The sequence below is a fragment of the Mycoavidus sp. HKI genome, from assembly GCF_020023735.2.
In the GTDB taxonomy this organism is placed as follows: domain Bacteria; phylum Pseudomonadota; class Gammaproteobacteria; order Burkholderiales; family Burkholderiaceae; genus Mycoavidus.
The window spans coordinates 445,172-502,842 of the sequence record NZ_CP076444.2; the positions used below are offsets into that span (position 1 = coordinate 445,172).

The 57,671-nt window shown below is 51.2% G+C and carries 47 protein-coding genes and 1 tRNA gene (2 of these 48 running past the window's edge); 28 read left to right on the forward strand and 20 right to left on the reverse strand.

Going from position 1 to position 57,671, the window contains the following annotated elements; translation table 11 throughout:
- Positions 1 to 405, forward strand: partial view of a DNA topoisomerase IV subunit B gene (locus KMZ15_RS01840; protein WP_223693567.1) — the 3' end only. Its footprint begins 1,581 nt before the window's first position; the window shows 405 of its 1,986 coding nt (coding positions 1,582-1,986); the start codon falls outside the window, past its left edge; the stop codon is at positions 403 to 405.
- A 238-nt stretch (positions 406 to 643) separates the two neighbouring features.
- Here the strand turns inward: KMZ15_RS01840 and KMZ15_RS01845 are convergent, their stop codons facing one another.
- Genes KMZ15_RS01845 through KMZ15_RS01870 form a run of 6 tightly spaced genes read right to left on the reverse strand, consistent with a single transcriptional unit; the run spans position 644 to position 11,217 of the window.
- Positions 644 to 3,946, reverse strand: coding sequence for an AMP-binding protein (locus KMZ15_RS01845; RefSeq protein ID WP_223693569.1), 3,303 nt, complete (start codon positions 3,944 to 3,946; stop codon positions 644 to 646).
- Positions 3,933 to 7,004 carry a non-ribosomal peptide synthetase gene (locus tag KMZ15_RS01850; protein ID WP_223693571.1) on the reverse strand — a complete coding sequence of 1,024 codons (3,072 nt, stop codon included), beginning with the start codon at positions 7,002 to 7,004 and terminating at the stop codon, positions 3,933 to 3,935. The genes KMZ15_RS01845 and KMZ15_RS01850 overlap by 14 nt, the downstream gene beginning before the upstream one ends.
- Positions 7,001 to 8,572 carry a carbamoyltransferase C-terminal domain-containing protein gene (locus KMZ15_RS01855; protein ID WP_223693574.1) on the reverse strand — a complete coding sequence of 524 codons (1,572 nt, stop codon included), beginning with the start codon at positions 8,570 to 8,572 and terminating at the stop codon, positions 7,001 to 7,003. The genes KMZ15_RS01850 and KMZ15_RS01855 overlap by 4 nt, the downstream gene beginning before the upstream one ends.
- 10 nt (positions 8,573 to 8,582) lie before the next feature.
- Complete coding sequence (locus KMZ15_RS01860; protein WP_223693576.1) at positions 8,583 to 9,608, reverse strand: hypothetical protein; 1,026 nt, start codon at positions 9,606 to 9,608, stop codon at positions 8,583 to 8,585.
- Positions 9,609 to 9,616: 8 nt separating this feature from the next.
- Entirely contained in the window at positions 9,617 to 10,255 is a 639-nt protein-coding gene (locus tag KMZ15_RS01865) for a nucleoside deaminase (RefSeq protein WP_223693578.1), read from the reverse strand.
- Positions 10,252 to 11,217, reverse strand: coding sequence for an isopenicillin N synthase family oxygenase (locus tag KMZ15_RS01870; RefSeq protein ID WP_223693581.1), 966 nt, complete (start codon positions 11,215 to 11,217; stop codon positions 10,252 to 10,254). Before KMZ15_RS01870 ends, KMZ15_RS01865 begins: the two co-directional genes overlap by 4 nt.
- A gap of 421 nt (positions 11,218 to 11,638) precedes the next feature.
- On the opposite strand from KMZ15_RS01870, the gene KMZ15_RS01875 reads away from it, so the two are divergent.
- From KMZ15_RS01875 to KMZ15_RS01885, 3 genes are read left to right on the forward strand one after another with little or no spacing between them, the layout of a single operon-like run.
- A complete protein-coding gene (locus KMZ15_RS01875; RefSeq protein ID WP_223693583.1) occupies positions 11,639 to 12,361 on the forward strand; it encodes a YqcI/YcgG family protein in 723 nt (240 codons plus the stop codon).
- 32 nt (positions 12,362 to 12,393) lie between these two features.
- Positions 12,394 to 13,728 (forward strand): hypothetical protein, encoded by a 1,335-nt coding sequence (locus KMZ15_RS01880; RefSeq protein WP_223693586.1) that lies wholly within the window; start codon positions 12,394 to 12,396, stop codon positions 13,726 to 13,728.
- A gap of 6 nt (positions 13,729 to 13,734) precedes the next feature.
- Positions 13,735 to 14,556 (forward strand): hypothetical protein, encoded by an 822-nt coding sequence (locus KMZ15_RS01885; RefSeq protein WP_223693588.1) that lies wholly within the window; start codon positions 13,735 to 13,737, stop codon positions 14,554 to 14,556.
- A gap of 208 nt (positions 14,557 to 14,764) precedes the next feature.
- On the opposite strand, the gene KMZ15_RS01890 is transcribed toward KMZ15_RS01885, so the two are convergent.
- Together KMZ15_RS01890 and KMZ15_RS01895 are read right to left on the reverse strand one after the other, a co-directional pair.
- A complete protein-coding gene (locus KMZ15_RS01890; protein WP_223693590.1) occupies positions 14,765 to 16,087 on the reverse strand; it encodes a pyridoxal phosphate-dependent aminotransferase family protein in 1,323 nt (440 codons plus the stop codon).
- A gap of 236 nt (positions 16,088 to 16,323) precedes the next feature.
- On the reverse strand, positions 16,324 to 16,563 hold the full coding sequence (locus KMZ15_RS01895) for a Brp/Blh family beta-carotene 15,15'-dioxygenase (protein ID WP_223693592.1): 240 nt from the start codon (positions 16,561 to 16,563) through the stop codon (positions 16,324 to 16,326).
- Between the two features lie 302 nt (positions 16,564 to 16,865).
- On the opposite strand from KMZ15_RS01895, the gene KMZ15_RS01900 reads away from it, so the two are divergent.
- Together KMZ15_RS01900 and parC are read left to right on the forward strand one after the other, a co-directional pair.
- Positions 16,866 to 17,450, forward strand: coding sequence for a hypothetical protein (locus tag KMZ15_RS01900; RefSeq protein ID WP_223693594.1), 585 nt, complete (start codon positions 16,866 to 16,868; stop codon positions 17,448 to 17,450).
- Between the two features lie 79 nt (positions 17,451 to 17,529).
- Complete coding sequence (parC, locus tag KMZ15_RS01905; RefSeq protein WP_223693596.1) at positions 17,530 to 19,839, forward strand: DNA topoisomerase IV subunit A; 2,310 nt, start codon at positions 17,530 to 17,532, stop codon at positions 19,837 to 19,839.
- A gap of 13 nt (positions 19,840 to 19,852) precedes the next feature.
- Here parC and KMZ15_RS01910 read toward each other — a convergent pair whose 3' ends face one another.
- On the reverse strand, positions 19,853 to 21,061 hold the full coding sequence (locus KMZ15_RS01910; RefSeq protein WP_223693598.1) for an amino acid aminotransferase: 1,209 nt from the start codon (positions 21,059 to 21,061) through the stop codon (positions 19,853 to 19,855).
- 138 nt (positions 21,062 to 21,199) lie between these two features.
- Here KMZ15_RS01910 and uvrB point away from each other — a divergent pair, with 138 nt between their 5' ends.
- Together uvrB and KMZ15_RS01920 are read left to right on the forward strand one after the other, a co-directional pair.
- Positions 21,200 to 23,290 (forward strand): excinuclease ABC subunit UvrB, encoded by a 2,091-nt coding sequence (gene uvrB / locus KMZ15_RS01915; protein ID WP_223693601.1) that lies wholly within the window; start codon positions 21,200 to 21,202, stop codon positions 23,288 to 23,290.
- Between the two features lie 64 nt (positions 23,291 to 23,354).
- Positions 23,355 to 23,431, forward strand: a tRNA-Arg gene (locus tag KMZ15_RS01920).
- 178 nt (positions 23,432 to 23,609) lie between these two features.
- Here the strand turns inward: KMZ15_RS01920 and KMZ15_RS01925 are convergent.
- The 4 genes from KMZ15_RS01925 to KMZ15_RS01940 form a co-directional block, all read right to left on the reverse strand.
- Positions 23,610 to 25,028, reverse strand: a complete 1,419-nt coding sequence (locus KMZ15_RS01925) for an NAD(P)(+) transhydrogenase (Re/Si-specific) subunit beta (protein ID WP_223693603.1) — start codon at positions 25,026 to 25,028, stop codon at positions 23,610 to 23,612.
- Positions 25,025 to 25,369, reverse strand: coding sequence for an NAD(P) transhydrogenase subunit alpha (locus KMZ15_RS01930; RefSeq protein WP_223693606.1), 345 nt, complete (start codon positions 25,367 to 25,369; stop codon positions 25,025 to 25,027). The genes KMZ15_RS01925 and KMZ15_RS01930 overlap by 4 nt, the downstream gene beginning before the upstream one ends.
- A 121-nt stretch (positions 25,370 to 25,490) precedes the next feature.
- Positions 25,491 to 26,663 (reverse strand): Re/Si-specific NAD(P)(+) transhydrogenase subunit alpha, encoded by a 1,173-nt coding sequence (locus tag KMZ15_RS01935; protein WP_223693607.1) that lies wholly within the window; start codon positions 26,661 to 26,663, stop codon positions 25,491 to 25,493.
- A 57-nt stretch (positions 26,664 to 26,720) separates the two neighbouring features.
- Entirely contained in the window at positions 26,721 to 27,872 is a 1,152-nt protein-coding gene (locus KMZ15_RS01940) for a hypothetical protein (RefSeq protein ID WP_223693609.1), read from the reverse strand.
- 94 nt (positions 27,873 to 27,966) lie between these two features.
- On the opposite strand from KMZ15_RS01940, the gene mnmA reads away from it, so the two are divergent.
- The 10 genes from mnmA (at position 27,967) to KMZ15_RS01990 (ending at position 37,518) form a co-directional block, all read left to right on the forward strand.
- Positions 27,967 to 29,067: a tRNA 2-thiouridine(34) synthase MnmA gene (mnmA, locus tag KMZ15_RS01945; RefSeq protein WP_223693611.1), complete on the forward strand. Its 1,101-nt coding sequence runs from the start codon at positions 27,967 to 27,969 to the stop codon at positions 29,065 to 29,067.
- A 177-nt stretch (positions 29,068 to 29,244) separates the two neighbouring features.
- Entirely contained in the window at positions 29,245 to 30,642 is a 1,398-nt protein-coding gene (gene purB / locus KMZ15_RS01950; RefSeq protein ID WP_223693613.1) for an adenylosuccinate lyase, read from the forward strand.
- A gap of 126 nt (positions 30,643 to 30,768) precedes the next feature.
- Positions 30,769 to 31,152, forward strand: coding sequence for a CCDC90 family protein (locus tag KMZ15_RS01955; protein ID WP_223693615.1), 384 nt, complete (start codon positions 30,769 to 30,771; stop codon positions 31,150 to 31,152).
- A 379-nt stretch (positions 31,153 to 31,531) separates the two neighbouring features.
- Positions 31,532 to 32,098, forward strand: coding sequence for a cytochrome b (locus KMZ15_RS01960; RefSeq protein ID WP_223693617.1), 567 nt, complete (start codon positions 31,532 to 31,534; stop codon positions 32,096 to 32,098).
- Positions 32,099 to 32,220: 122 nt separating this feature from the next.
- Positions 32,221 to 33,321: a recombinase RecA gene (gene recA, locus KMZ15_RS01965; protein ID WP_223693620.1), complete on the forward strand. Its 1,101-nt coding sequence runs from the start codon at positions 32,221 to 32,223 to the stop codon at positions 33,319 to 33,321.
- A 39-nt stretch (positions 33,322 to 33,360) separates the two neighbouring features.
- Positions 33,361 to 33,810, forward strand: coding sequence for a recombination regulator RecX (recX, locus tag KMZ15_RS01970; protein WP_223693623.1), 450 nt, complete (start codon positions 33,361 to 33,363; stop codon positions 33,808 to 33,810).
- Positions 33,811 to 33,861: 51 nt separating this feature from the next.
- A complete protein-coding gene (gene sucC / locus KMZ15_RS01975) occupies positions 33,862 to 35,022 on the forward strand; it encodes an ADP-forming succinate--CoA ligase subunit beta (RefSeq protein ID WP_223693626.1) in 1,161 nt (386 codons plus the stop codon).
- Between the two features lie 106 nt (positions 35,023 to 35,128).
- On the forward strand, positions 35,129 to 36,010 hold the full coding sequence (gene sucD / locus KMZ15_RS01980) for a succinate--CoA ligase subunit alpha (RefSeq protein ID WP_223693629.1): 882 nt from the start codon (positions 35,129 to 35,131) through the stop codon (positions 36,008 to 36,010).
- A gap of 46 nt (positions 36,011 to 36,056) precedes the next feature.
- Positions 36,057 to 36,752, forward strand: coding sequence for a TerC family protein (locus KMZ15_RS01985; RefSeq protein WP_223693631.1), 696 nt, complete (start codon positions 36,057 to 36,059; stop codon positions 36,750 to 36,752).
- 175 nt (positions 36,753 to 36,927) lie between these two features.
- Positions 36,928 to 37,518 (forward strand): pilin, encoded by a 591-nt coding sequence (locus KMZ15_RS01990; protein WP_223693633.1) that lies wholly within the window; start codon positions 36,928 to 36,930, stop codon positions 37,516 to 37,518.
- Here the strand turns inward: KMZ15_RS01990 and KMZ15_RS01995 are convergent.
- The 4 genes from KMZ15_RS01995 to KMZ15_RS02010 are packed head-to-tail and all read right to left on the reverse strand — an operon-like array spanning position 37,515 to position 43,634.
- Positions 37,515 to 41,879: a DEAD/DEAH box helicase gene (locus KMZ15_RS01995; protein WP_223693635.1), complete on the reverse strand. Its 4,365-nt coding sequence runs from the start codon at positions 41,877 to 41,879 to the stop codon at positions 37,515 to 37,517. The genes KMZ15_RS01990 and KMZ15_RS01995 overlap by 4 nt on opposite strands.
- Before the next feature lie 51 nt (positions 41,880 to 41,930).
- On the reverse strand, positions 41,931 to 42,377 hold the full coding sequence (locus tag KMZ15_RS02000; protein WP_223693637.1) for a nuclear transport factor 2 family protein: 447 nt from the start codon (positions 42,375 to 42,377) through the stop codon (positions 41,931 to 41,933).
- A 12-nt stretch (positions 42,378 to 42,389) separates the two neighbouring features.
- Positions 42,390 to 43,418 carry a lipopolysaccharide heptosyltransferase II gene (gene waaF, locus KMZ15_RS02005; protein ID WP_223693640.1) on the reverse strand — a complete coding sequence of 343 codons (1,029 nt, stop codon included), beginning with the start codon at positions 43,416 to 43,418 and terminating at the stop codon, positions 42,390 to 42,392.
- 27 nt (positions 43,419 to 43,445) lie between these two features.
- Positions 43,446 to 43,634: a zinc-finger domain-containing protein gene (locus KMZ15_RS02010; protein WP_223693642.1), complete on the reverse strand. Its 189-nt coding sequence runs from the start codon at positions 43,632 to 43,634 to the stop codon at positions 43,446 to 43,448.
- A gap of 351 nt (positions 43,635 to 43,985) precedes the next feature.
- Between KMZ15_RS02010 and KMZ15_RS02015 the strand changes: the two genes are divergently transcribed.
- From KMZ15_RS02015 to KMZ15_RS02035, 5 genes are all read left to right on the forward strand, one after another.
- Positions 43,986 to 45,191: a phosphoglycerate kinase gene (locus KMZ15_RS02015; protein ID WP_223693645.1), complete on the forward strand. Its 1,206-nt coding sequence runs from the start codon at positions 43,986 to 43,988 to the stop codon at positions 45,189 to 45,191.
- Positions 45,192 to 45,359: 168 nt separating this feature from the next.
- Positions 45,360 to 46,424 carry a class II fructose-bisphosphate aldolase gene (gene fba, locus KMZ15_RS02020; protein WP_223693647.1) on the forward strand — a complete coding sequence of 355 codons (1,065 nt, stop codon included), beginning with the start codon at positions 45,360 to 45,362 and terminating at the stop codon, positions 46,422 to 46,424.
- A 41-nt stretch (positions 46,425 to 46,465) separates the two neighbouring features.
- Positions 46,466 to 47,356 carry a phosphoribosylaminoimidazolesuccinocarboxamide synthase gene (locus KMZ15_RS02025; RefSeq protein WP_223693649.1) on the forward strand — a complete coding sequence of 297 codons (891 nt, stop codon included), beginning with the start codon at positions 46,466 to 46,468 and terminating at the stop codon, positions 47,354 to 47,356.
- Between the two features lie 23 nt (positions 47,357 to 47,379).
- Positions 47,380 to 47,886, forward strand: coding sequence for a 5-(carboxyamino)imidazole ribonucleotide mutase (gene purE, locus KMZ15_RS02030; protein WP_223693652.1), 507 nt, complete (start codon positions 47,380 to 47,382; stop codon positions 47,884 to 47,886).
- Positions 47,886 to 49,094 carry a 5-(carboxyamino)imidazole ribonucleotide synthase gene (locus tag KMZ15_RS02035; RefSeq protein WP_223693654.1) on the forward strand — a complete coding sequence of 403 codons (1,209 nt, stop codon included), beginning with the start codon at positions 47,886 to 47,888 and terminating at the stop codon, positions 49,092 to 49,094. Before purE ends, KMZ15_RS02035 begins: the two co-directional genes overlap by 1 nt.
- 14 nt (positions 49,095 to 49,108) lie before the next feature.
- On the opposite strand, the gene KMZ15_RS02040 is transcribed toward KMZ15_RS02035, so the two are convergent.
- The 3 genes from KMZ15_RS02040 to KMZ15_RS02050 all read right to left on the reverse strand — a co-directional run bounded on the left by KMZ15_RS02040 (position 49,109) and on the right by KMZ15_RS02050 (position 52,073).
- Complete coding sequence (locus KMZ15_RS02040; RefSeq protein WP_223693656.1) at positions 49,109 to 50,011, reverse strand: Rpn family recombination-promoting nuclease/putative transposase; 903 nt, start codon at positions 50,009 to 50,011, stop codon at positions 49,109 to 49,111.
- A gap of 95 nt (positions 50,012 to 50,106) precedes the next feature.
- On the reverse strand, positions 50,107 to 50,613 hold the full coding sequence (locus tag KMZ15_RS08960; RefSeq protein WP_308710423.1) for a methylated-DNA--[protein]-cysteine S-methyltransferase: 507 nt from the start codon (positions 50,611 to 50,613) through the stop codon (positions 50,107 to 50,109).
- Between the two features lie 11 nt (positions 50,614 to 50,624).
- A complete protein-coding gene (locus KMZ15_RS02050; protein ID WP_223693658.1) occupies positions 50,625 to 52,073 on the reverse strand; it encodes a DNA-3-methyladenine glycosylase 2 family protein in 1,449 nt (482 codons plus the stop codon).
- A 366-nt stretch (positions 52,074 to 52,439) separates the two neighbouring features.
- On the opposite strand from KMZ15_RS02050, the gene KMZ15_RS02055 reads away from it, so the two are divergent.
- From KMZ15_RS02055 to KMZ15_RS02075, 5 genes are all read left to right on the forward strand, one after another.
- Entirely contained in the window at positions 52,440 to 53,528 is a 1,089-nt protein-coding gene (locus KMZ15_RS02055) for an L-threonylcarbamoyladenylate synthase (RefSeq protein ID WP_223694641.1), read from the forward strand.
- 126 nt (positions 53,529 to 53,654) lie between these two features.
- Entirely contained in the window at positions 53,655 to 55,106 is a 1,452-nt protein-coding gene (gene dacB, locus KMZ15_RS02060) for a D-alanyl-D-alanine carboxypeptidase/D-alanyl-D-alanine-endopeptidase (RefSeq protein WP_223693661.1), read from the forward strand.
- Between the two features lie 88 nt (positions 55,107 to 55,194).
- On the forward strand, positions 55,195 to 55,830 hold the full coding sequence (locus tag KMZ15_RS02065) for a DUF924 family protein (protein ID WP_223693663.1): 636 nt from the start codon (positions 55,195 to 55,197) through the stop codon (positions 55,828 to 55,830).
- Positions 55,831 to 55,898: 68 nt separating this feature from the next.
- Positions 55,899 to 56,570: an isoprenoid biosynthesis glyoxalase ElbB gene (gene elbB / locus KMZ15_RS02070; protein WP_223693666.1), complete on the forward strand. Its 672-nt coding sequence runs from the start codon at positions 55,899 to 55,901 to the stop codon at positions 56,568 to 56,570.
- A 10-nt stretch (positions 56,571 to 56,580) separates the two neighbouring features.
- Positions 56,581 to 57,671 carry the 5' portion of a TDT family transporter gene (locus KMZ15_RS02075; protein WP_223693668.1) on the forward strand. 40 nt of this gene lie beyond the right edge of the window, so only the first 1,091 of its 1,131 coding nucleotides appear in the window; the start codon lies at positions 56,581 to 56,583; the stop codon falls past the right edge of the window.

Genomic DNA, 57,671 nt, shown 5'->3' on the forward strand with positions numbered 1-57,671 from the left:
TTCTTTAAACACTTTCCGCAGCTCATCGCGCGCGGTCATTTATGTATTGCACAGTCGCCGTTATTTCGGGTTGATGTGCCTGCGCGTGGCAAAAAGCCAGCGCAAAAACTATATGCTTTGGATGACGGTGAACTTGTTTCTATTCTCGATAAGCTGAGCAAAGATGGGGTGCGGGAGCAACAATGGAGCATTAGCCGCTTTAAAGGGCTAGGCGAAATGAGTGCTGAGCAGTTGTGGGATACGACGATGAACCCTGATACTCGGCGTTTGCTGCCAATTGCTTTGGGCGCGCTGGGATTTGAGGCGACGGTAGACATGATGACGATGTTGATGGGCAAAGGTGAAGCGGCTGCGCGGCGTGGCTGGCTTGAAGAGAAGGGGAATGAGGTTGAAGCGGACGTTTAAGGTTATGGCGGAATAGCGGCCGCCTGGAGCCTGTCAGTTTTTTGTGTGAGGAGGCCTCACTATTCTCCATCGAACAAAGCATTAGAGAACCTTTGCACAACCCCTTGTCTCTTGCTTTGTTTGGGCAGACCGCCTGCAAAATTTATCAGATTGAGACAGGGGGTAGCGGACTGTAGGTTTGAAATCATCGTCGTAAATAAACCATCGACTTGCCTGGCGAGGCCATCCGGCATAGGCATCATGGACGAGGTGGCTCGTCGAGGAGAAGGTGTTGTAGCAGCAGCGCGTTGGCCTCTATATTCTCCCGCCCGATGACGGTGTTGTGGTGGCCGACAGCGATATAGCTGGTGACGGTGGCGTCGGTGAATTTTGCCCAGGCGCATGATGGGTCCGTTCGCATCGAGTGGCTCAGCACCAAGGCAATGGGGGCAGCAATTCGCTCATGCTCGTATGCCTGGTAATGGGCTCGGGTGTAAGCTTCGACTCGCGCGAGGGTTTCAGGTGTGTGCGCTAGCGGCCCAATGACGCTGTTTTTCGTAAAATCAAGCGCATCGACTTCGCTGAATTCGGCTTTGCCACACCGTGGTTCGGAATCAATGAGCACCAGGCGTACGACATTAAGCGAGCGGCGTTCCAACTCGAGCGCTACTTGATGGGCGAGGTTGCCGCCCGCAGAATAGCCGCAAAGTATCACCGGCTTACCCGCTGCTATCCGAACGATGGTGTCAGCGTAGCGAGTGACGCGATCCGGTTGAGCAATGAAGTCAAACGCAAACAGCTGCGCGTGCTCAATGCGTTCGGCAAGTGGCGCAAACACCCAACCGAGCCCAGTGATCGGAGGAAAGCAGAAGATGGCTTGGCCGAGTCCTTCCTTTAGGAAGCGGCCGATTGCTTCGTCGGCGATGGTTGCATGGGTCGAAATCAGTTGCGCGTGGCCGCGCACAGTGCAATCGCGGTGCAGATCGGCCAAGGACGGCGCATAGCCGAATGCCTGCATTAAGAGGCTTTGCAACATGACTAGGGCGAGGCTATGCCCGCCGACCAAAAAAAAGTTGTCGTCGACAGTGAGTGCCCGTTCGCCTAATACCCGGGCCCAAGCTTGCACCACCTGCCGCTCGATCGGATCAGTGGGGATTTGCGCAACTGTCCTGGCCGTGGTATTCAACGGTAATGCGCTCAGCGCTGTACGATCAAGTTTGCCATGGGCACTGCGTGGCAATTCGCTGATGCGGATGAAGCGACTGGGCACCATTGCTGTGGGCAGCTTGTTCGCAAGTAGAACGGTCAGGCGGCTATCGTCCGGGATATTGTTGCCTGTAACAAAAGCGAGCAGCTGCCGCTCTGCCGCTACGGTGCGGCAGACGGCTGCGGCGTCGTGCACGCCGGGGAGAGTGCGCAGATGGGTTTCGATCTCGCCGAGAGTCATGCGGTGGCCGCGGATTTTCACTTCGTCGTCCTGCCGACCCATTAGCTCGATTTGACCGTCTTCACGTTGCCATGCAAGGTCGCCAGTGCGGTACATGCGCCCACCTGGATGAAAAGGATCGGTAACGAACCGTTGCGCAGCTAGCGTTTCATTACCTATATAGCCGATGCCCACGCCTTCGCCTGCGATGCATAATTCACCCACGGCGCCGGCTGGCAACGGACGTCCCGCGCTGTCGAGAATGTAGCAGCGGTTATTGTAGATGGGTCGCCCAATGGGTAGCGTTGTGGTATCAAGCAGTTCCTCCGGTCGCCATGCGCCGGCGGTGGAAATGTCTGCGCATTCAGTCGGGCCATAGATATTAGCGAAGTTTGAGAGCTGGCAGGCTGGTGAACTGAGCCAGTTGCGTAGCCGGCCAAGGTCCGGCTTTTCACCACCGAGCGCTAGTACTTGCAGTCCGGATAGCTGCTCATATCCACCCACCGCGGCCAGATCGACTAGAGGGTAGAACTGGCTGGGCACGCCGGGATTGAGGACATTTATTTTTTCCCGGTGCAGGATATTCAGCATGAGCTCTGGGTCGTAAGGGGTCTCTGGATACGTGACAATGGTGGCCCCTGAGGCAATCGGCGCTAGATAATTCTTAATTGAGGCGTCGAAGCTGCTGGCGATCACTTGATAGACTCGTTTGCCCGGCGCTAACGCGCAGAACTCTATATACCAATTGCAAAGATTAACCAGAGACCGCATCGAGTTGACGACACCTTTGGGCGTACCCGTGCTGCCAGAAGTAAAGATGATATAGGCCTTGCCCTGTGGGTCGCTAGCATGAACCGCGGGCACGTTGGTGTATGGCTCCAATGCGCGTCGGTCCAAACGCCGCCGGTGGCGCGATCCGAGTGGCTGTGCCGCACAGCGCTGCCGCCTCAGGTGCAGTATACAATCGAAGCTGTAAGCCGTCAGTTCGTTCTGAGCGCGCGCTGCCATGGGCGTGATCTCAACCTTGACGATCTCTGGGAATTCATGCTGGAGGTCAAGCAGGAATTCGCGTGCTACGAACAGTGCATCGTCACTTTCGGCCTGCGCTCCAGTGGCGGCGTAGGCATCGCGCATGCTAGCGTCCCAAAGGTGGCCTAGGAACACCACCGCTTCGTTGGCGCATAGCGCCAATGCCTCGGCAATCACTTGCCGCAGATAGCTGTAGCCGCTAAAGCTCTGTACTACACTGTTAAGGATAATGACGTTGAACTCGCTCTCGCCGAGGTTTTTCAAATCGTGGGCAGCTAGATGGTGAAAGCGAATCTGATCTAGGCCCCGCTGTCGCGCACTTGCTGCTGCTGTGTCGATCATCGAGCTGGAGAGATCAGTAGCGAAATAGCTGCCTACCAAAGAGGCTAGGGCGAACAGCGTTAGCCCGGAGCCGCAGCCGATTTCCAGCACCTTAGAGTCTGGCCTAAGATGAAACGCGAGCTTTGCTCGGACATTGTCGGCATAATCCTGCATGACCCACTCTGGGAGCTGTTCGCCAGTGATGGCACTGCGCCAGCCGCCGCCACTGATGGCGTCGTCGGCGGTCTCAGCGATATGGTCCCATAGCCCCTCGTCCATACGGAGCTTGCGCGGCTCCGTTTCACTGTCAAGGTCGTCACTGTCCAGGCAGAGGATGGTAGCGAGCTCAGGACATTCCCACAGATGCGCCTGCGCTAGGTGGACGTGGTGGCGGCTGCACAGCAAGATGGGTGTAGCGGTTAGACGCAGCATCATCTGTTGCCTGCGGAATGGGAAGGCTGGGTTGAGCGGGGTATAGATCGCGCCTGCGCGCAGAATACCCAGCAATGCTGTGAGTAGCGTGAAGGAACGTTCCGCCAGCACTGCGACTGGGGCTGCTCCAACTTTACTGTCCAGCAGGAAGGCAGCAATCCTGTTCGATTCCCGGTCCAATTCGCCGTAGCTGTATTGTCGACCCTGTTCGATGAGGGCGATGGCGTCTGGCATTGCCTGGGCCTGCTGTGCGAACAACCTATCAATAGTCGTTTCGGGGATGGGACGATCAGTGTGATTGACGTTCGTCTCAAGGTTCGGTAACTCAAACAATGAAATGTTAGACAGTTTCATGCGTTTTTTCTTGGTGGTCATGTGTGGCAAGCCGATCCATCAGGTCGAGGAAGGCGTGAAGCCAGCGTTGCGCCTGAGCAGGGACGACCGTGGCAGTGCTGTATTCCAGCGCTAATTCTAATGCCTCGCCGTTAGGGTAGACGTTCAATAATAGATCGAATTTTGCCTGGCCAAAGGAGAAATCAAAGCGCTCTAACTGGTCGCCAATGACCACAGGCAAAGGCGACTGTTGGCCATTGGCGACTTTCTCATAGCTTTGCCACGCGAACAGTATATTGAAAGGAGGACCCCCGCCAGGAACCAGTTGGGCGGCCATGGTATCCAGTGGTAGGGACTGGTGTAGTAAAGTTTCGCGCATCTGGCGTCCGACCTGTTCGTAGATGCTGGTCAGCGCGGCGTCTTCCGCTAGCTTGATGCGGATCGGGACGACATTGACGAAGCAGCCAATGCAGCGGTCAAAGGCTCCATGGGGTCGATTGGCAACGCCCATGCCAACGCACAGATCATGCTGCAGCGTCAGCCGGTTCAGCAGGATTAGGTAATGAGATAGCACAATAACCGCTGGCGTGACCGCGTGGCGCCGCGCTATAGAGTCGATCAGCTGCTTGAGCTTAGGCTTGACAGTGAGCCGGACCTGTCCTCCGCTGGCGGAATCGTTGCTGATGCCGCTCGATGGCAACACAATTGGCAGTGGCGGTGGGGTCAATACGTCTTGCCAGAACCGCATGTCGGCTGATCCGTCGCGAGTTTGCTCCCAGTGAGTGAAGTCGACATAGGGGCGCACGGCTGCAAGCTTGGCGTTTGGGTTGTGATAGAGTTGGTTGAACTCCTCTAGAAGGACCGAAATGGCCCAACCATCCGCCTGGCAGTGGTGCAAAACCAGCAGAAAATGCCAGCGGTCTTGCGCTAGTCGGAGTAAGCGCAAGCGGAATAAGGGGGCATGGGCGAGCTCAAAGGGGCGCCTGGACTCCTCGGCAGCAATCAACCTCGCTTGCGCCTCAGAATCGGTGGCAGCGCTCAGATCGTCGACCGCAAAAGGAAAGTCGATGTCATCGTGTATCAACTGTCGCAACTGGTTATCGCGTAGTACCAAAGAAGTGCGCAGGGCAGGGTGCCGCGCCATCAGCTGGTGCATAGTAGCGTGCACCCGAGCGGGGTCAAGTTCCCCCGTTTCTCGGTAGACAGGCACGTTGTAAAGATGGCTATTATCGCCAAGCTGGGTCAGATACCACAGCCGCTTTTGGGCCGATGAGGCGATATAATCGTCCCCTGGCGGCGCGCAGGCGAGTTCCGCGCTGATGGTGCGCTGTTCCATCAGTTGTTGCTCTAGTTCGGCTAGGGTGATATTGGAGAGCACTGTCTCGAGCGAGACCTCGGACTGGAAATGGCTGCGCATCGCCGCGACCAGCCGAATCGCTGCGATACTGTCTCCGCCCAGCGCTAGGAAACCGACATGTGGATCGGCTTTAACCCCGCCCAACACTTCTTGCCAGAGATGCGCGACGGTTCCGGACGCGCCTTGCTGAACAACCTCTAGCCCGCTGTCCGTGAGCAAAGAAACGAGCATTTCTCGGTCTACCTTGCCGTTATGCGTTAGGGGCAAGGCCGGGCCGAGATGGACAAAAGTGCCGGGAACCATATAACTAGGTAATAACTGGATTGCCTGGGCGCGTAAGCGTGTGAAGTCAGGCGGCGCGTCAGCGGCGACAAAAGCAATCAGCCGGCCGCCATGCTCACGCTGCTGATAAAGGACCGCGAACTGATAGAGGCCATTGATGGATTTTAGCCGCTCTTCGATCTCCTCAAGCTCCACCCGCTGGCCCGCGATCTTGACTTGATTGTCTCGCCGGCCACGAAATTCCAGCATGCCATTGGCGCTAAAACATCCCAGGTCGCCCGTGCGATACATCACTCCGCTGCCCGCGTGGTGGTTGTACACGAAGGTACGGGCGGTGGTCTCTGGCCGGTTCAGATAACCGCGGGCAAGGGCGATGCCGGTTAAATAGATCTCGCCGGTGGCGCCTGACGGCAGGATCTCTTCCTTCTCGCCAAGGATTAAGACCTCAGTGCCGGGCAAGGCTCGGCCGAGCGGGATCCGCTCTAGCGTGGCGATCATGTCGGCCTTAATGACGAAACAGGTCGAGTCCACACAGTTCTCAGCGGGTCCGTACATATTGACCAGTTCTAGGTGTGCAAACGCCGGTTCAGCAAAAAGCCGCCGAACCAGTGGCAGCGGCAGCGCTTCGCCGCCGGTGACGATGCGGCGTAGCCACGGTGCGGTGCGGATCAGTCCGTTCTCCAGCAACAGAGCCAGATGGCTGACCACTACGTTGATTTGAGAAATTTTGTGGCGCTCTATGTAAGAGACTAGAGCGGCCGGATCTTGGCGCAACTCGTCGGGCACGATGTGTAGACTGCACGCTCCGGTCAGGGCCGAAAATACCTGCTGCACGACCACGTCGAAGACGAAAGGTGCGCTCAAGATCTCCTTATAATCTGCGTTCGCTTCACGGTATAGTATGCCTTTAACTGCTGTCATCAGGTTTGCCAGCGGCCCATGTTCCATCAGTACGCCTTTAGGCCGCCCGGTAGAACCCGAGGTGTAGATCACGTAAGCCAAATCAGCTGGCGTAGGTTGAACCATGGTCGTCGGTCGTTGCCCCGTGTCGGCAATGTCAATGCGGGGCCCCGACCACGCAGGGTCAGGCATGCCCGCAGTCGTGACTAACGCCCGGCAGCCTGCATCTTCCAGGATAAGATTGAGCCGTTCAGTGGGCCAGGAAGGGTCAAGTGGGAGAAAAGCTCCGCCCGCGAGCATGCAGGCCAGCATCGCGGAGGGCATAGAGCGGTCACGCGGTAGCAGCAGGCCGATCCGATCTTCCCGGGTAAAGCCGGGCAGCCTAGACAGCTGACCGGCGAGGACTGTCGCCGCCTGCCACAGCTGGCTAAGTTTGACTGAGCCGCGGTGATCTATAATCACGGGATGATCAGGAATACGGATGCACGCTTCGGCAATACGATGAACAACCGTATCTGAGACGGGGACGATCGGTGTCATGAAAGGCGCCGACGGTAAAAATGGTTGCCGACAACAAATCCATCCATGCCTGTGTTCTCCACATAGGTGATGAGATCACTCATACGGTTGATAAAGCCGCGTCCGTTGAAGTTGAGGGAAGTATTGCATAGCACGCCATAGCCGGTGCGCTGGGAAAAAGCGTTGAGCAAGCGGTACATCGGCGGATTTTGGCTAGCATTGACGGTTTGAACCCGACAGGTATTGTCCACATGAGTGACGGCGCCTAACTGAGCATCGCGCACGTGGTGGAAATGTAGCATATACGGGCTTGGACTCGCACCGTTGAAATGACGAGTTGCCTCCTCCTCTAGACAGATGCAGGCAACGGGACGGTAGCCCTCGCGTTTTTTGATGGCATTCAGCCTGTCACGTGTCTCAGCGGAGAAAGGCGCGGCGAGGATAGAGCGGTTGCCGAGTGCCCGCGGCCCCATTTCGTACTGGCCCTGGACCCAGGCGATAATGCCACCCGTCGCGATAAAATTCGCTACCACGTTCTCGTCCAATGGTTCAGCAGTGAAGGTCTCATTGGGGCAGGGAATATCCTCGACAAAGTTCTCGCCAGCGTAGACGCTCCAGTGCTCTACCTTGGCGTTGCCGGTTAGACGGGCCTGAGCTTCAACTGCGGTTCCGAGGGCCGAACCGGTATCGTTGGTGCAAGGGGGGACAAAAACATCAGCGAATAGGCCGCTATCGTGCCAGCGGCTATTCCATTCGCAATTTAGGCCACAGCCGCCACTGATTAACAAGGGTAGGCCTTTGGTCAGGTGCTTGCGGGCGAATTCATAGAAGCGGTTGTAGATCATATCGGAGAAATGACCGGCCAGTTCCATGAAGGCCGGATCGGTGACCCCAATATTGTAGTATCGTGACCAGGAAAATTCGTCTTTGGCTATGTTTTTGACCAGACCATCTGCTTGGATTAGAGCGTCGAGCAGCCGGCGTCCGTCATCGTCCAGTGGTGTGCGTTTTGAGAAGGCGGCTAGGGCCATTAGCTTGCCGGCGTTGGAAAAACGGAAATGTCCCTTGAGTGAAGGAAAGGTAGGATCGGCGATACCAAAGAGCTGAGCGTATTTGTTACCCGGATCCACCAGCGGCCAACCGAGTCGGGTGACCGAAAGATCGGCGCCGATCTCATAAAAGCAACCGAGATTCCCCTCCCAAACCAGGGCATAACACGGTTCTCCCTGCGGGAAAGGGGAGAGGCCGTAACTGCAGAAAATATGCGAGCGTTCATGGGTCGAGGTAAAGAGTTGGATGTCGCGTCCCATAAAACGCATCGAGGAAAGGCGGCCACAGTCCTCTGCCCAGCCGAAATAGCCGCCGTTTACGGGTGGTTCGACCGAATGCCATCCCTTGACCCAACCACTGACGGCTATGACGTCGGGAATACCTTCAAGATATTTGCCGGCACGCACCAGAAGATCCGCCGTGATTGTCTCGTAGCGAGGGAAAGAATCTTTCTCTGCTTCAATCTGCCACCGCAGTGCATGATCTTCTAAGAGTGCGAAATTGCCATCATGGCCTGCCTTCATTGCTAAAATTTGCATAGTACAATTCCTATCGGTCAGAGGGGCGTTGGGAATTGGAGACAATGCATTGCTTAAGTAGCGTTGAGGAGAAGTCATCACGACCGCGGTAAGTATCCTCGCTACCCGATAGACCTTCAGAGGTCAGACCATAATAGATGCGCACGCCTTCCTTTTGCTTTGCTTGGGCCAGAGCCAGCACGTCGGAAAGTCGCGGTGGCTGGTAACCTCCTGGTTGTGCCATAGCTTTATGAGCCCAAGGTGTGCCGCGGGACACGTACATTGGATTGAGGCGGACGATCAATGGAATGGAGCGCTGGGCGCACTGTTCGGTGAGGAAGTCGATGGACGCTTCGGCTTCGTCCTTAGCCTCAACATCGCTCATGGAGGGACTGGGTTTGAAGAGAACGTAGGCGGTCAGTTCCACTTCGCCAGCAGCGATCTCGTCTAAGCCAGAGAGGAAGGCTTTCAATGGTTCGCGCTTGTCCAACACTTTGTCCCGGATGGTTTCGTCCAAGGTCTCAAAACCGGTCAAGATGTCGATGGACTTGCCGCTTTCCGCCTTAAACTTCCTTAGCACATCAGCTTGCACAAACTCTAGCCGACTTTCGATGACTAATTTACGGATATTCGGCAAACTGCGCGTCGAACTGACGATCTCTTCCAATGCGTCTCGAGGAAAGGTAGTGCTGTCAAACACCGACCCTTCGTTGGCGATGGTCAGTCGTTCGAACACACCGATGGCATGACGGACCTCCTGCACGACATTTTTAAACTGTTGCACGACCAAATCTCGCCCAATCCATTCCTTACTCGCCTTATAGGGTAAAGCACAGAATTTGCACTGGTAACGACACCGCTTAGTATTAAAAAGGATCGCCAGATCCTGCTCGCCCAAGAAATTTCGGTGTAGAAAAAAGTGCGGCCACTCGCGATCCTCGACGGTATCGTTCATTGGCTTTGGCGGCCCGAAGCGCCGGTACATGTCAGATAGAAATGCATCAAGAGCCATGTCTTTAGCTACGTTGTTATTCATTATGCTAATTACGTTATTCATGCTATCTCCTAGAGAACATCGTTATTTACGGCATTAGATTTACGGCATTGGACGAAGTTTTTTAACGCTTCGAGGTTAAAGTGGAAAATATCGTGGGCGCAGTCGATCAGATTGGCGGAGCAGGAGGCGGGGCCGAAATACTGCGAACGCGATTCTGCTAACTCTCTGTAGCCTGGGGGAAGATTGTCAAAGCGACGCACCATGCCGCATTCGTCATCATTGGCCGCATATAAAACTCGACCGATACCTACATTGATCAGGCGAATGGTGCACATCGGGCAACATTCGAGCGAGCTATATAAGCTGCACTCAGCAGGTGGCACATGTGGGTGGTCCTGTTCCAGGGCATTCAGCGCATCCATCTCGGCGTGTAGGTCACTGCGCACCTGCGGCCAGAAGGCGCGGTTGCGACCTTCGGCGATAACGCGGCCGTTATGCACGATAACCGCGCCGACGCCGTGGTTGCCTTCTGCCACTGCCGCCAGAGCTAGAATACAGGCGTATCGGACGAACGCGTCATCGGCTTGTATCTGCTGGGGTTCGGCCTGTAATTGGATCCGCAAGGCTTCTAGAGGAGAAGCAAGCAGCAGTGGCAGTCGCTCAAGGTGACGCTGCTCTGGAGTGGGGCTTGGGTCAAATAAACTCATTGCGCGGTCAGGGCTGAGCGGGCCTTCGCTTGGGCTAGGATATATGGCCCACAAGCGATAGCTGCGTTATTGTTTAGCGGCTGGTTGGCGCTGCCACAGGAAGGCGGGCAGGTCAACTCGGCGTCGAAATTAGGATTGTAGAACATGGCGATTGAGAAGCGCTGTCGACCTGGAACAGTGACAACGCGATGTCGCAGCGCCTTGAAGCGGCCGTTGCTCCAGTAGTTCATGAGCCCACCCAGAAATACGACTAAAGCTCCTTGGGTTGGCTGCAGTGGTCGCCACAGCTCAGTACTATCCTGATATTCTAGGCCTCCTGTACCATCTTGCGAGATGAAGCTGAAAGCGCCGAAATCAATATGCGGGGCCATCGGGAAGCCGTCGGCTTCCAGCGTCTGTTCCGCGTTGGGATAATGCAGTAGCCGCATGGTTGAGAGGGCATTGCCGTAGTACTCCTGGAACCACTCGTTAGGCAGCCCTAGTCCCAAGGCCAGCGCCTCCTGCAGAGCGAACCCGAAGTCCCGAAGTGCTTGGAAATAGCGTTCAACTGCGGATCGGAAGCCTGGTGCGTCGGGCCAATGGTTCGGACCGTGAAACGGTTTGTTGCCGAGCACTCGCGGGTCATCGGCTGGAATGTCGATACCGATATCAAATGCTTCGCGCAGGTCAGGGGGAAAGCCAGGCTTGCGGTTGGTCTGCAAAGCGAGAAAGCCGCGTTGCCACTGGTTTATCCCCAACGCTTGCCGCCAGGATAAGGGCTGTGCAAAAAACCAACGGGAAGCGGTGAAAGCATCCTCGACTAAGACTGGATCCACTCCGTGATTAATGGCGTAGATTCCACCGATCTCCTCAAAAGCCGTTACGATCTCCCGCCCCAAGGCTTCCCGACTGCTGTGGTTTCCGCCGCGCAGAGCGGCAAAATCGATCGTCCGTATCGGTCCGCTGACTTCTGTACTGTTCATTGAGCTCCTCCCCCCTCGCCGCTTATATGAATCGAGATAACTTATGCTACTTTTATATCTTTCCCTTCTACAGTACAAAAATTTCTATGGCACTTAAGTAAAAAATTGATTGCGTCGCAAATAACTGGCGCTGACCATTCGTCTATTCGGGTAAGCCGACAACAAACGGTATTAGCCAGTGGATGCCAGCTTGGCTATGCTCTTATAACCGGCATCCTTGCGTGCTTCTCAGTATTTGGCATCAGACGCTAGCGCCGTTTACCAAACACAAAGACTGCTCCTAAATATTCTTATTGTGTGGCAGAATATATTAATATTTTAAAAGTTGCAATAGACTGAGCAACTGCAGTTACGCTTATAAAAAGTTGCAATAGACTGAACAACTGTCGTTACGCTTATATTCTGATCAAAGGGGGAATGTATGTCTAAAGAGTCTTTGTGTAGTTACGCACGCAGCGGGATGCCTTTTAATATTGAAGATGCTGAGAAAAACTTTCCATCGGTCCAGAATTTCACGCCACTCAAGATAAAGACCCATTGCATCTATTCGCCCGGGTCTCGGCTTTGGGGCAGCCCGCCTCTCGACGAAACCTTATCCTTTAAGGACAATATGCGTAACGTCGCGCAGCATATGGCTCACTTCATTAATCTGTCGCAAGCATTCAAAGTCGACGGTTACGTGATTGACCTAGCCAATCCGAAGTACGGCAATAATATTGAGGTGTTGGCGAAGTTCACGCACGCAGTTCTGCGCTATCTGAGTGATTTGGATCCGGCGGGCGAGCATTGTATGGACCAGGAAATTGAGGATCCGGCATGGTGCTTTGCCTTTGGCGGCGAAAAGATTTTTGTCAACACCTTTGCTCCGTGCTACCCAGAGAATCATGCACGCTATAGCTTTGGTTCACAATCGACCATGATCGTCATGCAGCCACGGCACACTTTCGCGCAGGCAATGCGAGTTGGCGAGTCGTCGCTGTCGCCCTCCATTCGTCAGAGAATCCGGCGAGTTTTCAACGAAAACGACCGGGCTTACAGCGGGACGCTTGGCATGATGCCGTATGAGGCGTATCGCTGCATCCGGCCGATGCAGTCAGACGGACCGGCGGTACGCTGGTGGGAAACCTCGCTCGATGGTCTTTGACCCCATACCATCTATACTCCTAAGATCAAGTCATGACTTCTTCTATTCCTCCTTCAAAAAACCACCCGGCAGCCGCCAAAATATTCCGCCTTGGCGTTGAATCCCAGGCGGAAGCCGACATTCTCCGCCTTGACCAACTCGTTGCGCCGGCGGTTAGTTTTGACGCCTGGGTCCGACCGCTGCCTCGGCTGACGATAGCCGAAGTCCTGTCCTACCGTTCGGCCTGGGGCCGCTATGGCTTGCATCTGGACCCCATCGGCAGCGTCGCTTTTGTGCCCGGCAAGCCGCGTCAATGGGTTATGGTGCAAAAATTCGTCGCTTTTCCCGCGGAAGAATTCACCTTCGAAGCCGTGTTGTGCCCTTATCGTGCCAATTCTTGTAGCACCATTTTCTCCTACAGCTGCGTACATACAAGCACCACTTGTGATGTTTTGCTGCAGGATAAGGGGACGGAGGGGCTAGTGCTGTCGATCAATGGCAAAAAAATTGTCACTGGCTTGCACCTCGATTTTCACCAGTGGCAGCATATCGCGCTGACGTGGCGTGCCACCGATGGTCGGGTGTGTTTATATAAAGAGGACGGGGTTGCCGCCATTGCTGCCTTGGCTGAGGGGCGCACAATTGACTTTGGGCCGCCGGTCTTTGTCGGTTCATTAGCGGCGGGCGAGCACATAGCAGATGGCGGCTCTTTGGTCATTGGCCAGGAGCAGGGGACTCCTGGCGTGCTGTCCGACTTTGTCCCTGATGCCGGCTTCGTTGGCGGATTGCGCATGGTGAGATTGTGGAGTAGGGCGCATGATCTCAACACGTTGAACCACCACAAGTCTGGTTGGCTGAGTGGCGATGAGCCAGGGCTGATCGGCTGCTGGTACTTTACCCGGCGCTCTCTGGAGATCGGCGAGTGTCTGAATGCCTGCTCCAGCACTGACAACATTGGGTTAATTGGCGGACTGACAGTGGCATCGCTGTGCGACATACAGCTTTACCGTCTGCTGATCATCGCCGCTGACCAGACTGTAGCTAGCCGCGTGCCGCTGACGGCGCAGCGATGGCAGCATGTAGCTGTGACCTGTCGCGGCCAAATGGTGGGTTTGCCTGTTGACTCCAGCCTAGAGATTGACGGTATACCGGTGCCTGTTCGCCCGCTGACGGCGGCGGACGCCCCCCCTCCACAACCGCCTCATTTCCGTATTGGGCCGATGGCTAATAGCCTAATGGCGGAGTTGCGTCTGCGGCAAGCGGATAACGGCGACTTGTTGGCCCATTACACTGGTGATCTGACGCCAGACGGTCGATTGCGTGACCAGTCTGGGCGGGGCTTTGACTTGTCCGTTACTGGCGAAGTCAAACTTGAACCTCGGGACTGAACAGCGATGAGGAATCAACGTCGTGAAATCGAGCCGCTTGGCAGCTTCTTCTCGCAGACGAAGGACGGCTACGTGATTAATCCAGCCTCGCCCGAGCGGCTGGTTTCTCCGTGGCTCGAAGCGCTAGAGGAGATTCGCCAAATCTATATCCAGAAACTGGGTGAGCAGTTGCATAGCGTTTATGTTCGAGGTTCCGTCGCTTTTGGTACGGCGATCGCCGGCTTTTCCGACTTGGACAGTTTTTGTCTGGTTTACCCCCGCGGGACTGAGTGTGTTATCTGGCAAGCTTTGCCATGGTCTGATGACGCGCCTGTTCAGCGACTAGGCTTTCCTTGCGCAGTAGAATTTGTTTCGGTCACTTTCCATCACAACTTTGCGCGGGTGAACCCAATTGTCTCCATGATTATCAAAACCCAGTCATTGTGCATCCATGGGCCGGATATCGGACCGGCTTTACCGGATTGCCGCCCTGGTTTGGCAATGATGATGGATGCGGAACTCCTCGACCGGCAGCTGTCTGCTGTCGAGGCTGAGCTGACGAGCGGAAGGCCGGTTTCACCTGAGCAGGTCCAGTCACTGATGAAAAGGATTTTGCGTACTGGTTTTGAACTGGTGATGGAGCGTGAAAACCGTTATGCGACCAGTCTTTATCTGCTTTATATGTGCTTTTCAAGACATTACCCGGAACGGGAGGCTGATATGCGATGGGTCCTGGAGACTTTTCTGAACCCTGATGTATCGCCGCTCCAGCTACGCGACCGGCTCACCGATTTTGGTATCTGGCTACGCCAAGAAGTGGCTTCGGTTCTGGCTTGGGGGGTAAAGTAAGCTCAGTTTAGTGGTTTGTTTCCCGCCATAGTGTTAAGCACGGATTGACATCCTCTTCTTCCTTTCAATTTCAGTCAGAGAGATGTTAAGGGCACCGTTTTAATAAACGAATGCCCACGGTAAGTTAATTTTTCGCCTACGAAGTTTCAAATTGGGGCCATTTGATTTCAGTCGCTGGCGAAATTTGTGCTTCTAGCATCTGCATGGGTCATTTTGTAAGCTCAGCCGACTCGATGGCCCCAGACTTTAACGTTTCATCCTCAGTACTGGCTATAGCCATAGCCATCCTGAAAAAATCGGCGCCGTCAGTGATATCTTTGTTTGTATGGTTAGCCATAACTTGAAAGCGGAAACGGGCAGCTCCTTTCGCAACGGCTGGAAACTCAACCAAATTGGATAGAAGCCCGATCGTCGGTAAGCAGCGGCTAACTAGACGTGCCAAGCCCTCATTCGCTATTTTAACGGAAACGATGGGCGACGGCTCGCCGTACGTGTCAAAGTGAGAGTCGTTCAACAATTGACGCAGTAGCATTACATTGTTCATTAATTTGCGGCGCAAAGCCACGCCTTCGCCAGAAGCGGCGATGTCGAAGCACTTGCCAACAATAGCCGCTTGTGAGGGTGACAGGGCATTAGAACCAATATTGGGCGAGCTAAAATAACGTAAATACTCTTTCACACTTCGCTGGCTACTGGCAACAAAGCCTCCACTAGAGGCGAAAGTTTTTGAGAAACTGCCCATGATTACATCAATTTTTCCTATCATATTTTGCAGTTCAAGATGACCTCGCCCATTTTCGCCCAAGCTGCCGAGATCGTGCGCTACATCGACGACCAAAGTAGCGTTGAATTCGTGTGCCAACTCTTGCAGCGCTTTAAGGTCTGGGCTATCAGAGTCCATCGAGAACAAACTTTCTGTCACAACTAAGATGCCGTTTTCTGTGTCACTGGCGCGAATTTTCTCCAACTTTTCACGCGCCATTTCAAGATTATTATGGCGGAAGAAATGTACGTTCTTAGTTGCGGCTCGAGCACCTTGCTGCAGACAAAAATGAGATAGCTTATCCATGACAATATGGTCATTGGATCGGACCAAGCCTTGAATGACACCAAAGCCAGCGGCCCAGCCGGTTGGATAGAGAATAATGTGATCAGCACTGAGGAATTCCGCAATCTTATTCTCCAGTGCAAGCGATAGTGATGTATTGCCAACAAAGGCAGGCGCACCTGCGCTATGAACGCCAAAGCGTTGTATGGTTTCTATCGCTACGTTAAGCACTTCTGGATGAGAGGACAGGCTTAAATAATCTTGGGATGCGAAATTAACGCCTTCGAACAAATCTCCGTCATCGGTACGTGCCAGGCATCTACTGTGCGGCCCATTCTCAGTAGAACGGCCATATGGCCAGAGACCCGCTTGGCGGCGCGCTTGCTGCCAATTATAGAAGGCAGCAGTCCTATTAAGGAGATTAGCTCCAGGTATATGAAGAAAATCACCCATGCTGCCACTTAACACATTGAAATTATCCACAATATAGCTCCTCCTTATTTTTGTTTAAACTATGATCTGTCCTAATCAAGACGTGATCTCATTCAGGTTGGAAAATCTCCCATTGACTACAAACAACACTGTACCCATAAATCTTACTCTACACCACACCAACTTGAATGAGGCCAACTGACTGGGCGGAATTTTCGGCGTTTCCCGCTCTGTCTCTTGATCACAATTTGGATGGACGATAACCTTCAGGCTTTTGCAGAGGTTCCTTAGCTTTGTGAGCGATGACTAAACCATAGGCAAACTACTATCATCGCAAAAAAAACACTTAGTGTCACCGCTGGAACATAAACCCATCCGAACAACACGAGCGCTGTCAGGCCTAGATAACCTAGCAGAAACAAGAGCCACCACTGACGGCCAAGTCGAGGCATCCAACGGTGGGTTGCGACCCAATGATCAAAGGCGCCATGCGGAAAGCCGATGAATACGGTGCCAATTGCCAGCATGCTATACACAGTAAATCAATGGCTTGTAATTTGTTTCTTAAGATATTTATTGTGCAGGCTGGTGATTATGTGTGTAAGGATATGCCTATAAAATTTAATAAGAGAAAAAGTATTTTTAATAAAATATAAAAAAATAATAAAAAAGTCTTTTGAGAAAATATGAAATTAAGAATAAGAAGAGTTGTATTTGTGGCTATATCGACTTGATTAAAATATTTTTCTGGTTTATCTTAAGTTAAGCTTTTTTAAAAAGCTTAATATTTTTTGAAATTGAAAAAATCTTTTTTAAATTTTAAATCGAGATGAAAATGTTAATGAAACTAGCTTTGGTAGGTGCTGTGAGCATATCGCTTGTTGGTTGTGGAGGTGGTGACAGTAATGATAGTAATACTAGTCATGCTAAGGCGACTAAAGCATCTGTAGGTAGTGTATTGTCAGCGCAAAATATGATCCTTAGGCTTGGATCCAGCGAGGATGGACGAGCTTCATTGTTTCTTCATGGAAGTGGAACAATAGGTTTTATGGGTAGTGCTAAATTTAGTGTTAGAGTTTCGGAACCTAAACCTGAAACATTGCCTAGCGGTTTGTTGTATGAAATTGTAGGGGAAAGCGAGGCATATTCTTTGTTCGAGAAATGTGAATTAAAAATTCAATTAAATTTAAGGCGCGACGCGGGCTTATTACAAATTCAGCATGCAGATACTAAGGATGGAACCTACAATCCAATTCATGATGTAGAGGTTTCTGGGTACAGCGAACAAACGGCAGAAGATGGTCAAGTGTATTATTCTGTAGAGTTAAAAGCCCAAGTGTCAGGACCAGGTTATTACTTTGTTCCATTAGAAGATCTTGGTATTCTTATGCCTTCTCTGAAAAAATCTTCATAAGCTATTGTGGCAAAAGCAGCTTAACTTTATATGGGCTAAGCTTGACACTCATTCCGGCTTAGCCCAATATAAACATTGAATGGAACAACAAAACATCAACTTCACTACCGCCAACGGGGCAGACACTGAATTTCTAACGCTCGGCGACTACGCAGAACGCGCCTATCTTGACTACGCCGTCAGCGTAGTCAAAGGGCGTGCGCTGCCCGAAGTAGGCGATGGGCAAAAACCTGTACAGCGCCGCATCTTGTTCGCGATGAGCGAGATGGGGCTCGCCGCCGATGCTAAACCTGTTAAATCGGCGCGCGTGGTGGGCGACGTGCTGGGTAAATACCACCCACATGGCGATCAATCCGCTTATGACGCTTTAGTACGGCTCGCGCAAGATTTTTCATTGCGTTATCCATTGATTGACGGCCAAGGTAATTTTGGCTCGCGTGATGGAGATGGCGCTGCCGCTATGCGTTATACCGAAGCGCGCTTGACGCCAATTGCCCGGCTTTTACTGGCTGAGTTGGATGAAGGCACGGTCGACTTCATGCCGAATTATGATGGGTCGAACGAAGAGCCTAGAGGTTTGCCGGCACGCTTGCCTTTTGTATTGCTGAATGGTGCTTCGGGGATTGCGGTTGGCTTAGCCACTGAAATTCCATCTCATAATCTGCGTGAAGTGGCGCAAGCGGCGATTGCGTTGATTCGCAATCCAAAGCTTTCCCATGCAGAACTCATGACAATACTTCCTGGGCCGGATTTCCCGGGAGGCGGTCAAATTATTTCAAGCGCTGATGAAATAGCTTCTGCCTGTCAGACCGGGCGGGGCAGCCTGAAAGTGCGCGCACGCTGGAAAATCGAGGAGCTTGCGCGTGGCCAATGGCAGTTAGTGATTACCGAGTTGCCGCCGAATGCGTCGGGGCAGAAGGTGCTTGAAGAAATTGAGGAACTGACTAATCCAAAGCTGAAGTCCGGTAAAAAAACATTCACACCCGAACAGCAGCAGACGAAACAACATCTCCTTTCCTTACTCGATACGGTGCGTGATGAATCCGGGCGGGAGGCAGCGGTGCGTCTTGTGTTTGAGCCAAAATCAAGTCGTATCGAGGTGGATGAATTTATCAATACGCTGCTTGCGCAGACCAGCATGGAGTCCAATGTCGCACTCAATTTGGTGATGATTGGCACAGATGGTCGGCCGCGCCAAAAGCCATTGATAGAGATTTTGCGTGAATGGGTTGCGTTTCGTTTTGTGACGATCACGCGGCGTAGCCGCTTTCGGCTGGCGAAGATGGAGGCTCGCATTCATATTCTTGAAGGGCGGCTGATTGTCTTTTTAAATCTGGATGAAGTGATTCGTATTATTCGTGAAGCGGATGAGCCGAAGCCCGCATTGATTCATGCATTTGGTTTAAGTGAGCGACAAGCTGACGATATTCTTGAGATCCGTTTGCGGCAGTTAGCACGGCTCGAAAGTATCAAACTAGAAAAAGAGTTAGCAGAGCTGCGCGATGCGCGCACCAAGCTGCAAGAGCTGCTTGGCAGTGAGGCGGCAATGAAGCGTTTACTCATCCGCGAGATAGACGCGGATGCTAAACAATACGGTGATGAGCGGCGTACGCTGATTCAACAAGAACGGCGCGCAGTGATTGAGGCGCGTGTGGTCGATGAGCCCATCACGGTTGTTATTTCGCAAAAAGGCTGGGTCCGCGTGCACAAGGGCCATGGACTGGATGCCGCTCAATTTGCGTTTAAGGCGAGTGATCAGCTGTATGGCGCATTTGAATGCCGCACGCCAGATACTTTAATTGCCTGGGGTAGCAATGGCCGCGTTTATTCTGTCCCGATTGCAATCCTGCCCGGTGGGCGTGGTGATGGGGTGCCGCTCACGTCGTTGCTTGAGCTGGCGGCAGGCACGCAGCTTTTGCATTACTTTGCCGCACCTATTGAACAGCGGCTTTTACTGTCGATGAGCACCGGTTTTGGTTTTATCGCCAAGATTGGCGACATGGTGAGCCGTGTTAAGGCGGGCAAAGCATTTATGACACTCGATGCACAGGCCATGCCGCTATTGCCGGTGCCGTTATTGCCGCAGGCCTCATATGTCGCATGTTTATCAAGTAGTGCTCGCTTACTTGTATTTAGCCTAGATGAGCTGAAGATTTTAGCGGGTGGCGGGCGTGGCTTGACCTTGATTGGCTTGGATGACGGAGAAACGCTGGTACAAACAGCTGTTTTTGGAGCGGCTGGTTTAGTCTTGACTGGTGTTGGGCGTGGCGGGAAACCAGCCGAAGCAACTGTGTCGCTTGCGGCGCTGGCGCCCGTGCTAGGTAAACGCGCTCGCCGTGGCCGCGCGCCAGCGGTCAAGTTCAAACCAACCGGTCTGCGGCCCGCGTAAGCTTAAAATATTTTCATACAGTTGTGTCCAGCACATGCGCAATCGCTTGTGCAACGACTTCAACGTTCTTCGTATTCAATGCCGCCACGCAGATACGGCCGGTACTGACGGCATAAATGCCAAATTCTGTTTTTAAACGCTCAACCTGCTGAGCGTTTAACCCTGAATACGAAAACATGCCGTGTTGGCGGCTGACAAAGTCAAAGTCGCGTTTTGCTCCATAGTGTTTCAGCTTGGCAATGAGGCTGCTGCGCATCGATAAAATCCGGCCGCGCATTTCGCTGAGCTCTTCTTCCCAAAGCGTGCGTAATTCTGGCGAGTTTAGGATGGTCGCAACCAAGGCTGCGCCATGAGTGGGCGGGTTTGAGTAGCTGGTGCGGATCACTTGCTTGAGTTGTGATAGTACGCGCATGGCTTCGTCTTGGCTTGAGGTGATCACCGACAGCGCGCCAACGCGCTCGCCATATAGCGAAAATGATTTTGAAAATGAATTCGCGACAAAGCTATTGATGCCCGCCTCGGCAAATAGCCGGATGGCCGCAGCGTCCTCCTCGATACCTGCGCCAAAACCTTGATAGGCAATGTCAAGAAATGGAATGAGTTCGCGCTCTTTAACAATCTGAACCACTTGTTGCCATTGCTCGGGAGTCAGATCAACGCCGGTTGGATTGTGGCAACATGCATGTAATACGACGATCGTGCCTGGTGTATAAGTATTTAATGTGCTACTTAAGCCAACAAAATCAACGTTTTGTGTTTCAGCACTGTAGTAAGGATAGCTCAGAACCTCAAAGCCGGCAGCTTGAAAGATCGCGCGGTGGTTTTCCCAGCTTGGATTGCTGACCGCGACTTTTGCATTTGGGTTGAGACGTTTCAGAAAATCTGCGCCGATCTTTAATGCGCCGGTGCCGCCTAGAGATTGGGCGGTGACAATGCGACCTTGCGCGATCAGTGGTGAGGCATTGCCAAATAATAATTTCTGGACGGCAGCATCGTAAGCGGCGATGCCATCGATCGGCAAATAACCGCGGGGGATAGCGGCTTCAATGCGCGCTTTTTCTGCTTCACGCACGGCGCGCAATAACGGCAGGCGGCCTTCGTCATTAGTATAAACGCCAATCCCGAGATTGACTTTAGTTGGGCGTGTATCGGCACCAAATGTTTCATTTAGGCCCAAAATAGGGTCGCGTGGTGCAAGTTCAACGGTGGCAAAAAGAGTCATGAGGGCTGCTCAAAAAAAGGACAGGGTAGAATAAGGACATTCCGCCTAAGAACCAAAGGTACCGGTTGAGTCTATCATTCAACTGGCGCCTAGCAAGATATTACGGTTATTTAGGCTCACCCCATTATTTTATCCAAAATGACTGATTTGCGGGAAAATCAAGATAAGCTGGACGAATCGAAATTTATCACTTTCGGCGACTCCCCTTATCAATTGTACCAACCCTATCTCCCTGCTGGCGATCAGCCAGCGGCGATTGAGCAGTTGGTCAGTGGGCTTGAGGATGGTTTGTCATTTCAGACGCTGCTGGGCGTAACCGGCTCGGGTAAAACTTACACAATGGCAAACACCATCGCGCGGCTTGGCCGGCCGGCAATTGTGTTTGCGCCAAATAAAACCCTTGCGGCACAACTGTATTCAGAGTTTCGAGAATTCTTCCCACGTAATGCGGTTGAATACTTTGTCTCTTATTACGACTACTATCAGCCAGAAGCATATGTGCCGCAGCGCGATCTTTTTATCGAAAAAGATTCATCCATTAACGAACATATTGAGCAAATGCGGCTGTCGGCAACCAAAAGTTTGCTGGAGCGGCGCGATACGATCATTGTGGCAACGGTGTCGGCCATCTACGGGATTGGTAATCCAGGCGAATATCATCAAATGATTCTGACGCTGAGAATGGGCGATAAGCTCGGCCAGCGAGAAGTCATTGCGCGCTTGATCTCAATGCAATACACGCGCAATGAGACAGATTTTCAGCGGGGTACCTTTCGGGTGCGGGGCGATACGATTGATATTTTTCCGGCCGAACATGCGGAAATGGCGGTGCGGGTTGAGTTATTTGATGACGAGATTGATTCATTATATTTATTTGATCCGTTAACTGGCCATATCCAGCGCAAACTTTCGCGCTTTACTGTATATCCGTCTTCTCATTACGTCACGCCACGCGATACCGTTCTGCGTGCGATTGAAACCATCAAAACGGAGTTGCGCGATAGACTCGAATTTTTTAATGGTGCAGCAAAATTACTCGAAGCGCAGCGGATTGAACAGCGCACCCGTTTTGATCTTGAGATGCTGCAAGAACTCGGTTTTTGCAAAGGGATCGAAAACTACTCACGTCATTTTTCGGGAGCGGCTCCTGGTGAGCCGCCGCCAACGCTGGTTGACTATTTGTCACCCGATGCTTTGATGTTTCTTGATGAGTCGCATGTATTGATTGGCCAATTAAATGGTATGTACAACGGCGATCGGGCGCGTAAAGAGAATCTAGTGAACTATGGTTTCCGTTTACCGTCTGCACTTGATAACCGGCCACTTAAATTTACCGAGTTCGAGGGCAAGTTGCGCCAAGTCATTTTTGTTTCGGCGACGCCTGCTGATTATGAGCAACGTGTATCTGGGCAGGTGGTTGAGCAGTTGGTTCGGCCTACGGGTTTGGTCGATCCGGAAATCGAAGTGCGGCCAGCCCGCACACAGGTGGATGATGTCTTAGCAGAACTCCGTGAGCGTGTGCAGGTGGGTGAGCGCGTACTCATTACTGTATTGACAAAGCGCATGGCCGAGCAGCTGACCGAATTTTTGTCTGAGCATAACGTCAAAATCCGTTATTTACATAGCGATATTGAGACCGTTGAGCGGGTCGAAATCATTCGCGATTTACGGCTCGGTGTGTTTGATGTGCTGGTGGGGATTAACTTGCTGCGCGAGGGGCTCGATATTCCAGAGGTTTCGCTGGTCGCAATTTTCGATGCAGACAAAGAAGGTTTTTTGCGGGCGGAACGCTCGCTGATTCAAACCATTGGCCGCGCCGCACGTAATGTAAATGGTAAAGCGATTCTTTATGCGGACAAAATCACCGGGTCAATGAAACGGGCAATGGATGAAACTGCGCGCCGGCGCGCTAAGCAGCTTGCGCACAATCAGGCTCATCAAATTACACCAACTGGGGTGGTCAAGCGGATCAAAGATATTATTGACGGTGTCTATAACATTGATGATGCACGCGCTGAATTGAAGGTTGCCCAAGAGCGGGCGAAATTTGAGGGGATGAGCGAGAAGCAGCTTGCCAAAGAAATTAAACGACTCGAAAAGCAGATGATGGAGCACGCGAAGAATCTTGAGTTTGAAAAAGCGGCTCAAGCCCGTGATCAGCTCGCTTTACTACGGGTGCGAGTCTTTGGTGCGGATACTCACGATGCGCTGAGCAGCGCAAGCGGATGAGATAATCTTAACGATAAGCCATTTCCAACTTGAGAGCAAGCTGCTATAATGCCGTCCTTAGTGTGCGGCTGTAGCTCAGTTGGATAGAGTACTTGGCTACGAACCAAGGGGTCGTGGGTTCGAATCCTGCCAGCCGCACCAGTAATTCTCTTTAAAAATCAGCCACTTAGGTCCTAAGCCACCGAAGTGGCTTTTTTTTGTGGGTAGATTTTGGGTCACTTGCGTTTGACGCGTATCCCGATCGTGCACTCAGTTCATTAAAGATATGGGGATGGAATCGTTAACTCGCTAATCGTGTCGAGCGAGGAGAGTATGTCCGTTAATTAACCGCTTTAACGATATCCTCCACAACTTTTTTGGCATCGCCAAATACCATCATGGTCTTATTCATATAAAAAAGTTCATTATCCAGCCCAGCGTAACCCGTAGCCATTGAACGCTTATTCACAATCACCGCGCGCGCTCTATAGGCATCAAGGATAGGCATACCTGAAATGGGTGATTGGGGGTCGTTTCTAGCTGCTGGATTCACAATATCATTTGCCCCGAGTACAAGCACTACATCAGTTTGGCCGAATTCAACATTAATCTCGTCCATTTCAAACACTTGTTCATAAGGGACTTCGGCTTCAGCCAGCAGTACATTCATATGGCCGGGCATCCGTCCGGCCACGGGGTGAATCGCATAACGTACTTGTATGCCTTTGGCGGTGAGCTTGCTGGTTAATTCTTTGAGCGCATGTTGCGCGCGCGCTACGGCGAGTCCATAGCCTGGCACAATCACAACTGATTCGGCATTGGCGAGCATAAAGGCGGCGTCATCGGCGGAAGCCACTTTCACTGGGCGCTCAATATGCTTTGCGTGACTTGCCGACAGCGGGTGATTACCAACGCCGCCCAGTAATACGTTTAAAAATGACCGATTCATCGCGCGGCACATAATGTAAGACAGAATCGTGCCTGACGAGCCAACCAGAGCGCCAGAAATAATCAGCATAGGGTTATTCAATGAAAACCCGATACCTGCTGCTGCCCAGCCTGAGTAAGCATTAAGCATTGATACAACAACTGGCATATCAGCGCCGCCGATTGGGATAATTAGCAGTACGCCAAGGGCGAAGGCGAGTACCGTCATTAAAATGAATGGCAACCAATTTTGTGAGAGTAAAAAGAGGCTTCCAAAGCCGACCATGGTGAGCGCCAGCATCAAATTCAATCGATGTTGACCTGCATAGACGATTGGACTTCCTTGAAAAAGCCGGAAGCGATATTTGCCAGATAGCTTGCCAAATGCAATCACTGAGCCAGAGAAGGTGATGGCGCCAACGCAGGCGCCAATAAAAAGCTCAGCGCGATTACCATAAGGCAGTACGCCTGTCGTGGAAAGCAGAAAAGCGGCGGGTTCAGCCACTACCGCATAGGCGATGCAAACTGCCGCTAGCCCAACTAATGAATGCATAGCTGCCACAAGCTCAGGCATTTTTGTCATTTCAATGCGGGCCGCAGCCAACGCCCCCAGCCCGCCCCCTATCGCGAGCGCGCCAAGCAGCCAGGCCGACCCTGCTCCTGGTGCTTGTTTAGCGATAAGTGCCAAGGTAGTGAGAATCGCAAGCGCCATGCCGACCATGCCGAATAAATTGCCGCGCCGCGCATTTTTGGGGTGGGATAAGCCTTTTAACGCCTGAATAAAACAAACCGACGCAATCAAATAAAGCAGAGTAACAAGGTTCATATTCATTGGGCATCCTTGTTTGATAGTCCGCCAGTTATTTCGTGCGAAGGGGTTTTCGGCGCTTTCTTTTTAAACATTTCTAGCATGCGGCGAGTGACCAAAAAACCACCAAAGACATTGATGGCGGCAAGCAATACCGCGAATACGCCAAAGAGTCGACCTGTACTGTCGGTAGTGAGCGCGGCAGCGAGCATGGCCCCGACAATCACAATCGCTGAAATAGCATTGGTCACCGCCATTAATGGGGTATGTAGCGCAGGCGTGACATTCCAGACAACGTGATAGCCGACATAAATGGCGAGCACAAAAATGATCAAATTAATGGTCGTGTGATTGATGATATCCATGGTGAGTCTCCATCGCAAAACGGATCGGGCGCTATCAGATAAACTTTTTGCCACCAGTGGTACAGATCCGCCATATTAATATCAGACGGATAAGCGGCGCTAGATGGCGAGCAATCAGCGCTTATATTGATCTGATAACAGTGGGTGACGGTTTATGAGCGGGTTTTAATAGTTTGCCATCGCGACACAGTAGCGTGGCGGCCACAATATCGTCTTTCATGTTAATCGCCAATGCACCGCTTGAATCTATGATCAGTTTCAGAAAATCAAGCACATTACGTGCATAAAGTGCGGATGCGTCTGTCGCGGCCATCGCAGGCAAATTTGTATAACCGGCGATTTGTACGCCATAGCGAGTGACGACTTTATCTGCTTCGGTCAAAGCGCAATTGCCCGCGCCCGGATTAGATGGGCCGCCGCGTCCAGCCGCAAGATCCACAATCACTGAACCTGGTTTCATTGTTTTGACGGTGTCTTCGCTCAGTAATACTGGTGCTGGGTGGCCTGGAATGAGCGCGGTGGTGATGATGATATCGGCGTGTTGCGCGCGCTCCCGTACCTGCGCTGCTTGGCGCTGTAACCAACTCGCCGGCATAGGCCGCGCGTAGCCGCCGACGCCTTCGCCTGCTGCGCACTCATCATCGGTTTCATACGACACACTGATAAATTTTGCGCCAAGCGATTCAATTTGCTCTTTAACGGCTGGCCGTACATCGGAGGCCTCTATCACCGCGCCAAGCCGCTTTGCCGTTGCAATTGCTTGCAGGCCGGCCACTCCTGCACCGAGGACCAAGACCCGTGCAGCCTTCACGGTGCCTGCTGCAGTCATGAGCATCGGCAAGAACCGCTGATACAAAGAAGCCGCCACTAGCACAGCGCGATAACCGGCAATATTGGCTTGCGAAGATAAAACATCAAGGCTTTGTGCGCGCGTCGTGCGAGGGGCGGCCTCCAGCGCAAAAGCGATCAGGCCAGCTTCGGCGAGCCGCGCTACCTGTTCGTGATCAAACGGATTCAGCATCCCTACCAAGACGGAGCCGGCTTTGCTCAACGCAAGTTCAGCATCATTGGGCGCATGGACTTTAAGTACGAGATCAGCCGTCAAGGCGGTACGCGCATCGCCAATCTCAGCGCCAGCCATAATGAACGCCTGATCAGTGAACCAAGCGCGCGCGCCAGCCTCTTTTTGCACCGTGACGTAATGACCCTGGGCCACGAGTTTGCTAACGGTCTCGGGAGTTGCCGCGATACGCGCCTCGCCCGGATAGGTCTCCAGCGGGATGCCGATATGCATCTTACTTTTCCTTGGTGTTGTCCTCAGCTCGGTTGCATTTTGTACATTCTAACCTGATTAAACTGAAATCGATATGGGTCTACGTGTATGCCGAAACCACTCAGCAAAACTATCATCTTCAAGCGCGTAAGCCCCGCGTCCTGATTGCCAAATAAAGCCGCGCTCACGTAGACTCTGGATGGCAGTTTGCACTGAAGCAACCGTTAGTGTAGGTTGTTTGCTCAGTAGCCGATAACTTGCCATTGAGGATTCGGAGTAGGGTGACCAATCACGACTCTTTAGCACCATGATCTCTAAAATGGCCTGCTGCAATGAAGTAAGTGCATTAAAATCACTCTCAAACTCTTCCCAAATCCGCTCATGCCAAGTCTCAGCATTTTGGGAGAGTAAATCAGCAAAATTGGCAGCGTTGCCACTAATTGCGATTTTGCCCGCAAGCTGGCGCAGGATTTCCGGCCGATGCCCTGCTAATTTAAAGGCCGCCCACATACCTTCTTGGGTAAACTGGTTATTCTGAGATAGACTCTGATTAGCCCAAGTCGTGAATGCATCTGTAAACCCCTTATCCAGTAAAGGAAACTGAATCACGTCACTGCCAAAAAAAGGCTGGTCCTTTTTAAGTACGAGATGCGCAAGCTTATCTTGATTGGAGCCGGTAAATACCAACATCAGCGTTGGCATGCTATGGCCGCTATTGAGTTGATCACGAGCGGATTTGAGTGCAAACATAGCGTTTAGGCCGGCTTCAGTGGTGAGCGCGCATTGCGCCTCATCTACAATTAAGACAATTGGCTGTTTGGTAATATGGTGCAAAATGCGCAACGCGTCAGTCAGAGTCGTGTTGTGGGGCAAACCGGATTGCTTAAAATCCAGTATAAGCGTACCCATCACAGCAACCTTGTCCAGTTTCGCCGCTTTTGCTAGGCGGGTGATGATGCTATCAAAGGCGCCGATTTTGGTTTTGATCGCCTCGGCAATTAGAGTTGCTGGATTAGTATTTTTGTCTGACCATAGATCGACGTAAACGGGTATCCATTTGCGTGCATGCGCTTCTGGCACCAGATCCTCATTAAGGAAAGTACTTTTGCCGACGCGCCGTGGCCCGGCTAAAAACAGGCCAGAGCGTGAATTAGCAATCCCTATGCCGGCCAGACTATCGCACAGACTACGAGCTAATTCCGGCCGTTTATAGGTGAATTGGGTGTGCATCAGGACATCCTTTTATGGAGATATATTTTGAGCGCCATAAATTATGGCTGAGAAAATAATTTACCATAAAAGACCATTATTGAAGTAACAAATTATGACTAAGCAACGTATCGTAGTGGGCATGTCAGGTGGCGTCGATTCGTCGGTGACTGCCTGGCTGCTCAAACAACAAGGCTATGAAGTGATCGGCCTTTTCATGAAAAATTGGGAAGACGATGATGATGATGAATATTGTTCAACGCGTCAGGACTGGCTGGATGTGGTGTCGGTTGCTGATTTGCTTGGCATTGATCTTGAAGCGGTTAATTTTGCGGCCGAATATAAAGATCGTGTATTTGCCGAATTTTTGCGTGAATATGCAGCGGGGCGTACACCGAATCCAGATGTGCTGTGTAATGCTGAAATCAAATTCAAAGCTTTTCTCGATCATGCGTTTGCTTTAGGCGCGCAAAAAATTGCAACAGGACACTATGCGCGCGTGCAGCAGGCGATGAATGGCAGCTTCCAGCTACTGAAAGCCCATGATCTCTCGAAGGACCAAAGCTATTTTCTACACCGGCTGAATCAACATCAGTTGGCCCGTACCTGCTTTCCTTTAGGTGAACTGCCTAAAACGAAAGTACGTGAACTTGCCGCCCAAATTGGGCTGCCCAATGCGCAGAAAAAAGATTCAACTGGGATTTGTTTTATTGGCGAGCGGCCATTTAGAGATTTTCTGAATCGCTATTTGCCGCATCAACCGGGTCCGATGAAGACACCAGACGGGCGCGTAGTGGGCGAGCATATTGGGCTAGCGTTTTACACGCTTGGGCAGAGAAAAGGCATTGGGCTGGGTGGCTGTCGGGACGGCAATGGCGAACCGTGGTTTGTGGCGGCTAAAGACATTGAGAGCAATACGCTCTATGTTGTACAAGGGCATGATCATCCATGGTTAACGAGTCTAACGCTTAAAGCTGGCGATGCGAGCTGGGTTGCTAGTGAGCCGCCGCCTGACGGATTTATATGCAGTGCGAAAACGCGTTATCGTCAGGTTGATGCACACTGCGTTGTGAAGCGTATAGACGGTAAGCGTTTTGCGTTAAGTTTTAGTGAGTCGCAATGGGCTATTACACCTGGGCAATCAGCAGTGTTGTACGACGGTGACATATGCATAGGCGGTGGGGTGATTGATAAAGTTAACGGTAGCAACCTGTAATTAAAAACGCCCGTTTTTTATCCTATGGTGCTAAATAGCAACGAATCAATAGTGGTAGCGGGCAAAATTAGACTTTTTCAGAGACAACTAACTATTGGCCCAGGCACCAGCGGCAAGCTGGATTTCATTGCATTACGACAGTGCTAAAATCACATTTCTATAAAAAACGGCTCTCCCATGGTTGATACTACCTTTACCTCTTCTGATCACACTCATACACTAACCGCACTCTCTCCGCTCGACGGCCGCTATGCGGCAAAGACCGAGGCGCTACGCACCTGGCTTTCAGAAGCCGCCTTCATGCGCCATCGCGTCACGGTTGAAATACATTGGCTGCTCGCCCTGTCTGATGCAGGCTTAACTGAAGTGCCTCGTTTTTCTGCGCAATCTGAAGCTTTTCTCCTGCAGCTTATTGAGAAATTTAGCGCAGAAGATGCTATGCGCATTAAGGAAATTGAGCGGGTCACCAATCACGATGTCAAAGCGGTCGAATATTGGCTCAAAGAATCCGTCAAAGGGCAGGCTGAACTGGAGCGCGCAAGTGAATTTATTCATTTTGCCTGTACCTCAGAAGATATCAATAACACTGCTTATGGGATGATGCTCAAGGGCGCGCGCGCAGATGTCTTGTTGCCAGCGTTAAACGCGTTGCAAGAGCGGCTGGTTGCAATGGCGCATACCCATGCTGCGCAACCTATGTTGTCACGCACGCATGGGCAACCGGCTAGCCCAACTACGCTTGGCAAAGAAATTGCCAACGTTGCCGCTCGTTTATCAAGGGCTATTGAGCGTATTGCTACGGTGCCTCTATTAGGCAAGATGAATGGCGCGGTGGGCAATTACAATGCCCATTTAAGCGCTTACCCAGAGCTTGACTGGCCCGCGTTTTCGCGTGCAGTGATTGAACAGCGGTTTGGGCTCACCTTCAATCCGTACACGATTCAAATCGAACCCCATGATTATATGGCTGAGCTGTTTGATGCGATTACACGTGCAAATACTATATTGCTTGATTTGAATCGCGATCTGTGGGGTTATATTTCAGTCGGTTATTTCAAACAAAAAACCAAGGCAGGTGAGGTCGGTTCGTCCACCATGCCGCATAAAGTCAATCCAATTGATTTTGAAAATTCAGAAGGCAATTTGGGGCTGGCCAATGCGCTATTGCGGCACTTAGCCGATAAGCTGCCAGTTTCGCGTTGGCAGCGTGATCTGACGGATTCGACGGTACTACGCAATATCGGCGTTGCTTTTGGCCATGCCTTGCTAGCCTATGACTCTTGCTTGCGTGGGCTTGCTAAACTTGAGGTCAATCCGCAGCGACTTAGCGCTGATCTCGATGCGTGTTGGGAAGTGCTGGGCGAAGCTGTACAAACGGTGATGCGGCGTTATGGTGTGCCTAACCCGTATGAGCAACTCAAGGAATTAACCCGTGGCAAGAGCATGACTCGTGAAGTATTGCATACATTTATTAGTACATTGCCTATTCCGGCAGATGCAAAAACGTATTTGTTAGCTCTTACTCCAGCCTCCTATATTGGTCAGGCGATTGAATTAGCGGCGCATGTAAGCTAGTTAAAATAAATGATAAAAATCCCTTGCCAAGTATAAATTATTGGATAATAATTAAACCCACAAAGTTAATTTGTGGGGTGGAAAATGCTACATGTGCTAAATTTGAAAGAGTTATGGAGGGTTGTCGTGGCTATGGCTATATTTGATACATTAAAATTTTCTAAACGTCTGAGAGAAGCGGGCGTTCCAACAGCGCAAGCAGAAGCTGAGGCAGAAGTTTTGTCTGAAATTTTTGCCATTAATTTGCAAGAATTAGCAACCAAAGAGGACTTGCTAGCAACTAAAGAAGAGTTACGGCATGAAATCAAAGATGTACGCAATGAACTGAGTAATGAGATAAAAAATGTACGTAATGATTTGAGTACTGAGATAAAAAATGTACGCAATGATTTGAGCCATGAAATAAAAGATTTAAGATTTGGTCTTCTTAAATGGATCATAGGACTCGCTATTGCGCAAAGTGGTTTATTCGGTATATTCAAATTTTGGCCGATCGGCTTTAGTGCGTAGCTCATATTTATTGCTTATCGCCCGAATGGGGTTTGTAATTTCTTGTGCTATTCGCTCAATGGCGCGTCGGTGGTCTTTGACGATTGCATCGTAGCTTGGTGTGATCGTCTCTTTTGTCATTGAATTCTCTGCAAGCATTGTGAAAGTCGGTTGCTGAGGCAATCCAACCGCTGGTCCAGCACAGAGCGATCCCGCTCATAATCTGTCATCTCGGGTGCCAAAAGGGGACTGAGTGCGCATCACGGGAAGCAGATTAGCCGGCATAGTGTGCCGCACTCGCTGCAGGCGATCAGTTCAGATGTTTTCGTATCTTGCTGTAGTACCATGACCATCTAATGGCCTGGAATACTAAGACGAAATGCAAAAAGGAGATGCTTTCATGATTTACGCACCAACCCATACCACACTAAATAAATATACCGCGCCTGCCATCGCGTTGCACTGGTTAATTGCAGTTTTGATGATCTGCGCATTTGGGTTGGGCTGGGTGATGACGGATATTCCGACCTTTACGCCAACTAAAATACAATACTATGCTTGGCATAAATGGATCGGGGTGACAGTGTTTATGCTAGCTGTCTTGCGGGTGATATGGCGGGCGCTGCATCGGCCGCCTATGTTGCCCTCCGAGTTACCAGCTTGGCAGCGTTGGGCGGCCAATTTAATGCATCCATTGCTCTATGTGGCGATGTTTGCTGTGCCGTTGTCTGGTTATTTATTGAATTCGTCAGCGGGCGCGCCAGTGGTTTATTTAGGCTTAGTGCCGTTACCCGCGCTGATTGAGCCTAACCCAGCACTGCAACCATTTTTTAGCATGTCGCATCTTTATCTGAACTATGCGTTAGCAACATTGGTGGTGCTGCATCTGCTGGCAGCGCTTAAACATCAATTTATTGACCGAGATGGTGTGCTGGCGCGCATGTTGCCGTGCTGGAAAAAAAATTGATGCTTTCTAACCATATGGCCTTGCTAAGACACCTGTTTTTTTATACAGTATGTGGTATGCTAATTTGGAAAGCGGCATTTACATTTAGACGGAGCGCCGTTTACCCCCACAAAGGATGATTCATGGAAGAAAGCAAGAAAGGCCAAGCGGGCTTAACGGCTGAAAAAGGCAAAGCGCTTGCCGCTGCGCTGGCGCAGATTGAAAAGCAATTTGGCAAAGGCTCAATCATGCGCCTGGGCGATGGGGAAGTGGTTGAAGATATTCAAGTCGTCTCCACTGGCTCGCTGGGGCTTGATATTGCGCTTGGGGTAGGCGGTTTGCCTCGCGGTCGTGTGGTTGAAATCTACGGGCCGGAATCCTCGGGCAAAACCACTCTCACTTTACAAGTTATTGCTGAGATGCAAAAACTCGGGGGCACCTGCGCATTTATCGATGCAGAACACGCGTTGGACGTCCAATATGCAGCAAAGCTTGGCATCAACGTGTCTGATCTTTTGATTGCACAGCCTGATACAGGTGAGCAGGCGCTTGAGATTACAGATGCATTGGTGCGCTCGAGTTCGGTTGATTTAATTGTCATTGATTCCGTCGCCGCGCTGGTACCCAAGGCTGAAATTGAGGGGGATATGGGCGACTCTTTGCCTGGCCTGCAAGCGCGCTTGATGTCACAGGCATTGCGTAAGCTTACTGGGACCATCAACCGGACAAACTGCCTAGTCATTTTTATCAATCAAATTCGGATGAAAATCGGGGTGATGTTTGGTAGTCCGGAAACCACAACGGGCGGCAATGCATTGAAGTTCTATGCATCAGTACGGCTTGATATCCGCCGCATTGGCTCAATCAAAAAAGCGGATTCGGTCATTGGCTCTGAGACGCGGGTGAAAGTAGTCAAAAATAAAGTTGCGCCGCCTTTTCGTGAAGCTATATTTGACATCCTATATGGTGAAGGTATTTCGCGTGAAGGCGAAATCATTGACCTTGGCGTGCAAGCGAAAATTGTTGAAAAGGCTGGCGCATGGTACAGCTATAATGGCGAGCGCGCTGGGCAGGGCAAAGACAATGCGCGTGAATATCTGCGTGAAAACCCAGAGATTGCCCGTGAAATTGAAAACAAAGTTCGCATTTCATTTGGCGTGGTGGCCATGCCTACAACGGATGAAACTCAAGAAAACACTGAAACTAAAACGCCAAAGCGGCAATCATCGCCAATTCTTGGGTGATTGTTTGTACATTTGCTTTGGAGATGTCTCATTTGTGAAATGATGCGTGCTAATCCTAGTTTAAAAGGGCGTGCATTGGGATATTTATCGCGCCGAGAATACAGTCGCGTTGAATTACAGCGCAAGTTGTCCTCTTATACAGATAGCGAAGCCGATGTCGATGCGCTACTCAACACGCTGCAGCATGAGGGCTGGTTATCTGATACTCGCTTTGCCGAAAGCGTGGCGCGCCGCCGCGCGGCGCGTTGCGGCGCGCATCGAATTATTCATGAACTCAAGCAACATGTGCTTGATGAAGAGCTAATCGAGCGCATTGGCACTGAGTTACAAGAAACCGAATTCTCCCGCGCCAAGGCTGTTTGGGAGAAAAAATATGGTGTTTTACCCGCAACCCACGTTGAACGTGCGCGGCAAGCCCGTTTTCTGATGATGCGCGGGTTTGCCAATGCAATAATCGTAAGGTTGCTCGGAGGCTGCGATGAAGATTGATAGCTATGTTAAAATCAAGGGTTTTAAAGGCCTGTTTAAAGGGATCAGCGAATGAAGATTCACGAGTACCAGGGTAAGGAAATCCTGCGCAAATTTGGTGTTGCTGTACCACGCGGCAAACCGGTATTTACAGTTGATGAGGCAGTGCAAGCTGCGCAAGAGCTTGGTGGCCCGGTATGGGTTGTTAAAGCACAGATTCATGCAGGTGGCCGTGGTAAAGGCGGTGGCGTGAAAGTGGCAAAGTCGATTGATCAGGTGCGCGAATATGCCGGCCAGATTCTTGGCATGCAATTAAAAACGCACCAAACCGGTCCGCAAGGTCAAAAAGTGCGGCGTCTGTTGGTCGAAGAAGGCGCGGACATCAAAACAGAGCTTTATATTGGTCTGGTCGTAGATCGGGTGACGCAACAAGTGACCGTCATGGCGTCTAGCGAAGGCGGCATGGAAATTGAAGAAGTTGCTGAAAAAACGCCTGAATTGATCCATAAAGTAGCGGTTGACCCAACTCAGGGCCTAACCGACGCGCAAGCGGATAAATTGGCAACAAGTATTGGCATCCCTCAAACTTCATTGGTGCAAGCGCGCACTATATTGCAGGGACTCTATAAAGCATTCTGGGAAACCGATGCCTCGCTCGCTGAAATCAATCCGTTGATCCTGACGGGTGAAGGTCAAGTCATTGCGCTGGATGCAAAATTCAATTTTGATTCAAACGCGCTTTTCCGTCATCCAGAACTGGTTGAATACCGTGACGTAGATGAAGAGGACCCAGCCGAAGTCGAAGCTTCAAAATTTGATCTTGCTTATATTTCGCTTGATGGCGATATTGGCTGCTTGGTCAATGGCGCGGGCCTGGCGATGGCGACCATGGACTCAATTAAGCTCTTTGGCGGTGAACCTGCTAACTTTCTCGATGTGGGTGGCGGCGCCACCACTGAGAAAGTCACAGAAGCCTTCAAGATTATGCTCAAAAATCCAGAGCTCAAAGCAATTTTGGTCAATATCTTCGGCGGCATTATGCGCTGTGATGTGATTGCTGAAGGCGTGATTGCTGCCTCGAAGGCGGTGCAGCTGAAAGTGCCGCTGGTCGTCCGCATGAAAGGGACCAACGAAGATCTTGGCAAGAAAATGCTTGCTGAGTCTGGTTTGCCCATTATTTCGGCCGATAGTATGGAAGAAGCTGCGCAGAAAGTGGTTGCAGCGGCTCAATAAAGTTGAGCTTCTTCTGACTTAACCCCGGATACGGATACATCATATTGAACTGAGTGCATACATGGCGCGCTGAGTTCAAACGAAAAAGCTGAAAAGAGGCTGATATATGTCGATTTTGATTAACAAAGATACAAAAGTTATCACGCAAGGGATTACGGGTAAGACAGGGCAGTTTCATACCCGTACTTGCCGTGATTATGCTAATGGCCGCGCTGCTTATGTCGCGGGCGTCAACCCTAAAAGGGCCGGCGAAGATTTTGAAGGCATTCCGATTTTTGGCAGCGTGAAAGAAGCCAAAGCGAATACAGGTGCTACCGTATCGGTGATTTATGTACCGCCAGCCGGCGCTGCTGCCGCGATTTGGGAAGCCGTGGAAGCTGAACTTGAGCTTGCGATTTGTATTACCGAAGGCATTCCTGTGCGCGATATGATCGAACTCAGAGACCGCATGCGCCGGGAGAATCGTAAAACCTTGTTATTGGGGCCAAATTGTCCAGGCGTGATTACCCCTGACGAACTCAAAATCGGCATTATGCCGGGCCATATCCATAAAAAAGGCCGGATTGGCGTGGTTTCACGTTCGGGTACTTTGACCTATGAGGCGGTTGGCCAATTGACGGCGCTTGGCCTAGGGCAGTCTTCGGCAGTGGGTATCGGTGGCGACCCAGTGAATGGCTTGAAGCATATCGATGTCTTGCGTCTTTTCAATGATGATCCTGAGACGGATGCCGTTGTGATGATTGGCGAGATTGGCGGCTCAGACGAAGAAGAGGCTGCTGAATGGGTCAAAGCCCATATGAAAAAACCTGTGGTCGGTTTTATCGCAGGCGTCACTGCGCCTCCAGGCAAACGGATGGGCCATGCTGGCGCCATCATCTCTGGCGGTAAAGGCACTGCTGATGAAAAACTGCAAGTTATGCAAGCCTGCGGCATTACGGTGACAAAGAACCCATCTGAAATGGGTCGTTTGTTAAAAGCAGCGCTGTAAGCTTATTAATGTAGACAGCTTTCAAACCCCATTAGGAGAGATGTTCATGCTGGCACTGCTGACTGATCTTCATTGGGGGGCGATTGCCCAGATCGTAGCAATTGATCTTTTGTTGGGCGGCGATAATGCCGTGGTAATTGCGCTTGCTTGTCGTAATTTACCTGCTCAGCAACGTATGCGCGGTGTATTATGGGGGACAGCGGGCGCGATTGTGTTGCGCGTGTTGTTGATCGGTTTTGCGGTCACCTTGCTCCATATTCCGCTGTTAAAAATGATGGGCGGTTTGTTGCTATTTTGGATTGGCATCAAGCTTATGTTGCCCGAAGTTAATACCAATAATGATATTCGGTCTAATGACCAGCTCTTAGGCGCAATCAAAACTATCATCGCCGCAGATTTTGTGATGAGCCTTGATAATGTCATCGCGATCGCTGGCGCAGCAGAAGCAGCGCAGCCTGAACAGCGTTTTTTCCTTATCCTCTTCGGCCTAATCCTCAGTATCCCAATCATTATCTGGGGTAGCCAGTTGGTATTAAAATTATTAACCCGTTTTCCACTGATTATCGCAGCAGGCGCTGCTTTACTTGGCTGGATTGCTGCTGGGCTCATTATGAGCGACCCATGGGTACAACAATTCAAACTATTCGTTACGCCGGTTGCCGGCTACATAGCGAGCGCCCTTGGCGCCGCGCTGGTAGTGGTGCTAGGCACGGGACTTAAACGGCGCACTGCCCGTGACTAGACCGGTACTTGTTCAATTAATCTAGCCAAACGGCTGACTACTGGGATGCCGCTTAATTTGGTACTCTCCAAGCTACAAGTACAGGGGGCAGGCAGCGGATAGACCATCCGGCGGCTCTCGCTAACCATGCGTGGTCTTCTGCCTCTTATTTTCTTTCTGCATACGGAAGGGTGCGATGGCAAAGTGGTTATACGGTGGCCTGGTTCGTTTTTGGTTTTTTGCCCAACGTACACGCTTGCGTGCAAGTTTTCGCTGGTTGGGTTTTACGCTGATTGAACTGATGATTGTGCTGGCTATTGTTGGTATTGTGGCTTCCTACGCGATTCCCGCGTATCAAGATTACTTAGCTCGCAGTCGCGTAGGAGAAGGTTTGTCGCTCGCCGCTTCAGCGCGGCTTGCGGTTGCCGAAAACGCAGCCAGTGGTATGCCGTTTGACAGCGGATTTAACCCACCTAGCGCGACGCGTAACATTGAATTGATCCATATTGTTCCGAACAATGGGCAAATCGTCATTTCATATATGTCGCGTGTGGCGCCGGCCGGCTCAAACACACTGGTGCTGGTCCCTTCTGGACCCAATGATCCGGCTTCACCTAATGCTCGTATTGGCTTGGTAGCGGACACTGCGCAGCCAGGTTCACTAAGCTGGGAATGTTTTGCTGCAGGTAAGGCGGCTTCGTCTTTACCTGCGCCTGGCCCTGGGCCGTTACCGTCTGAGCCAGCTACATTACCGCGTCGGTTTGCACCCTCGGAATGCCGCCTTTAGCCCAAACGCCGTTTTTTTCGTTGCGCTTTGCATACGCTACAAATATGCCCATATCCCCCTTGCCCTGCACTGAGCGTCTGATCAAAAAAAGCCTCTTTGTTTCTAATTTCTTGGCAGCGGCGGCAAATCTTTGCGCTGCCATCGTCGAGCTCTTTAATACCACTATGAATGTCCGTCACCACGGCTGCATGAGCAACGTGACGGGTGGCGTCCACTAAAGCGAACAAGCGCTCAGAGAGCGCTTGTACCGGATCTTCACCCAGATTAAAGCGATTCAGCCTAATAAAGGTGTAGCCATAGGATTCTAAGATGAATTGCTGTTCAATATCTTGGGTGCGGTAATAGGTGGGCGACAGGGAGGAATGGTCTGAGTTGCCGTTTTGGGCGGCATTTTCTTCAAAATCATCATATTCTAAGACCGCATTCACGGTTTTTTGTCCGCCATAAAAACGCAGTAAGAGATCAATCCGCCTGACGGGATGCTGGTACGAAGGGTCGAGCTGCTGCAAGTAAACGCTCACTGGAAAGGGCGAGACAATTTCAATCTCATCTTGATTAAGCTGATAAAACGGCGTCGCCAGCAACCATCCTAGTACTTTTTGAGCGAGTGGTGAATTTGATTGCGCAGGGGAGCTTGCTTGGTCCGTTCTATCCCGTTGCAGTATGCTTTGATAGTGCGCCAGAACTTGGCCAATGGAGCCCTTATAGTGTTCGATAGGCTTAGAAAGAACAAAATGCATCTTCTCTTTAGCACGTGAGAAGCCAACGTTAAGGCGCTGCACTTTAAGGGCATCTTCTGCCCGTTCGGCGATATCCTCAAGGGTGAGCGGGAAAATATAATTCAGTGAATCGTGGCTCGGCACGGCTACCATTGAATAAATTACGAGGTCACGTTCTTCACCCTGGCAGGTGTCAAAGGTCATAATCTTAAGGCGCAAGCACTGTTCAAACTGGCTGGCATAAGGATCATGAAAAATTGTTTTCGCCAAATATTGCTGCTGTTCACGAAATGGCGTAATGATGGCGACGCTGTGCGGATTGGCCTCATCAATCATTGTGCGCAATAAAGCGACGATGAACTCGCCTTCGGCGGAATTGACGTTGCGGTAAGGCTCGTGGGTATTGGCAGGCGTTACCCACGAGAATTCGAGAATTTGATTGATTGGTTTACTGCGTACCTTAATCGCTTGCAGCGCATTATCATAGAAAAATTTTGAACTCAATGAAATCAGCGCTTGATAGCCTCGAAAGTGCTTTTTTAACATGCTCCTGTAATTGGCAATCAGTTCGAAAAATTCAAGCACAGATTTTTTGACGTCGAACTGCTTAAGCCGCTGGATCCGGTCAGCTGCATCACTGATATGAATCCTAAAATAGGCTTCCAGTTCTGAACGATAGCCATTGTTCATCGCCAAACTTGCCTGACTGGATTTGACATTGCTAAACTGCCGTTGGTCGCCAAGTACAACCACTTTTTTGGCCCGCAATAACGCCGGAAATGCCTGTGCAATAGAGACTTGCGATGCTTCATCAATCACCACTAGATCAAACACACCGTGCTTCAGGGGTACATATTCGGCAAAGTCACGAATACTGGCAATAATGACTGGAAACGCTTGCGTGAGTGCATCAAAGGCTGCGACTGGAAATTTCTGTTTGGCTTTGATGACTTCCGCTAAGGTCTTTGCAGTTGCACTTTTATCATCGATAAAGTTTAGAAAGCGCCCGTCGATTTCGCTACTCATGCGGGTGGTATGAAGTTGCGCTAATCGTTCCATCTCTCTGACATAGTTAAAAGAGGGCGCGCTACGGATAATGGCTCCGGACGTTTGCCATAGCAGGCTGTACTCGGAGACGTTATGCAGCAGATCCAGTAACGCCTGCACGTTTTGCGCAGAGTACATATGCGGGGCGGCTTTGAATTCTTTTAACGCGCCAGGTTCCATCAGCTTTGGCAAGATCGAGTGTTCTCCGGCAAGCAACGAGAGCGCTTCTAACCAACGCCCAGCTTTACTGACGCTTGCTGGGGGCGTGCTGGAATTAAGCAATACATGATAGACCGAGCGCATTAGGTCTGGCGATGACGGCGTTTGCTGTAAGGTTTTCGCAATGCGTGTCAGAATCAGATGGACTTCACGTAGCTTGCTGAGCTGTTTATGAAATGCTAAGGGTCGCACGCAAGGCAACTCGTTGGCGAGTTGTTGGTCAAGGGCTTGAGCTTGTGCCCGTGAAAACAGAAAGCCCACAATGGGTTTGCGGATCGCGTGATACGCCAGAATAAATCTTTCTAATGCTGCATATTCGGCCATGCCCAGCGGGGCAAACAGTGCCAGGCTGTGGCGCATTGACCAAACGTCACTCAACTGGGTCAATAGCGCGGTGGCTTGCAATGTAGACACAATCTCAAGTAAAGAACCCGCCGCGAGGTGGCTGGCGATAAAGCGACTGGCTTCAATCCGCTCATCACTTGACAGCAAATCTGCTGCTAAACGCTGAACTGCATCCGCTGAGAGCGGTGTTTGCAATAACGGTAAAAGCCCTGATATATGTGGAGTAATGTGCCCTTCAAGGGTGCGTAGGCGTGCCAGATCTTTTAGTGTGACCGATGAATAAGCGGTAATGGTTTGCGCCACGTCCGCGCGCACAGCGGCATCTTGTGCGGCTGTTTCATCCGCCAAGCGTTCAGCTTGTCCCTTTGTGACCTTCCAATATGTCTTGATTTTTTCAACGGCCGCTGACGACACCAGGCGTGGGTACGAATTTCCCGCTTTACCTAAACGTAGGATTGGATTTGGAAAGTCATCATCTTGCCGTACACTGGCGAGTGCTGTTTGCAATTTATCTTCGACGACGTCCAGCGCTTCTTTTTTGTCTGACAGAATAAGCAGTGAGCGGGCCGACACAATACTGTCAAATGCAATTGCAGTGATGGTGTGCGATTTGCCTGTGCCGGGCGGCCCTTGTACCGTAACAAAACGGCAAGCAGGGTGAGCCAGCGCGGCTAAGATTTTGCGTTGCTCTTCATTCAGTGGGATCGGCGAGCGGCCCACTAGACGGTCGACAATCGGCGTGTTTTCCCATGTCTCTTCAACTTCTCGCCAAATGGACTGGGGCTCTTCGGTAATGAAACGTTGGATGATGTCGTTAAAAAGCTGGTTGACCTCGTTTTGATCCGCGCCGGTTGCTGTTAACAGCGCTTCATAATCGTTGACCTGACTTTCATCGCTTTTATCAAAAACCGATAAATAAGAGGCTTTGGATAATTTAAGCTGGCTCGATCTGATGGTTTCCAAGGTGGGTAAACGCACATCAAATGCCCCAGATAAATCAAGAACGGGCGTTATTTTAGTGACAATATGGCTTATTTCATCCAAGAAACTGGCGCTTGCCAGCGGATAAATAATTCGCTGCGCAATCGGGAAACACGCTGACTGGCCTGCGCCGGGCTTGAGTTCTTGTAAGATGAAATCAACTGCATCACGATTGGTATACAGATGCGGGTTAAGTTCCAGCACATATTCGCTGGTTTTTTCATCTAGGTTAAGTTGGACTGGAATATAAAAAAGAGGAAAGGCAAACTTATCAAAGCGTAGCTCGCACAGATAAATATAAAAGGCTAGGTTATCGCCCGTGCGCATCGTTTGCCAGAGATCGCGTAGTGCTTGATATGCGTCTGCGGCTGCAAAGTCATCAAAAAATGCTTTTAGCTGGGTGCGTGCGTCAGTCGCAACAAAAAACTCTGTGAGAACGGCCTGGACAGGTTCAAGCTTGCCAGTGACAATGAAAGTGTTGAGTGCGATGGGCAGGTTGCTGATCGTTGCAGCGCATAGTGACTCAACTAAATCATGTTCTACCTCAAAAATAGATTCAAGCGCCGCATAACTTTGTTGTTGAAATGATTCGTTGAGCAGGCTCAAGAGTGGATGAATCACTCGCTTTGACACTGCTTCAGCGAAAGACGAGATCACTTCATCAACGAAGGCCTCCGGATTTTGCGTAGCGCGCTCACGTAAGTCGGTGGCGCGTGCTAGCGTGTCATCGTGTACCGCGTTAAAAATGGCGCCGTCAAGAGCGTCAATCTGCTGATTGACGAGATTTTTTAAGACCGGACTAATCGGCGTGGTGTAACGGTTACGTCCAATGCGCAGGGGTTTTAAATTGACCATTGGCGCGGCAAGTTGTTTCCAAATTGCGCTAAGCAAAGTGGAGTATTGTCGCAATGGTATGCCACAACGAAGTCCAGCCTCAGTTTGTAGTTGGATTTTCCGGCGCGGGGCAGCAGATTTTTTAAAATCTGTGCGCAGAAAATCCATGAAGTAGCGGCTTATTTTTTGCGCAAAATGGGTAACAGCTGGAGGCATAGATAGGGCCACTCCGTAACGGATATGCAAAGTGAGCCTGTTGCGCTATGGTTAGTGCAAAGACCCTTGATTTTGCTCGAGGCCATTGGTAAAAAGCGAAGCCGCCTGCTCAGGCATTGGACTGGCATGAATATGTGCGACTCTCCATTTTCCGCATTCCTGGACTAAAACATAAGTTGTCAGCACCAATTTGGGTTGCTCATCTTGGTTAACCGGATTATGGGCTTCGGTCACGACATAGATTGCGGTACCTGGGCTTTCATAAGAACGCGTATCGAGCACTGCGATCTTAGGGAGGCCATATTCAAATTGCTGAGCCAAATGGTAGCGAATCGTATCCAAACCATTAAAAAGAATGCCATCCACGCTAATGAAACTGACCGCGTCTTCATCGATCCAAAGCGCCATGAGGTCTTCAAGCTTGCTGTCAGCCAGCGCGTGGTAATACGCGTGCAGCGTATCAATAGCCGTATCGAATGGGCGAGTGAAGGAAGGCATGAGGTTCTCTTGTTAACTCTTGATCAGCAGCATTTCACGTAATTGCTCGAATATATGTTCTGGTTTGAGTTGGCGCAAGCAGTTCAAATGCCCCAATGGGCATTCGCGCGCAAAACACGGACTGCACTCGAGATGTAACCATTGTACTCGCGCGGTGTCAGTTAGGGGAGGGGTATGGCGTGGGTCGCTTGAACCGTAAAGGGCCAGTAGCGGCCGGCGCAACGCGGCAGCAATGTGCATCAGCCCGGAATCATTGCTGACTACGGCGCTGGCGCTGGCAATTAAGGCGCATGCATCGTTCAGTGTGGTTTGTCCGCATAAATTGCGTACATGGGGCGCATGTGCGGTGATGAGTGCGCCAAGTGGCGCATCTTGTGCTGAGCCAAGCGTAACAATTTGCGCATAAGGAAAAGCATAGGTAATGAGTTGGGCAAGCGTAGCAAAATGTTCGACCGGCCAGCGTTTGGCACTGCCGTATTCAGCGCCCGGACAAAATGCGATAAGAGGTGCCTGTGCAGTCAGCATGAAGCGTTGTGCAACAAGCGCTGCTTTGTGCGGATCGAGCGTGATGTGCGGCAGCGGCAACTCATCTGGCAACTGCGCGCGTGGGGCATAGGCCAGTGCTGCATAGTGTCGCACCATGGTTGGCCGCTGTGCGTTTTTGCGCGGATTGAGGTGGCGCACATTGACGAGCCCATAACGGTGCTCACCATGATAGCCAATGCGCAGCGGAATGTGCGCAAGCCATGGGAGTAAAGCGGATTTGGCTGAATTGGGTAGCACATAAGCGGCGTCATACTGGACTGTGCGCAGCGTCTGCGCAAGCTGCCAGCGTTGCCATAATTGTACTTTTCTATGAGCGAGCTGGGTGGGGTAGATGTGGTCGATTTCCGGCATCTGCTGCAGTATTGGCGCCACCCAGTTTGGTGCGACCGCATCTAGAATGATGCGTGGATGCAGCTTCTTAAGCAAAATGAAAAGGGGTTGCGCCATGAGCGCATCGCCAATCCAATTGGGAGCGATAATGAGTACGCGTTGCATTAAGATGACTGGCTAAAGGGTGAGCGGCTAAGCCAGGCGGGTAATCACTTCGCTATGGCGCAGTACATAACGTGTACCGCAATAGGGGCAACTCGCCTCGCCATGGCTCAGGTCGATAAAAACACGTGGGTGCGAACTCCAGTGAGGCATTTGGGGATTCGGACAATACATTGGGAGTTCGTCTATATTAACTTCAAGCAGTGGTATTTGCGTCATCTGTGATTCTCTTTAAATTGGCGTGAGCCAGTGTGCATATTGAGGATTTTGACCCGCCATAAAGCAGCTCCTGAGTGCCGCGATTTAATATTTAGGCTGGCTATTATAAATCAGGTGGTATGCCATTTATTTAGCGTATAACGAAAGAGTGATTGGGATGGCGATAGCCGGCGCTGATCGGGGTTTCTCACGGGGGAATTTTTACAGGGTGGAGGTTTTTTCGTATAGTGGGTACAATGCGGAATTTTCCCGGTGAGCCTATTAGTTTTTTGCCGAACGTATTGGTATGCATCCTGCTTTACCTTATTGTCTTGCTGATTTTCTGCGGATTTTATCTGCGCTGTGCTCCCCATGCCCCAAATTCTGTGTCTTACTGATTTGATTGCTGCTGGTAAACTGACTGGCAAGCGGGTGTTTATCCGTGCTGATCTCAATGTGCCGCGCGATGCAGCCGGTCAGATCACCGACGATACCCGCATCCGTGCTTCTATACCCGCTATGACTGCAGCCTTGGCTGCAGGTGCGGCGGTTATGGTGACCTCTCACCTGGGTCGGCCCATTGAAGGCCAACTTAAACCGGAAGATTCTTTAGCGGCTGTTGCCCAACGGTTAGGCGAACTCCTTGGCCGTACTGTGCCATTGATCCGTGATTGGGTCGAAGAAGGCGTTGAGCTTGCCCCGGGGCAGTTGGTTTTACTAGAAAATTGCCGGGCAAACCTAGGAGAAAAAAAGAATTCGGACACACTCGCCCAGAAAATGGCGGCGCTGTGCGATATTTATATTAATGATGCATTTGGCACGGCACATCGCGCCCAAGCGTCAACGCATGGCATCGCAAAATATGCGCCAATCGCAGCCGCGGGGCCTCTCCTAGCTGGTGAATTAAGTGCGCTTGCACGCGCGCTTGAACAACCCAAGCGACCGTTAGTGGCAATCGTTGCAGGTTCAAAAGTATCGACCAAACTCACCATTTTGAAGTCACTGGCACATAAGGTTGACCAACTGATTGTGGGCGGCGGCATTGCTAATACGTTTTTGCTGGCTGCTGGTTTGCCGATTGGCAAATCGCTGGCTGAAGCTGATTTACTGAGTGAAGCTAAGGCAATCATGGAATTGATGCAGCAACGTGGCGCATCAGTACCTATGCCGCTGGATGTGGTGACTGCAAAAACATTTAGCGCCAGTGCGCAACCTGAAATCAAACCGGCGCACGCGGTGGCTGAAGATGACTTAATTCTCGATCTGGGCCCAGCTAGCATGAGCCAACTGACGGCGCTGCTGGCTAAGGCTGGTACGATAGTATGGAATGGGCCAGTGGGCGTGTTTGAGTTTGATGCCTTCGGTGACGGCACAAAAGCGCTGGCGCAAGCGATTGCAACCTCTGATGCGTTTTCAATCGCAGGGGGGGGCGATACACTAGCCGCGATCGCAAAATACGGTATCTCTGATCAAATAGATTATATTTCAACTGGCGGCGGCGCTTTTCTTGAATTTCTTGAAGGTAAAGCACTGCCTGCTGTAGAGGTACTCATGACTCGCTCAGTATCTGGAACCTGATGACTACTTATGTATTGTGCCACTCAGTTATGACCATTGTCCCCACCTGATTTATACGCACGGTGAGGTTAGTCTATGGAACAGACCGCTGGTATGAGTACCACGAAAATCGCGCAAGTTAGTGATGCGTAAACATCATTTTATTATTTTGAATTAAGGAGAAAGCAAGTGCCTCTCGTATCAATGCGCCAATTGCTTGACCATGCCGCTGAAGAAGGCTATGGACTGCCGGCCTTTAATGTGAATAACTTGGAACAAGTGCAAGCGATTATGGCAGCGGCTGATGAGGTCAATGCGCCAGTGATCATGCAAGCGTCAGCAGGCGCTCGTAAGTATGCTGGCGAAGCCTTTTTGCGCCATTTAATTGAAGCTGCAGTCGAAGCCTACCCTCATCTGCCAGTGGTTATGCATCAAGATCATGGCCAATCGCCAGCAGTCTGCTTGGCGGCCATTCGTAGCGGCTTTACCAGCGTGATGATGGATGGTTCACTGCATGAAGATGGCAAAACGATTGCCTCCTATGAATATAATGTGGCGGTTTCAAAAAAAGTCGTCGATTTGGCCCATGCAATCGGTGTGACCGTAGAGGCAGAGTTAGGCTGTTTGGGCTCGTTAGAGACCATGCGCGGCGATAAAGAAGACGGTCATGGCGCTGAATGTACGATGAGTCGTGAGCAATTATTGACTAATCCAGAGCAAGCAGCTGATTTTGTTAGTCAAACTCAATGTGACGCACTTGCGATTGCTATCGGCACCTCGCACGGCGCGTATAAATTCACCAAAAAGCCGACTGGCGATATCCTGGCCATTGAACGCATCAAAGAAATTCACCGCCGCCTGCCCAATACGCATTTAGTCATGCATGGCTCATCGTCGGTGCCACAGGAATTGTTGGCCGAAATCCGAGAGTTTGGCGGCGAGATGCAACAAACTTATGGCGTGCCGGTTGAAGAGATTCAGGAAGGGATTCGCCACGGTGTGCGCAAAATCAATATTGATACCGATCTACGGCTGGCTATGACGGGTGCGGTTCGACGCTTTCTGGCTGAAAACCCGAGCAAATTCGATCCACGCGACTATCTCAAGCCCGCTCGCGCCGCCGCGCAAGCGATCTGCAAAGCCCGCTATCTCGCTTTTGGCTGTGAAGGGCAGGCTAGCAAAATCAAGCCAGCGCCGCTTGAAAAAATGGCTCAACGTTATCAAAAAGGCGAACTGACGCAACAGGTGCAGTAAAAATTAACGCGCGTGCTCACCAGTCGAAAAAAATACTTCTTATGCCGTCACCTACACTTTATCAATCTTCGCTGTCTTCGCTGAACCTGTTAGGCTGCGGCAAAGTCCGTGACAATTATGCGATTGGCAGGGATCAACTGCTGATTATCACGACTGACCGTATTTCTGCGTTTGACGTTGTGCTCAATGAGCCGATTCCTGGGAAAGGATACGTCCTTAACCAGATGTCAAATTTCTGGTTTGCGCGGTTTGCGCATCATGTCCCCAATCACTTAACAGGGGTTGCGCCTGAGTCCGTCGTTGCCTCTGACGAAGTTGCGCAAGTCAAAGGCCGTGCGGTAGTCGCTAAGCGCTTAACGCCGATTTTGATTGAAGCGGTTGTGCGCGGTTATCTGGCAGGAAGTGGCTGGAAAGATTACCAAGCAACTGGAGCGGTATGTGGGGTTGCGTTACCGGCTGGCTTGAAAAATGCGCAACAGTTGCCGAAGCCGATCTTCACGCCAGCGGCCAAAGCCAATCTTGGCGAGCATGACGAGAATATCTCTTATGCTGCAGTTGAAGCCTTGATTGGGACTACCTTGGCATCGCAAATTCGTGATCTTAGCTTGTTACTTTACCGTGAAGCGGCAGAATATGCGGCAACGCGCGGCATTATCATTGCAGACACCAAATTTGAATTTGGCTTAGACGACAATGGCGTTTTGCACTTAATGGACGAAGTGCTCACTGCCGATTCATCGCGCTTCTGGCCGGCTGACCAATACCAGGTTGGTGAAAATCCTCCCTCGTTTGATAAACAGTTTGTGCGCGATTGGCTCGAGACGCAGTCTTGGTCAAAGACTCCGCCTGCTCCTACATTGCCGGCTGCTGTGATCGAAAAAACAGCCGCCAAATATCACGAAGCGCTCGAGCGTTTAACGGGCGAAATTTAATCAGCTATGCAAGGCTTAAGCAGATGGAAAATGACCAGCGACAGCCGCCATTGATAGGCGTGGTAATGGGTTCAGCCTCGGACTGGGACGTCATGCGGCATGCGGTGCAAATTCTAAAAGAGTTTGATGTGCCGTATGAAGCTCAAGTTCTTTCCGCACATCGTATGCCTGACGAGATGCTGGCTTATGCGCAGAATGCGCGCGCGCGCTCACTGGTGGCGATTATTGCCGGAGCAGGGGGCGCGGCACATTTGCCGGGTATGCTCGCCGCAAAAACCACGGTACCGGTACTGGGCGTGCCGGTGCCAAGTCAATATCTGAGAGGCGTCGATTCGCTCCATTCAATTGTACAAATGCCAAAGGGCGTGCCGGTTGCTACTTTCTCGATCGGCGAAGCAGGCGCGGCCAATGCGGCCTTATTTGCAATTGCGCTATTGGCCAATATTTCTGCTGAATTCACCCGCAAACTCGAACTATTCCGCCAGCGACAACACGATGCTGCGTGTGCTGCAACCCTACCTAATCTCTAATGTTTGCTCATAGCTTTCCAATTTTGCCCGGTGCCTGGCTTGGCATACTGGGTGGCGGCCAGCTTGGCCGCATGTTTTGTTTTGCGGCCCAAACAATGGGTTACCGGGTAGCGGTGCTGGACCCTAATCCAGCGAGTCCAGCAGGCGCAGTAGCGGATCGTCATTTGTGCGCGGCTTACGAGGATCAGGCAGCGCTGGCTGAATTTGCTCAGCTATGCGCGGCGATTTCCACCGAGTTTGAAAACGTGCCAGCGGCAAGCCTTGAGCACCTAGCGCGCACAACCTATGTTAGCCCGGCGAGTCACTGCGTTGCAATTGCGCAAGATCGGATTGCAGAAAAGCGTTTTATGGAAAGCTGTGGGGTAGCGGTTGCGCCTCACCTCATCATAGAGTCGGCAGATAGGCTGGCGCAGTTCAGTCATGAACAGCTTAATTCAGTTTTGCCGGGCATTTTAAAAACCGCCCGCCTGGGCTACGATGGCAAAGGCCAAATTAAGATTGCAAGCGCAGTCGAACTGCAGCGTGCTTATGCTGAGCTTGGCGATGTGGCCTGCGTGCTTGAAAAACAGGTACCGATTGCTTATGAAGTCTCTACGCTGATTGCCCGCAGCGTAAATGGTGCAACCGCTGTTTACCCACTGGTATGCAATACGCATCAGCATGGAATCTTAATGCAAACGATTGCCCCGGCGCCAAATGTGCCGCCAGCACTAGTCGACGCTGCAACGTGCACAGCTTTGGCAATTGCTGAGCAACTGCGCTATGTGGGGGTTTTATGTGTTGAATTCTTTGTGCTGGAAGATGGCTCGTTATTAGCCAATGAAATGGCTCCGCGCCCACACAACTCTGGTCATTACACGGTAGATGCTTGCGCTACCAGCCAATTTGAGCAGCAAGTACGCGCAATGACGGGGCTGCCATTGGGTGACACGCGGCAACATTCGGCCGCGGTTATGCTGAATCTGCTGGGGGATCTTTGGTTTGCTGGAGGTGGGTGTAATCAAATGCCACCATGGCATGAGGTGATTGCATTGCCAGCGGCACGGCTCCATCTCTATGCGAAAGAGGAAGCGCGTCCAGCCCGTAAAATGGGTCATTTAACGCTTGTTGCGGCAACATTGGACGAGGCCTCTGCTGCCGCGTGTGAAAGCGCGCAGCTGCTACAGATGATATCAACTAAAGCGCATGGACAATATCCGTTTGATTAGCACATACGGTGTGATTAATTTTCTGGCATGAGAGCGGTGATTGTATCGTCAGAAAGTTTCGTGACTTGCTTGATAAGATCGAAGGCTACACCTCCTGTTAACATATTTTTAGCTGTTTCAAGCATAGCGTCTTGCCAGCCTTCATGACGGCCTTTTTGTCGGCCTTCTTCAATTAAATATTGCGCAGCAGACATAATGTCCTCCCGGTAATGTGGTGCGGTGTTAATCATAAATTGGACAAACTGCTTATCCATTCCATGCCCTTCTTTTGCTAAATAATATAGTAGTCCTTGTCTCTTTTCAATGGCTAGTGGATAGCGGTCAAAAAGCTCAAAAATCTTAGGCACAAGTTGTTTCAGATCCCAGCTATAAATGTGTTTTTGCGCTAGTTCTAATGCTGCACAACGCTTATGTGCCATTAAGATATCGTCTGGTGTTGCTGATAAAGCAATCAACTGAATGGGCTTGGTTAATGCTAATATTTTTTGTGCTAAAGTCTTATCCCTAAAACATTCTAAGAGGCTGAGCGGACCTCGATAAGACCCTGCGCCTCGATAGAAAATGATCGGCAGCACGACAGGCAATAACGTATTACCTTGGTTAAGGTGTTGTTTCATGAGCGCGCTTTGGTAGCGCCATAGTTTAAATGGGGTGAGCTTACCCACTGCGCTTTCGTGCTCAAGCAAAATATACGCTGAACTGTGCTCGTTCATTACACGGATCGAATAAACGATATCGCAGTAATGCTGGCTTAAATCATTTTCAACAAATGAGCCTGGAGCAAGCGTTAAAGTATCAAAATCAAACTGTTGTTGCACAGAATGAGATAAGTGAATTTGCAAAAACTCTTTGGCGATGTCTACATCCATCAAGAAGAGCTTAAACAATCCATCATGTGGCATCGATAAGTGACTCATCTAACGATTGTCTGGTGGGTTGGCTTACCGCCAACGGGTGGAGAATGCCAAACATTCTGTCACGACCAAACAACGATGAATACTAGACCAAATGTCTAATTTAAATGAGCTTTTTCTAGCGTAAGTAGGGCATGTTTTACGTCGAGCCCGCCTGCATATCCAGTCAGACTACCACTGGCTCCAATGACTCGGTGGCAAGGTACAATCACGGCAATCTGGTTGGCGCCATTGGCGGCACCTACAGCGCGTGCTGCTGTTGGGCAGCCTAGGGCATGGGCTAGCTCGCCATAACTAAGGGTGGTGCCGTATGGAATGTTGCTCAGCTGTTGCCAAACGCGAAGCTGAAAAACCGTGCCTAATGGCGCAAGTTGCAGGTTAAACTTTTGCCGGCGACCCTCAAAATATTCTTCAATTTGCTGTTGAACAGATACCGTTTTAGCGTTTTGCCATTCGACATCAATCCCCTGCAGTAAACGGCGCGCGGCTCGTGTTTCTCCGGCAAATCCAAGCCGAACTAAAGCGCCTTCGGTCGTGACGATGGCTGTCATTTGTCCAAGTGGGGTAGAGAATTTTCCGCCAAAATAATGCGTTTGAGGTTGCATGGTATCTCTCCTTATGCTTGAGTCGCTAAGCTGGCCCAAACATGGCAGGTAGCGAGGCTGCGATGGGGGGCAAAAGGGGCCATTAGGGCTGCCATCTGCTCTACGCTTGGCCTCTGTGGTAATTGATGCAGGCGTTGTAGTCCTGTCGCCAAACCACTGTCGCCAGCTGGCACGCAATCGGCTAACCCTAAACCACGCATTAAAGTGTAGTGCGTGGTCCATGGCCCCAGACCGCGTAGACTGCGTAGGGTTCGGTCTGCGACTTGAGCCGAGCCTTGCGCTAAGCGTTCTAATGGCAATTGCCCTGAGCAGATTGTTTGCGCAGCATTAATCAAATACTCTGCTTTAGAGCGTGAATAACGTAACGCGGTTAATTCAGAGGGGTCCATCGCAGCAATGCGCTCGGGTGATGGATGAGTATATTGGCCACCTGTGCCCACTGGGTCACCTGCGTGTTTGATCAGAGCTCGCCGTAGTTGTACCGCGAAAGCTAGATTAATTTGCTGTCCGATGATTGCCCATACGAGCGCCTCAAAAGCGCCTGGCGCTAGAGGAATGCGTAGGCCGCGGTGATTCGCAACGAGCGTTCGCACATGTTCTTGTTTATTCGCCCTCGCCTCAAAACTGGCGCTATCACTATATAAACCTAACATACGCATAGCGATAACATGTGCTTTAACCATAGTTTGCGGCGAAGGTGCGCCATCATACTCAACCTCGCACCAGGCGCCTGGCGTTTGTAAGGTGAGTTTGAGCCTTACTAATAGACTGTTGAGTCTGAGCGGAATAGAGATCTGTTGACCGCAGACTTGTTCAAAGGCGCCCTCGCGATCTCGTCCATGGTAACGGAGCACATCAATTGCCCGAAAATCTGCCGGTAGTTGCAGTAAAAAACTCTTTGACTCGCGTAAAGCCCGATAGGCGCCTGGTGTCATTGCGGTCGTGGCCAGAAACTGCCGATGGAAGGTGGCCTCGCTCTCAAAACCTGCTTCATGAGCAAGATCGATCACCCGCTCATTTGAATCAATTAAACGTTGACAAGCGAAAGCGATTTGCTCTTGGCGCAATAACGCCGCCGGCGTCAGATGAGCATGAGTGCGGATGAGTTCAGCTAAATGGGTGATGCCAATGCCCGCGGTCGCGGCGAGACTATTCACATCCTTAAATGCGCTAGGCTCAGCGCGCACCCGTTCGATTAAGCCTTCATATAAGGCCTCATCCCAACGCATGCCACGTGCAAAAAGATCTGGGCGGCACCGCTTGCAGGCGCGTAAGCCCGCAGCAATCGCTTCCGCTTCACTCGCAAAGAAGCGGACATTGTCAAACTTAGGTTTGCGCGCAGGGCATGATGGCAAACAGTAAATGCCGGTGGTGAGCACCCCAGTGAAAAACCGTCCGTCATAAGTTTGGTCTTTGGCAACACTACGCTCGTACATCGTTTGTTGATTTAATTTCATCATTCTGTTCCACTTTATGCGCTGAATGTCTATTTTTCAACTGCCATTACTCATCAAATGATCGTGATGCACATCTACTAGACCGCTGATTTCAGCGCTGATGGGCTTCCATTTAGAGCAACCGTCATTGTGTAGTACATTGATAGCTGATAGCTTACTTTGGTTAACTCTCACCCGCCTCTCACAGACACCGCTGGAAGTAGAATTCATGGTATTGTGGGCTAATGAGTACTTTTTCTATTTGCAATACTGTGTTGACCGTTTTTTTCGATTTTGTTTTCCTATTCAAATCAGGAGGTTTCGTCCGTGCACGATAACCTCTTGTCTAAATTCACCCTATCTGATTCCGGGCGTTGCCCGCCTACGGCTTTGCCCGTTGACGAAAGCGGCATTGCGCAGGCGGCCCACTTGCTGGAAAGGGGAGAGTTGCTCGCGTTTCCAACTGAGACCGTCTACGGCCTTGGCGCTGATGCGGAAAACCCTGCAGCTATTGCGCGTATTTATACCGCTAAAGGCCGCCCACGCAATCATCCGGTGATTGTGCATCTGGCTCCCAATGCAGATCTTGCTTACTGGGTAAGCGGAGCGCTCCCACTGAGTGCTCGCGCGTTGATTGATGCATTTTGGCCTGGGCCGTTGACATTGATTCTGCCGCGTGCTGCCCATATCCCAGATGCGGTGAGTGGCGGCCAGGCGTCAATTGGGCTGCGCTGTCCTTCGCATCCAATTGCGCAGGCGCTGTTACGTGCTTTTCGCGGGCCAGGCGGCCTGCGCAGTGGCGGGCAGGGTGGGGTGGCGGCACCTTCCGCTAATCGCTTTGGCCGTGTCAGCCCAACGTGCGCCCAACATGTCTATGATGAATTTGGGGCGGCAATACCAGTACTCGATGGCGGGGCATGTGAGGTGGGTATTGAATCCACTATTTTAGATTTGTCGCGCGGTTTTCCCGCGCTGTTGCGCCCCGGGGAAATTAGCGCTGAGCAGCTGGCGGCCGTGTTGGGGGAGATGCCACAATTGCCAGTGCAACCCAATGAAGCACCAGCGAAAGAAGGAAAAAAAGCGCTGCTTCATGCCAGCAGCGGCGAGCGCGCGCCACGCGTATCAGGTACGTTACGTGCGCATTACGCACCGCGCATACCATTGGCTTTATTGACGGCAGATGAGATGATGCAAGCCCTTAGCCGCCGCCGTCACGGCGAATCTGTCGCGGTCGTGGCGCGTGCACGGTTAGCCGCGCGGTGTGCCGTGCAATGGGCGGAGTGTGCTGAAGTGCGTATCATTGCGGCCGCTGAAGAACCCCATGCCTATGCGCAAGAGTTATATAGCCTGCTGCGCACATTGGAAAATACTGACGCAGAGCGTATTTTGATCGAACAACTACCCGCCGAACCGGAGTGGGCGGCGCTTAATGATCGCCTGGGTCGGGCTGCGGCAGCCTTTAACTTGTCGGAATCATGAGCGTATCAGCGCGTCGTACTTCACCACCATGGGTATCTGTAATATAAACACGCACCCCAGTTTAGGAGCCGCCGGTCTTTAGGCCGGTGAAGAGGTCAATTGCATCAGATTCGTGGTGCGGCTCTTATGCTTGCGTTAGTCTGCGTAGGCACAATTGCAAGTATGCCTTGCGATGTGCACGCGCGGCCACCCTCCACCCAACCCTCTATCACGACTTCTACAACATTGCCTGCTACCGTAAGGGCTGCTTTGCGTCAGGCCGGCGTGATGCCGTCTTCGATGAGCGTAGTGGTCGAGCGCATTGGAGTAGTTCAGCCGCTGCTCTCGGTTAACGCTAGGCGGGCGATGATTCCTGCCTCGACGATGAAGCTGGTGACCACTTTTGCCGGGCTCTCCATATTAGGTGCGGATTTTCACTGGCAGACGAAAGCCTATATTGATGGCGACCTTAAAAAGGGGGAGCTACAGGGCAATTTGTATATCAAAGGCAGTGGAGATCCCAAACTGATTCCCGAAGAGTTAATTGACCTTGTTGAGCAAATCCGTCATGCAGGGGTAGTCAGTATCGAGGGAGATTTGGTTCTTGATAAAAGTTACTTTGCCGACTCGACACGTTATGTCAAGTGGTTTGATGAGAAAGCGGGTGCGCCGTATAACGTTGGCCCTGATTCCTTATTATATGCTTTCAAGTCGTTGACCTTCACGCTCACGCCGCAAGCCGATGGGACAATGATCATTATGGCTACGCCGGCGCTTGAGCAATTACACATTACCAATGCTTTGCAAGTCACGCTCAATTTATGTTCCGGCCTGCCTAGCGCTGCTGCCCCATTTGTACTACTTGAGCCCGACGGTAGCACGCGTGTAGCGTTTGCCGGTGAATACCCATTGGCTTGTGGGACCCGCGTGAAAAGTGTCGCGCTGCTGGATCACAGCCGGTTTTTTGCGAGAGGTTTTCTTGCCTTATGGCGACAGTCAGGTGGGACCTTTAGCGGACGTGTGCGTGAAGGGCGGAACTCTATTGATGCATGGCCTGTTGGGCTTCATAAGGGGCCGGTGTTGGCTGAGATTGTGCAAGATATTAATAAGTTCTCAAATAACCCAATGGCGGATAACCTTTTTTTGACGATTGGTGCACACAGCAATAAACCACCGGCAGATGTCGCCAAATCAGTACAGGCGATTAAACAGTGGCTGCGCCACACCGGCCTGGCGATGCCTGAGCTGGTGATGGCTAATGGCTCCGGTTTATCGAATCAAGTGCGCGTCAGTGCGCGTTCGTTGGCGGCATTATTACGCGTCGCAAATCAAAGCCCAGTCGCGCAAGCTTTTGTTGAATCACTGCCGATTGTGGGCATTGACGGGACCATGCGCCATCGCTTGCGCAATACTCCGCTGGTTGGGCGGGCGCGGATCAAAACCGGTACGCTTGATCAGGTGCGCGCCATCGCCGGTTATGTGAGCGCCGCAAACGGTGATAGCTATATTGTTGTCAGTATGATTAATGATCCACGTGCCCCTGCTGCGCAGGCAGCTCATGATGCGCTCCTTGAATGGGTCTACCAAAGACGGCGCTAAAGAGATGGCATATCTTTTCGCTTTTAGATGGATAATAATTTGGTCGTAATGACATTTAATATAACTCTCCTGACTAACCTTAAATACGATGAATGCTAAATCCGAGCAATCCCTTGAAAAAGCTGCACAAGAGCGTGCAATACTTGCGCCAGATGCGCGTGAGGTGCTTGATTTTTGGTTTGGGGCACCAGGCTCGGCAGAATATGGCGGTGACCGCGCCTTATGGTTTAGCCAATCTGATGAAATAGATGCGCTGATCCGCAGCCGATTTTTGGCCATGCATGAGAGAGCTATGGCTGGACAATGTGATGCCTGGGCAATGACGCCATTGGGAGCCTGTGCTTTGATCGTCTTGCTGGATCAATTCTCGCGCAATCTATATCGAGGCACAGCGCGCGCGTTCGCCTCTGATGCGCGTGCGCTTGAGGTCGCGCTGACGCTGCTTGGTAGCGCTGAAGATCGCTGTTTGCCCACACCTTATCACCGCTGGTTTGTGTATCTGCCGTTTGAGCATGATGAGTCTGTACATGGCCAGCGTGAGTCGGTGCGCTTGTTTGAGGTACTTAAGTCTGAAACAGGTCTAAGTGCTCCTCTAATCTGGGCGCGCAAGCACGCAGAGGTGATTACGCGATTTGGCCGTTATCCGCATCGGAATGCTATTTTGGGGCGAGTATCCAGTGCCGAAGAAGAGGCATTTCTACGCGAACCCGGTTCGTCTTTTTGATGAGTGCCGGCAAATTCACCTATGAGAATAACCCTGTATACCAAACAGCACATTAAAAGAGAGACGTGATGAAACGAATTGGCGTAGTTTTAAGTGGTTGTGGTGTTTTTGATGGTGCTGAAATACATGAGTCAGTATTAACTTTACTGGCCATAGAACGTGCTGGCGCGCAGGCTATTTGTTTTGCGCCAGATAAAAAGCAACTTCATGTTATTAATCACTTATCTGGTGAAACGACTACAGAAAGCCGTAATGTTTTGGTAGAAGCGGCGCGTATCGCTCGCGGTAAAATCACTGCTCTTTCTGACGCTGATCCCACTTTGTTAGATGCTCTGGTTTTACCCGGTGGTTCTGGGGTAGCGAAAAACTTAAGCGACTTTGCTACGCAGGGAAGCGATTGCTTTATTGAACAAGAGCTTAGTCAATTAATACAAGAAATGTATAAAGCTGGCAAACCCACTGGATTCATCTGTATTGCCCCGGCACTAATCCCTAAATTATTCAAAAATCTGACAGAGCAACCAGTGAGCCTAACCATTGGTAATGACAGTCATTTGGCGGCAATGCTTGATCAAGCGGGAGGGCAGCATGTTATTTGTGCGACGAATGCGATTGTGGTCGACAGTAGGTACAAAGTGGTGACTACGCCAGGGTATATGCTCGAAGGCGCATCAATCGCAGAGGTTGCGCAAGGGATTGATGCTCTGGTTAAGAAGGTCTTGGAATTAACTTCCGTGTAATAGGGCATTAATGATGATTCCACTCCCCCTGAATCGCTTGTCGCATCCGCGTGAATTGATCCGGCAATTTACGCCTAATTGGTTTACCGCCACGATGGGTACAGGTATTGTTGCCTTGGCATTGGCGCGCTTCCCCTTTCCAATCAATGGCGTAAAGGCAACAGGTGAGGTGCTTTGGTTTATCAATATCGGCTTATTTATAGTGTGTAGCCTGTTGTATGCGGCACGCTGGATATTTTTCTTTGATGGGGCCAAACGTATTTTTCAGCATAGCGCGATGGGTATGTTTTTTGGTGCGATCCCGATGGGTCTCGCTACCATCCTCAACGGTTTCTTGATTTTTGGCACTGAACGTTGGGGACACACGGCGGTCGAGATCGCTACCCTCCTGTGGTGGCTGGATGCAGCGCTGGCTCTGCTCTGTGCATGGCTAATTCCGTTTCTTATGTTTACCCGCCAAACCCACACGTTGCAAAACATGACGGCCATTTGGCTGCTGCCGATTGTGGCGGCGGAAGTGACCGCTGCATCGGGTGGTTTGCTGCTGGGCTATTTGCCAGCGAATCCAGCATCTAGCGCTATTTTGTTTTTCAGCTATGCGCTTTGGGGTACTTCAGTTTTGCCAGCCTTGGGGATCTTGGCCATTTTGTTTCTACGTATGGTGCTACATAAATTGCCCGGACGTGATATGGCTGTCTCAAGCTGGCTTGCAATGGGCCCGATTGCCACGGGTGCGCTCGGTCTGCTGCAACTGGGTGAACAAGCACCCCGTATTCTGGTTGCGCCAGAACTTATCGATGTCGGGCGACTTGCCGAAAGTACCGGGGTCATCGGCGCCTGTATCTTGTGGGGCTATGGTTTGTGGTGGTTGGTTATCGCAATTTTGACCACCTTGCATTATCTGCGGCAAGGATTACCTTTTAACATGGGGTGGTGGGCGTTTACCTTTCCAATCGGTGTCTATGCGTTGGCAACATTGACATTGGCGCGGATCACGGAGGTCGGATTGTTTGCCATACTGGGTGCGATTTTCGTCTGCATGTTGCTCGGTTTCTGGCTGATCGTTACCGGGCGCACCTTGGTGGGCATTTATCACGGCAC

Bases quoted from the DNA above. Each gene is read 5' to 3' on its own strand.
- dacB (WP_223693661.1), top strand. From the start codon at position 53,655: ATGCTTGCGTTAGTCTGCGTAGGCACAATTGCAAGTATGCCTTGCGAT.
- parC (WP_223693596.1), top strand. From the start codon at position 17,530: ATGGAACAACAAAACATCAACTTCACTACCGCCAACGGGGCAGACACT.
- KMZ15_RS01875 (WP_223693583.1), top strand. From the start codon at position 11,639: ATGTCTAAAGAGTCTTTGTGTAGTTACGCACGCAGCGGGATGCCTTTT.
- waaF (WP_223693640.1), bottom strand. From the start codon at position 43,418: ATGCAACGCGTACTCATTATCGCTCCCAATTGGATTGGCGATGCGCTC.
- KMZ15_RS01990 (WP_223693633.1), top strand. From the start codon at position 36,928: ATGGCAAAGTGGTTATACGGTGGCCTGGTTCGTTTTTGGTTTTTTGCC.
- purB (WP_223693613.1), top strand. From the start codon at position 29,245: ATGGTTGATACTACCTTTACCTCTTCTGATCACACTCATACACTAACC.
- KMZ15_RS01865 (WP_223693578.1), bottom strand. From the start codon at position 10,255: ATGAGTTTATTTGACCCAAGCCCCACTCCAGAGCAGCGTCACCTTGAG.
- sucD (WP_223693629.1), top strand. From the start codon at position 35,129: ATGTCGATTTTGATTAACAAAGATACAAAAGTTATCACGCAAGGGATT.
- KMZ15_RS01995 (WP_223693635.1), bottom strand. From the start codon at position 41,879: ATGCCTCCAGCTGTTACCCATTTTGCGCAAAAAATAAGCCGCTACTTC.
- KMZ15_RS02000 (WP_223693637.1), bottom strand. From the start codon at position 42,377: ATGCCTTCCTTCACTCGCCCATTCGATACGGCTATTGATACGCTGCAC.
- KMZ15_RS01910 (WP_223693598.1), bottom strand. From the start codon at position 21,061: ATGACTCTTTTTGCCACCGTTGAACTTGCACCACGCGACCCTATTTTG.
- KMZ15_RS01855 (WP_223693574.1), bottom strand. From the start codon at position 8,572: ATGCAAATTTTAGCAATGAAGGCAGGCCATGATGGCAATTTCGCACTC.
- KMZ15_RS01940 (WP_223693609.1), bottom strand. From the start codon at position 27,872: ATGCACACCCAATTCACCTATAAACGGCCGGAATTAGCTCGTAGTCTG.
- KMZ15_RS02010 (WP_223693642.1), bottom strand. From the start codon at position 43,634: ATGACGCAAATACCACTGCTTGAAGTTAATATAGACGAACTCCCAATG.
- sucC (WP_223693626.1), top strand. From the start codon at position 33,862: ATGAAGATTCACGAGTACCAGGGTAAGGAAATCCTGCGCAAATTTGGT.
- KMZ15_RS01935 (WP_223693607.1), bottom strand. From the start codon at position 26,663: ATGCATATCGGCATCCCGCTGGAGACCTATCCGGGCGAGGCGCGTATC.
- KMZ15_RS01860 (WP_223693576.1), bottom strand. From the start codon at position 9,608: ATGAATAACGTAATTAGCATAATGAATAACAACGTAGCTAAAGACATG.
- elbB (WP_223693666.1), top strand. From the start codon at position 55,899: ATGAAACGAATTGGCGTAGTTTTAAGTGGTTGTGGTGTTTTTGATGGT.
- KMZ15_RS02025 (WP_223693649.1), top strand. From the start codon at position 46,466: ATGCCGTCACCTACACTTTATCAATCTTCGCTGTCTTCGCTGAACCTG.
- KMZ15_RS02040 (WP_223693656.1), bottom strand. From the start codon at position 50,011: ATGAGTCACTTATCGATGCCACATGATGGATTGTTTAAGCTCTTCTTG.
- KMZ15_RS02035 (WP_223693654.1), top strand. From the start codon at position 47,886: ATGTTTGCTCATAGCTTTCCAATTTTGCCCGGTGCCTGGCTTGGCATA.
- KMZ15_RS01880 (WP_223693586.1), top strand. From the start codon at position 12,394: ATGACTTCTTCTATTCCTCCTTCAAAAAACCACCCGGCAGCCGCCAAA.
- KMZ15_RS01985 (WP_223693631.1), top strand. From the start codon at position 36,057: ATGCTGGCACTGCTGACTGATCTTCATTGGGGGGCGATTGCCCAGATC.
- KMZ15_RS01900 (WP_223693594.1), top strand. From the start codon at position 16,866: ATGAAAATGTTAATGAAACTAGCTTTGGTAGGTGCTGTGAGCATATCG.
- KMZ15_RS01960 (WP_223693617.1), top strand. From the start codon at position 31,532: ATGATTTACGCACCAACCCATACCACACTAAATAAATATACCGCGCCT.
- uvrB (WP_223693601.1), top strand. From the start codon at position 21,200: ATGACTGATTTGCGGGAAAATCAAGATAAGCTGGACGAATCGAAATTT.
- KMZ15_RS01895 (WP_223693592.1), bottom strand. From the start codon at position 16,563: ATGCTGGCAATTGGCACCGTATTCATCGGCTTTCCGCATGGCGCCTTT.
- recX (WP_223693623.1), top strand. From the start codon at position 33,361: ATGATGCGTGCTAATCCTAGTTTAAAAGGGCGTGCATTGGGATATTTA.
- KMZ15_RS01925 (WP_223693603.1), bottom strand. From the start codon at position 25,028: ATGAATATGAACCTTGTTACTCTGCTTTATTTGATTGCGTCGGTTTGT.
- KMZ15_RS01885 (WP_223693588.1), top strand. From the start codon at position 13,735: ATGAGGAATCAACGTCGTGAAATCGAGCCGCTTGGCAGCTTCTTCTCG.
- KMZ15_RS01870 (WP_223693581.1), bottom strand. From the start codon at position 11,217: ATGAACAGTACAGAAGTCAGCGGACCGATACGGACGATCGATTTTGCC.
- KMZ15_RS02015 (WP_223693645.1), top strand. From the start codon at position 43,986: ATGCCCCAAATTCTGTGTCTTACTGATTTGATTGCTGCTGGTAAACTG.
- KMZ15_RS02050 (WP_223693658.1), bottom strand. From the start codon at position 52,073: ATGATGAAATTAAATCAACAAACGATGTACGAGCGTAGTGTTGCCAAA.
- recA (WP_223693620.1), top strand. From the start codon at position 32,221: ATGGAAGAAAGCAAGAAAGGCCAAGCGGGCTTAACGGCTGAAAAAGGC.
- purE (WP_223693652.1), top strand. From the start codon at position 47,380: ATGGAAAATGACCAGCGACAGCCGCCATTGATAGGCGTGGTAATGGGT.
- KMZ15_RS01845 (WP_223693569.1), bottom strand. From the start codon at position 3,946: ATGAAACTGTCTAACATTTCATTGTTTGAGTTACCGAACCTTGAGACG.
- KMZ15_RS01850 (WP_223693571.1), bottom strand. From the start codon at position 7,004: ATGACACCGATCGTCCCCGTCTCAGATACGGTTGTTCATCGTATTGCC.
- mnmA (WP_223693611.1), top strand. From the start codon at position 27,967: ATGACTAAGCAACGTATCGTAGTGGGCATGTCAGGTGGCGTCGATTCG.
- KMZ15_RS02065 (WP_223693663.1), top strand. From the start codon at position 55,195: ATGAATGCTAAATCCGAGCAATCCCTTGAAAAAGCTGCACAAGAGCGT.
- KMZ15_RS08960 (WP_308710423.1), bottom strand. From the start codon at position 50,613: ATGCAACCTCAAACGCATTATTTTGGCGGAAAATTCTCTACCCCACTT.
- KMZ15_RS01930 (WP_223693606.1), bottom strand. From the start codon at position 25,369: ATGGATATCATCAATCACACGACCATTAATTTGATCATTTTTGTGCTC.